This is a genomic window from Streptococcus infantis (genome assembly GCF_019929575.1).
Classification (GTDB): Bacteria; Bacillota; Bacilli; order Lactobacillales; family Streptococcaceae; genus Streptococcus; species Streptococcus infantis_L.
Window position 1 is genome coordinate 1 of sequence record NZ_JAHZPU010000007.1, and the last position, 57671, is coordinate 57671.

58 protein-coding genes and 1 other annotated feature (1 of these 59 running past the window's edge) are annotated in these 57671 nt (G+C 39.6%); of the genes, 47 read left to right on the top strand and 11 right to left on the bottom strand.

Features of this window, described 5'->3' with window-relative positions:
* The first annotated feature begins 180 nt into the window (after positions 1–180).
* The 12 genes from K1I67_RS03710 to K1I67_RS03765 all read left to right on the top strand — a co-directional run bounded on the left by K1I67_RS03710 (position 181) and on the right by K1I67_RS03765 (position 9460).
* Positions 181–582: a Spx/MgsR family RNA polymerase-binding regulatory protein gene (locus K1I67_RS03710; RefSeq protein WP_045763368.1), complete on the top strand. Its 402-nt coding sequence runs from the start codon at positions 181–183 to the stop codon at positions 580–582.
* On the top strand, positions 583–861 hold the full coding sequence (locus K1I67_RS03715; RefSeq protein WP_223338824.1) for a UPF0223 family protein: 279 nt from the start codon (positions 583–585) through the stop codon (positions 859–861). It abuts the gene before it with no gap.
* The gene (locus K1I67_RS03720) at positions 851–1618 is read left to right on the top strand and encodes an inositol monophosphatase family protein (RefSeq protein WP_223338825.1); all 768 of its coding nucleotides are present in this window, start codon (positions 851–853) and stop codon (positions 1616–1618) included. Before K1I67_RS03715 ends, K1I67_RS03720 begins: the two co-directional genes overlap by 11 nt.
* Before the next feature lie 6 nt (positions 1619–1624).
* Positions 1625–2938, top strand: coding sequence for an RsmF rRNA methyltransferase first C-terminal domain-containing protein (locus tag K1I67_RS03725; protein ID WP_223338826.1), 1314 nt, complete (start codon positions 1625–1627; stop codon positions 2936–2938).
* 110 nt (positions 2939–3048) lie between these two features.
* Positions 3049–3927 (top strand): phosphate ABC transporter substrate-binding protein PstS, encoded by an 879-nt coding sequence (locus K1I67_RS03730; RefSeq protein ID WP_223338827.1) that lies wholly within the window; start codon positions 3049–3051, stop codon positions 3925–3927.
* Positions 3927–4844: a phosphate ABC transporter permease subunit PstC gene (gene pstC / locus K1I67_RS03735; RefSeq protein WP_006150773.1), complete on the top strand. Its 918-nt coding sequence runs from the start codon at positions 3927–3929 to the stop codon at positions 4842–4844. The genes K1I67_RS03730 and pstC overlap by 1 nt, the downstream gene beginning before the upstream one ends.
* A complete protein-coding gene (gene pstA, locus K1I67_RS03740; RefSeq protein ID WP_000543058.1) occupies positions 4834–5718 on the top strand; it encodes a phosphate ABC transporter permease PstA in 885 nt (294 codons plus the stop codon). Before pstC ends, pstA begins: the two co-directional genes overlap by 11 nt.
* Before the next feature lie 10 nt (positions 5719–5728).
* Positions 5729–6532 (top strand): phosphate ABC transporter ATP-binding protein PstB, encoded by an 804-nt coding sequence (gene pstB / locus K1I67_RS03745; protein ID WP_000049858.1) that lies wholly within the window; start codon positions 5729–5731, stop codon positions 6530–6532.
* A 12-nt stretch (positions 6533–6544) separates the two neighbouring features.
* The gene (pstB, locus tag K1I67_RS03750; RefSeq protein WP_223338828.1) at positions 6545–7303 is read left to right on the top strand and encodes a phosphate ABC transporter ATP-binding protein PstB; all 759 of its coding nucleotides are present in this window, start codon (positions 6545–6547) and stop codon (positions 7301–7303) included.
* Between the two features lie 11 nt (positions 7304–7314).
* On the top strand, positions 7315–7968 hold the full coding sequence (gene phoU, locus K1I67_RS03755; RefSeq protein ID WP_223338829.1) for a phosphate signaling complex protein PhoU: 654 nt from the start codon (positions 7315–7317) through the stop codon (positions 7966–7968).
* Positions 7969–8059: 91 nt separating this feature from the next.
* Entirely contained in the window at positions 8060–8527 is a 468-nt protein-coding gene (locus K1I67_RS03760; protein WP_070458341.1) for an NUDIX hydrolase, read from the top strand.
* Between the two features lie 117 nt (positions 8528–8644).
* Positions 8645–9460, top strand: a complete 816-nt coding sequence (locus K1I67_RS03765; RefSeq protein WP_049504353.1) for an ABC transporter substrate-binding protein — start codon at positions 8645–8647, stop codon at positions 9458–9460.
* A 118-nt stretch (positions 9461–9578) separates the two neighbouring features.
* On the opposite strand, the gene K1I67_RS03770 is transcribed toward K1I67_RS03765, so the two are convergent.
* Positions 9579–10907, bottom strand: a complete 1329-nt coding sequence (locus K1I67_RS03770) for an aminotransferase-like domain-containing protein (protein WP_223338830.1) — start codon at positions 10905–10907, stop codon at positions 9579–9581.
* A gap of 330 nt (positions 10908–11237) precedes the next feature.
* Between K1I67_RS03770 and budA the strand changes: the two genes are divergently transcribed.
* The 12 genes from budA (at position 11238) to K1I67_RS03830 (ending at position 23291) form a co-directional block, all read left to right on the top strand.
* Positions 11238–11966 (top strand): acetolactate decarboxylase, encoded by a 729-nt coding sequence (gene budA / locus K1I67_RS03775; protein WP_075228280.1) that lies wholly within the window; start codon positions 11238–11240, stop codon positions 11964–11966.
* Positions 11967–11978: 12 nt separating this feature from the next.
* Entirely contained in the window at positions 11979–12731 is a 753-nt protein-coding gene (locus K1I67_RS03780; RefSeq protein ID WP_223338832.1) for a YhfC family intramembrane metalloprotease, read from the top strand.
* A gap of 116 nt (positions 12732–12847) precedes the next feature.
* Positions 12848–13753, top strand: coding sequence for a UDP-N-acetylmuramate dehydrogenase (gene murB / locus K1I67_RS03785; RefSeq protein WP_000217068.1), 906 nt, complete (start codon positions 12848–12850; stop codon positions 13751–13753).
* 161 nt (positions 13754–13914) lie between these two features.
* Positions 13915–15072: an ABC transporter ATP-binding protein gene (locus K1I67_RS03790; RefSeq protein ID WP_006150793.1), complete on the top strand. Its 1158-nt coding sequence runs from the start codon at positions 13915–13917 to the stop codon at positions 15070–15072.
* Entirely contained in the window at positions 15053–15859 is an 807-nt protein-coding gene (locus tag K1I67_RS03795) for an ABC transporter permease (protein WP_223338834.1), read from the top strand. The genes K1I67_RS03790 and K1I67_RS03795 overlap by 20 nt, the downstream gene beginning before the upstream one ends.
* Entirely contained in the window at positions 15856–16629 is a 774-nt protein-coding gene (locus K1I67_RS03800) for an ABC transporter permease (protein ID WP_045763347.1), read from the top strand. The genes K1I67_RS03795 and K1I67_RS03800 overlap by 4 nt, the downstream gene beginning before the upstream one ends.
* Positions 16626–17696 (top strand): ABC transporter substrate-binding protein, encoded by a 1071-nt coding sequence (locus K1I67_RS03805; RefSeq protein WP_223338835.1) that lies wholly within the window; start codon positions 16626–16628, stop codon positions 17694–17696. Before K1I67_RS03800 ends, K1I67_RS03805 begins: the two co-directional genes overlap by 4 nt.
* Positions 17697–17837: 141 nt before the next feature.
* A complete protein-coding gene (locus K1I67_RS03810; protein WP_061863298.1) occupies positions 17838–18089 on the top strand; it encodes a hypothetical protein in 252 nt (83 codons plus the stop codon).
* Positions 18090–18362: 273 nt separating this feature from the next.
* Complete coding sequence (locus tag K1I67_RS03815; protein WP_223338837.1) at positions 18363–18848, top strand: LURP-one-related/scramblase family protein; 486 nt, start codon at positions 18363–18365, stop codon at positions 18846–18848.
* A 16-nt stretch (positions 18849–18864) separates the two neighbouring features.
* Positions 18865–21483, top strand: coding sequence for an alanine--tRNA ligase (gene alaS, locus K1I67_RS03820; RefSeq protein ID WP_223338839.1), 2619 nt, complete (start codon positions 18865–18867; stop codon positions 21481–21483).
* 141 nt (positions 21484–21624) lie between these two features.
* Positions 21625–22629 (top strand): NADP-dependent oxidoreductase, encoded by a 1005-nt coding sequence (locus K1I67_RS03825; RefSeq protein WP_223338840.1) that lies wholly within the window; start codon positions 21625–21627, stop codon positions 22627–22629.
* 17 nt (positions 22630–22646) lie between these two features.
* A complete protein-coding gene (locus tag K1I67_RS03830) occupies positions 22647–23291 on the top strand; it encodes a TetR/AcrR family transcriptional regulator (protein WP_223338841.1) in 645 nt (214 codons plus the stop codon).
* Between the two features lie 100 nt (positions 23292–23391).
* Here the strand turns inward: K1I67_RS03830 and gdhA are convergent, their stop codons facing one another.
* Entirely contained in the window at positions 23392–24738 is a 1347-nt protein-coding gene (gene gdhA / locus K1I67_RS03835) for an NADP-specific glutamate dehydrogenase (protein WP_223338843.1), read from the bottom strand.
* Between the two features lie 231 nt (positions 24739–24969).
* Here gdhA and K1I67_RS03840 point away from each other — a divergent pair, with 231 nt between their 5' ends.
* From K1I67_RS03840 to K1I67_RS03865, 6 genes are all read left to right on the top strand, one after another.
* Positions 24970–25905, top strand: coding sequence for a dihydroorotate oxidase (locus tag K1I67_RS03840; protein WP_223338844.1), 936 nt, complete (start codon positions 24970–24972; stop codon positions 25903–25905).
* 32 nt (positions 25906–25937) lie between these two features.
* The gene (gene holA / locus K1I67_RS03845; RefSeq protein ID WP_223338845.1) at positions 25938–26975 is read left to right on the top strand and encodes a DNA polymerase III subunit delta; all 1038 of its coding nucleotides are present in this window, start codon (positions 25938–25940) and stop codon (positions 26973–26975) included.
* A 69-nt stretch (positions 26976–27044) separates the two neighbouring features.
* Positions 27045–27650: a superoxide dismutase SodA gene (sodA, locus tag K1I67_RS03850; protein ID WP_223338847.1), complete on the top strand. Its 606-nt coding sequence runs from the start codon at positions 27045–27047 to the stop codon at positions 27648–27650.
* 257 nt (positions 27651–27907) lie between these two features.
* Positions 27908–28816, top strand: a complete 909-nt coding sequence (locus K1I67_RS03855; protein ID WP_223338848.1) for a LysR family transcriptional regulator — start codon at positions 27908–27910, stop codon at positions 28814–28816.
* Positions 28813–29274: a signal peptidase II gene (gene lspA, locus K1I67_RS03860; RefSeq protein ID WP_223338850.1), complete on the top strand. Its 462-nt coding sequence runs from the start codon at positions 28813–28815 to the stop codon at positions 29272–29274. The genes K1I67_RS03855 and lspA overlap by 4 nt, the downstream gene beginning before the upstream one ends.
* Positions 29264–30157, top strand: coding sequence for an RluA family pseudouridine synthase (locus K1I67_RS03865; RefSeq protein ID WP_223338852.1), 894 nt, complete (start codon positions 29264–29266; stop codon positions 30155–30157). Before lspA ends, K1I67_RS03865 begins: the two co-directional genes overlap by 11 nt.
* A 23-nt stretch (positions 30158–30180) precedes the next feature.
* Here K1I67_RS03865 and ffh read toward each other — a convergent pair whose 3' ends face one another.
* From ffh to K1I67_RS03880, 3 genes are read right to left on the bottom strand one after another with little or no spacing between them, the layout of a single operon-like run.
* Positions 30181–31746 (bottom strand): signal recognition particle protein, encoded by a 1566-nt coding sequence (gene ffh, locus K1I67_RS03870; protein ID WP_223338853.1) that lies wholly within the window; start codon positions 31744–31746, stop codon positions 30181–30183.
* A gap of 17 nt (positions 31747–31763) precedes the next feature.
* Entirely contained in the window at positions 31764–31979 is a 216-nt protein-coding gene (locus tag K1I67_RS03875) for a 2-oxoglutarate:acceptor oxidoreductase (protein ID WP_223338854.1), read from the bottom strand.
* Positions 31980–31981: 2 nt separating this feature from the next.
* On the bottom strand, positions 31982–32314 hold the full coding sequence (locus K1I67_RS03880) for a putative DNA-binding protein (protein WP_000402062.1): 333 nt from the start codon (positions 32312–32314) through the stop codon (positions 31982–31984).
* A 153-nt stretch (positions 32315–32467) separates the two neighbouring features.
* Between K1I67_RS03880 and rnc the strand changes: the two genes are divergently transcribed.
* The 4 genes from rnc to K1I67_RS03900 all read left to right on the top strand — a co-directional run bounded on the left by rnc (position 32468) and on the right by K1I67_RS03900 (position 38196).
* Positions 32468–33166, top strand: a complete 699-nt coding sequence (gene rnc / locus K1I67_RS03885; RefSeq protein ID WP_223338855.1) for a ribonuclease III — start codon at positions 32468–32470, stop codon at positions 33164–33166.
* Positions 33157–36696 (top strand): chromosome segregation protein SMC, encoded by a 3540-nt coding sequence (gene smc / locus K1I67_RS03890; RefSeq protein ID WP_223338856.1) that lies wholly within the window; start codon positions 33157–33159, stop codon positions 36694–36696. The genes rnc and smc overlap by 10 nt, the downstream gene beginning before the upstream one ends.
* A gap of 89 nt (positions 36697–36785) precedes the next feature.
* Positions 36786–37445 carry a trimeric intracellular cation channel family protein gene (locus K1I67_RS03895; protein ID WP_223338857.1) on the top strand — a complete coding sequence of 220 codons (660 nt, stop codon included), beginning with the start codon at positions 36786–36788 and terminating at the stop codon, positions 37443–37445.
* Between the two features lie 172 nt (positions 37446–37617).
* Positions 37618–38196 (top strand): HD domain-containing protein, encoded by a 579-nt coding sequence (locus K1I67_RS03900; protein ID WP_223338860.1) that lies wholly within the window; start codon positions 37618–37620, stop codon positions 38194–38196.
* A 246-nt stretch (positions 38197–38442) separates the two neighbouring features.
* Here K1I67_RS03900 and K1I67_RS03905 read toward each other — a convergent pair whose 3' ends face one another.
* Positions 38443–38910 carry an 8-oxo-dGTP diphosphatase gene (locus tag K1I67_RS03905; protein WP_000136624.1) on the bottom strand — a complete coding sequence of 156 codons (468 nt, stop codon included), beginning with the start codon at positions 38908–38910 and terminating at the stop codon, positions 38443–38445.
* 332 nt (positions 38911–39242) lie between these two features.
* Here K1I67_RS03905 and K1I67_RS03910 point away from each other — a divergent pair, with 332 nt between their 5' ends.
* From K1I67_RS03910 to ftsY, 3 genes are read left to right on the top strand one after another with little or no spacing between them, the layout of a single operon-like run.
* Positions 39243–40034 (top strand): Cof-type HAD-IIB family hydrolase, encoded by a 792-nt coding sequence (locus tag K1I67_RS03910; RefSeq protein ID WP_049526929.1) that lies wholly within the window; start codon positions 39243–39245, stop codon positions 40032–40034.
* Positions 40034–40852: a Cof-type HAD-IIB family hydrolase gene (locus tag K1I67_RS03915; RefSeq protein ID WP_223338862.1), complete on the top strand. Its 819-nt coding sequence runs from the start codon at positions 40034–40036 to the stop codon at positions 40850–40852. The genes K1I67_RS03910 and K1I67_RS03915 overlap by 1 nt, the downstream gene beginning before the upstream one ends.
* A gap of 3 nt (positions 40853–40855) precedes the next feature.
* On the top strand, positions 40856–42286 hold the full coding sequence (ftsY, locus tag K1I67_RS03920) for a signal recognition particle-docking protein FtsY (RefSeq protein WP_223338864.1): 1431 nt from the start codon (positions 40856–40858) through the stop codon (positions 42284–42286).
* A 39-nt stretch (positions 42287–42325) separates the two neighbouring features.
* Here the strand turns inward: ftsY and zwf are convergent, their stop codons facing one another.
* From zwf to K1I67_RS03935, 3 genes are all read right to left on the bottom strand, one after another.
* Positions 42326–43813 carry a glucose-6-phosphate dehydrogenase gene (gene zwf, locus K1I67_RS03925; protein ID WP_223338866.1) on the bottom strand — a complete coding sequence of 496 codons (1488 nt, stop codon included), beginning with the start codon at positions 43811–43813 and terminating at the stop codon, positions 42326–42328.
* Positions 43814–44078: 265 nt separating this feature from the next.
* Positions 44079–44819, bottom strand: coding sequence for an amino acid ABC transporter ATP-binding protein (locus K1I67_RS03930; protein ID WP_223338868.1), 741 nt, complete (start codon positions 44817–44819; stop codon positions 44079–44081).
* Positions 44819–46993, bottom strand: a complete 2175-nt coding sequence (locus K1I67_RS03935) for an ABC transporter substrate-binding protein/permease (protein WP_223338869.1) — start codon at positions 46991–46993, stop codon at positions 44819–44821. The genes K1I67_RS03930 and K1I67_RS03935 overlap by 1 nt, the downstream gene beginning before the upstream one ends.
* A gap of 180 nt (positions 46994–47173) precedes the next feature.
* Here K1I67_RS03935 and uvrB point away from each other — a divergent pair, with 180 nt between their 5' ends.
* From uvrB to K1I67_RS03965, 6 genes are all read left to right on the top strand, one after another.
* On the top strand, positions 47174–49162 hold the full coding sequence (uvrB, locus tag K1I67_RS03940; protein WP_049525975.1) for an excinuclease ABC subunit UvrB: 1989 nt from the start codon (positions 47174–47176) through the stop codon (positions 49160–49162).
* A 14-nt stretch (positions 49163–49176) separates the two neighbouring features.
* Positions 49177–49674 carry a GNAT family N-acetyltransferase gene (locus K1I67_RS03945; RefSeq protein ID WP_223338871.1) on the top strand — a complete coding sequence of 166 codons (498 nt, stop codon included), beginning with the start codon at positions 49177–49179 and terminating at the stop codon, positions 49672–49674.
* Positions 49675–49767: 93 nt separating this feature from the next.
* Positions 49768–50394, top strand: coding sequence for an NAD(P)H-dependent oxidoreductase (locus K1I67_RS03950; protein ID WP_223338873.1), 627 nt, complete (start codon positions 49768–49770; stop codon positions 50392–50394).
* Positions 50391–50936: a hypothetical protein gene (locus K1I67_RS03955; protein WP_223338874.1), complete on the top strand. Its 546-nt coding sequence runs from the start codon at positions 50391–50393 to the stop codon at positions 50934–50936. The genes K1I67_RS03950 and K1I67_RS03955 overlap by 4 nt, the downstream gene beginning before the upstream one ends.
* Before the next feature lie 498 nt (positions 50937–51434).
* The gene (locus tag K1I67_RS03960; protein WP_223338875.1) at positions 51435–51866 is read left to right on the top strand and encodes a hypothetical protein; all 432 of its coding nucleotides are present in this window, start codon (positions 51435–51437) and stop codon (positions 51864–51866) included.
* Between the two features lie 22 nt (positions 51867–51888).
* Positions 51889–52356, top strand: coding sequence for an 8-oxo-dGTP diphosphatase (locus tag K1I67_RS03965; protein ID WP_223338877.1), 468 nt, complete (start codon positions 51889–51891; stop codon positions 52354–52356).
* Here the strand turns inward: K1I67_RS03965 and K1I67_RS03970 are convergent.
* Entirely contained in the window at positions 52353–52868 is a 516-nt protein-coding gene (locus K1I67_RS03970) for a transcription repressor NadR (RefSeq protein ID WP_223338878.1), read from the bottom strand. The two genes, K1I67_RS03965 and K1I67_RS03970, sit on opposite strands and share 4 nt — an antisense overlap.
* Positions 52869–52886: 18 nt before the next feature.
* Positions 52887–53414, bottom strand: a complete 528-nt coding sequence (locus tag K1I67_RS03975) for an ECF transporter S component (protein WP_001095969.1) — start codon at positions 53412–53414, stop codon at positions 52887–52889.
* A gap of 177 nt (positions 53415–53591) precedes the next feature.
* Positions 53592–53727, top strand: a sequence feature (ribosomal protein L10 leader region).
* Between the two features lie 38 nt (positions 53728–53765).
* On the opposite strand from K1I67_RS03975, the gene rplJ reads away from it, so the two are divergent.
* The 4 genes from rplJ to glyS all read left to right on the top strand — a co-directional run.
* Positions 53766–54266 (top strand): 50S ribosomal protein L10, encoded by a 501-nt coding sequence (gene rplJ / locus K1I67_RS03980; RefSeq protein ID WP_001287269.1) that lies wholly within the window; start codon positions 53766–53768, stop codon positions 54264–54266.
* Positions 54267–54339: 73 nt separating this feature from the next.
* Entirely contained in the window at positions 54340–54705 is a 366-nt protein-coding gene (gene rplL / locus K1I67_RS03985) for a 50S ribosomal protein L7/L12 (RefSeq protein ID WP_001196968.1), read from the top strand.
* 575 nt (positions 54706–55280) lie between these two features.
* Positions 55281–56198 (top strand): glycine--tRNA ligase subunit alpha, encoded by a 918-nt coding sequence (gene glyQ / locus K1I67_RS03990; protein ID WP_000038760.1) that lies wholly within the window; start codon positions 55281–55283, stop codon positions 56196–56198.
* Positions 56199–56480: 282 nt separating this feature from the next.
* Positions 56481–57671, top strand: the 5' portion of a protein-coding gene (gene glyS / locus K1I67_RS03995; RefSeq protein WP_223338879.1) for a glycine--tRNA ligase subunit beta. The gene runs 846 nt beyond the window's last position; 1191 of the gene's 2037 nt are visible here — the first part of the coding sequence; the start codon lies at positions 56481–56483; its stop codon lies beyond the right edge, outside the window.

Below are 57671 nucleotides of genomic sequence, written 5' to 3' on the forward strand. Positions count from 1 at the left end.
TATACTGTTTTTTGCAACTCTAGTATATCAGATGAACATGTCTTTTGTGTTGCACTTCATTTTACAACAGGGCAAAACCTATTTTTCTTGAAAAAGTAGGTTTTTTTACGGAAATAACTAGTCAAGCGCTTTATTTTTTTGTATAATAGGAATAGAAAAGTATGTAAAGAAGAGGAAAGCATGATTACACTATTTTTATCACCGAGTTGTACATCATGTCGTAAAGCAAAGGCCTGGCTCGAGAATCATAAAGTGCCCTTCCAAGAGCATAATATTATGACCAGCCCTTTAACGAGAAAAGAACTGCAACACATTCTTTCCTTGACCGAAAATGGTACTGATGACATCATCTCGACTCGTTCAAAGATTTTTCAAAAATTGAATATTGATGTAGAGAGTATCTCAGTATCGGAGTTGCTTCATTTAATTGAGCAGTATCCGAGTCTTTTGCGTCGTCCGATTATTATTGACGCAAAGCGGATGCAAATCGGTTTTAATGAAGATGAGATTCGTGCTTTTCTCCCTCGTAGTTACCGTAAACAAGAACTGAAAGAAGCTACATTGAGAGCTGGTATTAATTAGATGAATAAACAGTATAGTTACCCACTAGATTTGTCGTGGAGCACTGAAGAACTTGCTTCAGTGCTTTCTTTTTTTAATGATGTTGAAGCAGCCTATGAGACTAAGGTAGAGGCAAAAAAACTACTAGATTCCTATAAGGGATTCAAAGCGGTTGTTCCAAGCAAGAGTGAAGAAAAACGCTTGGGCCGTGAATTTGAAACTGCGAGTGGTTATTCCTTCTATCGAGCTGTCCAATTGGCCAAAGATCAAGGGGAAGGGAAGATTTCGCTTGGAAAATAAATTTATGTTTGCCAAAGAGATTGTCAAGGAAGCAGGAGCTTATATTCTAGCTCATATGCAGGAAGAATTGCATATTGAGAGAAAATCATCCCCTACAGACTTGGTGACTCGTTTGGACAAGGAAGTTCAGAATTTTTTAGTTGATAAGATTCGTTCGCGTTATCCAGATGACCAATTTTGTGCAGAAGAGGGATGTCTACGTGCTTCAGTTGGACATGGATCTGTTTGGGTCATTGATCCCATTGATGGTACCAACAACTTTGTCGCCCAAGGTGATGATTTTGCCATTATGGTAGCTTATTTTGAAAACGGCTTGGGCCAGTTTGGGATCATTTATGATGTCATGAAAGGTCATTGTTATCATGGAGGAGGTGCTTTTCAGGCCTGTCTCAATGAAGAACCCTTGCCTAGTTTTAAGGGTAAGCCCTTGCGAGATTTTCTAATTGCGAGTAATGCTGGCATGTTGGAAACAAACGCTTGGGGTGTCGCAGATTTGGGAAATGCTGCACTTGGGACACGAGTGTATGGCAGTGCTGCCATTAGTTTTGCTAAGGTGTTATCCGGTCGACTTTTAACTTATATCACTTATCTTCAACCCTGGGATTATTCAGCAGCGAGTATCATAGGTGAAAGTTTAGGTTATAAGGTTCTTACGATTGCTGGTGAGGAAGTTGATTTCAAAACACGGCAGGCCGTTATGATGGTACCAGTCGAGATGCAAGATGAAATTCAATCCTATATCTATGAAAGGAAATAATCTTAAATGCAATTTCCAGATGGATTTGTAAAAAAATATGAAACAATATTGGGAGATGAGGCAAGAGCTTTTCTTGCCTCTTTTGATGATGAGGCTGTTTCTGCTTTTCGTGTCAATCCCTTAAAAGAAAGTCAAGTTTCTTTTTCAGATGCTATTCCAAATACACCCTGGGGCTACTATGGGAAGGTTTCAGGAAAATCCCCAGAACATGTAACTGGCTTGGTCTATTCCCAAGAACCTGCCGCACAAATAGTGGCGCAAGTAGCTCAGCCAAGTCCTGGCATGAAGGTCTTGGACTTGGCAGCGGCTCCCGGTGGGAAATCCACTCAACTGGCCTCCTATCTAGCTGGTGAGGGGCTCCTCGTTTCCAATGAAATTTCAAGTAAGCGAGCAAAAATACTGGTTGAAAATATGGAACGTTTTGGTGCGACAAATGTAGTTGTAACTAATGAATCTGCCGATCGTTTGGCTAAAGTATTTAAAGGGTATTTTGACCTAATTGTTCTAGATGCGCCTTGCTCGGGTGAAGGGATGTTTCGTAAACAACCTGATGCCATGGATTACTGGAGTGTCGATTATCCTAGCCAGTGCGCTAGTTTACAACGTGAGATTTTAGCAGATGCGGTTACTATGTTGGCTGATGGTGGTCGTTTGGTTTATTCGACCTGTACTTGGGCGCCAGAAGAAAATGAAGAAATCATTAACTGGCTCATGGATAATTATGACTTTGAACTCATTCCAGTAGAACATATAAATGGTATGTCACAAGGAATCAACCAACCTGAGACAGCTAGAATGTACCCTCATCACTTTAAGGGAGAAGGTCAGTTCGTGGCCCATCTTCAGTTTAAAGGTCAAAACAAGGCTGGGAAGTTCAAATCTTCTAAATCAAACCTTTCTCGTGAACAGATTTCCTTATGGCAGGATTTTGAGAAGAAACATCTAAAAGAAAAACTGACTGGTGTTCTACAAGTTTTCGGTGACCAGCTTTATCTCTTGCCAGAAGTTCTACCAGACATTGGTAAACTCAAGATAGCTAGAAACGGACTCCATCTTGGAACCTTTAAGAAGAGACGTTTTGAACCAAGCTTTGCGCTTGGATTAGCTTTAAAACCAAGCCAAATCAAACAATCAATTGAAATTCGTCAAGAAGACTTTGTCAAATATGTGGCTGGTGAAACGGTCCAATTAGCTGAAATTCTTCCAAATGGTTGGTACCAAGTTTTGGTTGGTGGAAATGGTCTAGGTTTTGCAAAAGTGACCGGAAATACCTTGAAGAATTATTTCCCCAAGGGTTTGAGGTTTAAGGTAAATAACTAGTCAAAATCAGTATTTTATGTTATAGTGGAAGTATGGATTTTTCGTGAAAAACATTAGAAAATAAGGGCGAAAATCCGGGTTATTCATCATTATTTTCAAGGAGACAAATAGTGAAAAAATTTAAAAAACTCACCATCTCTCTTGCAACTCTTTTGCTTGCTGGGTCGCTAGCGGGATGTGCTAGTTGGATTGATCGTGGGGAGTCTATGACTGCTGTTGGATCAACAGCTCTCCAACCTCTAGTTGAAGCTGCCGCAGATGAGTTTGGCTCAAGGAATATCGGAAAAACAGTCAATGTCCAAGGTGGCGGATCTGGTACTGGACTATCTCAAGTTCAGTCAGGAGCAGTAGATGTTGGGAACTCTGATGTATTTGCTGAGGAGAAAGACGGGATTGATGCATCTGCCTTGGTGGATCATAAGGTTGCTGTTGCAGGCCTAGCTGTCATTATCAATAAAGAAGTAGATGTCGATAATCTAACGACGGATCAGCTCCGACAAATCTTCACAGGAGAAATTACCAACTGGAAAGAAGTCGGTGGGAAAGATTTAGCCATCTCTATAATCAACCGTGCGGCTAGTTCAGGTTCTCGTGCAACCTTTGATAGTGTGATCATGAATGGTCAATCAGCAATGCAAAGTCAGGAACAAGATTCAAACGGGATGGTCAAATCAATCGTTTCTCAAACCCCTGGAGCTATTTCCTACCTAGCATTTGCTTATGTTGATGATTCTGTTGGGACAATCAAACTCAATGGTTATGAACCAATTTCAGAGAATGTAACCACGAATAATTGGCCTTTGTGGTCTTATGAACATATGTATACACTTGGTGAGCCAAATGAATTGGTTGCCGAATTCTTAAACTTTGTCCTTTCAGACGAAGCTCAGAACGGAATCGTTAAAGGAATGGGCTATATTTCTATTAAGGAAATGAAGGTTGAAAAAGATGCTGCAGGAACTGTAACAGCGCTAGAAGGGAGTCAATAATGAACCAAGAAGAATTATCTAAAAAATTACTCTCTCCTTCAAAAAACTCTCGTCTTGAGAAATTAGGAAAAGGGCTAACCTTTGCCTGCCTATCTTTGATTGTTATTATTGTTGCAATGATTTTAATCTTTGTAGCCCAAAAAGGGTTATCTACCTTCTTTGTGAATGGTGTGAATATTTTTGATTTTCTCTTTGGTGCAACTTGGAACCCTTCAGGTAAGCAGTTTGGTGCTCTTCCAATGATTTTAGGTTCCTTTATCGTTACCATCCTATCAGCTCTGATTGCAACACCATTTGCAATTGGTGCTGCAGTCTTTATGACAGAAGTATCGCCAAAAGGAGCTAAGATTTTGCAACCTGCTATTGAACTTCTAGTTGGGATTCCTTCGGTAGTTTACGGATTTATCGGTTTGCAGGTCGTGGTACCATTTGTACGTAGTGTCTTTGGTGGAACAGGTTTTGGTATTTTATCAGGGATTTTTGTTCTCTTTGTAATGATCTTGCCGACTGTAACCTTTATGACAACTGATAGCTTACGGGCCGTTCCTCGTCACTATCGTGAAGCTAGTTTAGCCATGGGAGCGACTCGTTGGCAAACTATCTGGCGTGTAACCTTGAAGGCTGCTCGTTCAGGTATTTTTACGGCTGTAGTCTTTGGTATGGCGCGTGCTTTTGGTGAAGCCCTAGCGATTCAGATGGTTGTCGGTAACTCAGCAGTTGTTCCAACTTCATTGACGACACCAGCAGCGACTTTGACTTCTGTTTTGACCATGGGAATTGGTAATACCGTTATGGGAACTGTTGATAATAATGTTCTTTGGTCACTAGCCTTAGTATTGCTCTTGATGAGCTTGGCCTTTAACAGTGTGATTAAATTGATTACGAAAGAAAGAGGAAAGAAAAACTATGCACGCTAAGAAATTAGATAAACTTGCTACAGCTGTCCTCTATACCATCGCAGGAATCATTGTGACCATCCTTGCTTCCTTGATTCTCTATATCTTGGTTCGAGGCTTACCTCATGTTTCTTGGTCCTTCTTGACTGGAAAATCATCTTCTTACCAAGCAGGTGGTGGTATTGGAATCCAGCTTTATAATTCCTTCTTCCTTTTGGTCATTACCTTATTCATCTCTGTACCTCTATCAATGGGGGCTGGAATTTATTTGGCTGAATATGCAAAAAAAGGTCGTGTTACCAACTTCGTTCGTACCTGTATTGAAATTTTGTCTTCACTGCCATCAGTCGTAGTCGGTCTCTTTGGTTACCTCATCTTTGTAGTTCAGTTCGAGTATGGATTTTCCATTATTTCTGGTGCCTTGGCTTTGACTGTCTTTAACCTTCCACAGATGACGCGTAATGTTGAAGACAGTTTGAAACACGTTCACCATACGCAACGTGAGGCTGGTTTGGCGCTTGGGCTTTCTCGTTGGGAAACAGTTCTTCATGTCGTTATCCCCGAAGCCCTACCTGGTATTGTAACAGGTATTGTGCTTGCCTCAGGTCGTATTTTTGGTGAAGCTGCGGCTCTTATCTATACTGCAGGACAATCTGCGCCAGCTCTTGACTGGTCAAACTGGAATGTTCTCAGTGTAACCAGTCCAATCTCAATCTTCCGTCAAGCAGAAACCTTGGCTGTTCATATCTGGAAAGTCAACAGTGAAGGAACTATTCCTGATGGAACACTTGTTTCAGCAGGTTCTGCTGCGGTGCTCCTCATCTTTATCTTGATCTTTAACTTCGGAGCACGTAAACTCGGAAGCTATCTACATAAGAAATTAACCGCGGCCTAAAGGAGAAGCCATGTCAAAATATAATTGGGATGAAAGGCATATCATTACTTTTCCAGAAGAAAAAGTGGCCCTCTCTACGAAGGATTTACATGTTTACTACGGTAAGAATGAATCCATCAAGGGCGTGGATATGCAATTCGAAAAAAATAAAATTACGGCCTTGATCGGACCGTCAGGTTCTGGAAAATCAACCTACCTACGCAGTCTCAACCGTATGAATGATACCATTGATATTGCTAAGGTTACAGGACAAATTCTCTATCAGGGAATAGACGTCAACCGCCCTGAGATCAATGTTTATGAAATGCGTAAACATATCGGAATGGTATTTCAACGTCCAAACCCATTTGCTAAATCTATTTACCGCAACATCACCTTTGCACATGAACGTGCAGGAGTTAAGGACAAGAAGGTCCTTGATGAAATTGTAGAAACCTCTCTTCGTCAAGCCGCCCTCTGGGATCAGGTTAAAGACGACCTTCATAAGTCAGCCTTGACGCTTTCAGGTGGTCAGCAGCAACGTCTCTGTATCGCTCGCGCCATCTCTGTCAAGCCAGATATCCTTTTGATGGATGAGCCGGCGTCTGCCTTGGATCCGATTGCGACAGCCCAGCTTGAAGAAACCATGTTGGAGTTGAAGAAGGACTTTACCATTATCATCGTAACTCACAGTATGCAACAAGCTGCGCGTGCTAGTGATTATACAGGATTCTTCTATCTGGGTGACTTGATTGAGTATGATAAAACTGCAAATATTTTCCAAAATGCTAAGCTACAGTCAACAAATGACTATGTAACTGGACACTTTGGTTAGAGAGGAAATAGTATGACAGAACCGATTTTACAGGTTTCAGACCTGTCAGTCTATTACAATAAAAAGAAGGCCTTGAATAGTGTTTCCTTATCGTTCCAACCCAAGGAAATTACAGCCCTTATCGGTCCATCTGGATCTGGGAAATCAACACTTCTAAAGGCTATTAACCGAATGGGTGACCTTAATCCTGAAGTGACGACAACTGGATCAGTGGTTTATAACGGTCACAATATCTATAGTCCTCGTACGGATACAGTTGAATTACGTAAAGAAATTGGTATGGTCTTCCAACAACCCAATCCTTTTCCTATGTCTATCTATGAAAATGTCGTTTATGGTCTCCGTATAAATGGGGAAAAAGACAAGCAGGTTTTAGATGAAGCAGTGGAGAAGGCTTTACAACGTGCTTCAATCTGGGATGAAGTCAAGGACCGTTTGCATGACTCTGCTATTGGTCTTTCAGGTGGGCAACAACAACGTGTTTGTGTGGCACGTGTATTGGCGACTAGCCCTAAAATCATCCTCTTGGATGAACCAACTTCAGCCTTGGACCCTATTTCTGCTGGTAAGATTGAGGAAACCTTGTATGGTCTAAAAGACAAATACACCATGCTCTTGGTTACTCGTTCTATGCAGCAAGCATCTCGAATCTCCGATAAGACAGGCTTTTTCCTCAATGGAGATTTGATTGAATTTAACGATACCAAGGAAATGTTCCTCTATCCTCAACATAAGGAGACAGAGGACTACATTTCAGGTAAATTTGGATAAGGAGTGAGAAGATGTTACGATCTCAATTTGAAGAAGATTTAGAGAAATTGCATAATCAGTTTTATGCTATGGGACAAGAAGTTCTTTCCCAAATCAATCGTACCGTACGTGCTTTTGTAACGCATGACCGTGACATGGCTAAAGAAGTCATTGAGGAAGATGCAGAAGTAAACGAATACGAAGTTAAACTTGAAAAGAAATCATTTGAAATGATTGCCCTACAACAGCCAGTTTCACAAGACTTACGTACAGTTTTAACAGTTCTAAAAGCTGTGTCAGACTTAGAACGTATGGGGGACCATGCAGTATCCATTGCTGAAGCAACCATTCGTATGAAGGGTGAACAACGCATCCCAGCAGTCGAAGAAGAAATTAAAAAAATGGGTCGTGAAGTAAAAAACTTTGTTGAAGCCGCTTTAGAACTTTATTTGAATGGTTCTGTGGATCAAGCCTATGAAGTTGCAACCATGGATGAAAATATCAACCATTATTTTGATAATATTCGAGACCTAGCTACAGAAGAAATCAAAAAACATCCAGAAGCTATCGTCACAGGTCGTGATTATTTCCAAGTTATTTCTTACTTGGAACGCATCGGTGACTATGCAAAAAATATCTGTGAATGGGTTGTTTACTTTGAAACAGGTAAGATTGTTGAATTGTAAAGTATTCAAATGATAAAATTATTGTGAAAGCTTACTTTTTACTAGAGTAAGCTTTCATTGTATAGATAATTTACTTTGTCAGAGGTGAATAATGAACTACATACAGAATATAAGAAAAAAAGTTGGAAAAGATAAAATTATTTTAAATTTCACATGTGGAATATTAAGTCAATCAGGAAAAATATTATTACAAAAACGAGCAGATAAAGGAACTTGGGGATTACCAGGCGGAGCTATTGAATTAGGCGAATCGGCTGTAGAAGCGTTAGTTCGAGAGTTTTACGAAGAAACTGGACTGAAAGTGACAGTGAAAAAACTTTTAAATGTTTATACAAAATATTCAGATAGTTATCCAAATGGTGATGAGGCTCAAGTTCTTACAATTTTGTATTTAGTTGCATCTGAAACTTCTATCTCTAAAAATGTTTTTACGAGTGACGAAACTTTAGAATTAGGATTTTTTGAACATAGGGACATACAAAATATCACAATTGTAAACCAGCAACATCGAGATATGATAAATGATTTTTTTGAAAATAAGTTCCCAATAGATAGATAAACTAACCACTGAATTTCTATATTTTTTAATTATATTTTATGAAAATGCAAGAAAAACTTGACAAGTATTTCTGAATAAGTTATAATTATACAAAATTAATAGAGAGGTTGTTTATTTATGAATTTTAAAAAATGGATATTTGTCTTATGTAGTTTTCTTGCAAGCTTCTTATTGGTAGCTTGCCAATCGTCTAGCTCAAGCTCGCAGTCTGCAGTGGAGGCCATCAAGCAAAAAGGAAAATTAGTGGTCGCAACTAGTCCCGACTATGCTCCCTTTGAGTTTCAAGCACTTGTGGATGGTAAAAACCAAGTCGTAGGTGCGGATATTGACATGGCGCAAGCAATCGCTGATGAACTTGGAGTGAAATTGGAAATTTCAAGTATGAGTTTTGATAATGTCTTGACCAGTCTTCAAACAGGAAAAGCAGACCTAGCAATTGCGGGAATCAGTGCAACTGAAGAAAGACAAGAAGTCTTTGATTTCTCAATTCCTTACTATGAAAATAAAATTAGCTTCCTTATCAGAAAATCAGATCTTGAAAAATACAAGGATTTGGACTCTCTAGCAAGTGCTAATATTGCAGCTCAGAAAGGAACTGTTCCTGAATCTATGGTTAAAGAGCAACTTCCAAAGGCACAGTTGACTTCTTTGACAAACATGGGAGAAGCAGTCAACGAGCTCCAATCTGGTAAAGTTGATGCCGTTCATATGGATGAGCCAGTAGCACTAAGCTATGCTGCTAAGAACTCAGATTTGGCAGTGGCTACAGTAAGCTTGACTATGAAGGAAGGCGAAGCAAATGCTGTAGCTATCAAAAAAGGTAACTCAGATTTGAAGGAAGTAGTTGATAAGGTCATCCAAAAACTGAAAGATGACGGAACTTACCAAACTTATCTTGAAAAAGCTGCTAAGCTAACAGAAGTAGAGCAATAAAAAATAACAGAGGCTGGGACAAAAGTCCTAGCCTCTCAATTGTCTTTAGATTATCGAGCAAGACGCAGTGGTTGAGTGGGCTATACTACGCTGATTTCATCAGCTTTTACAGCCTTACTCAACTGTGCGGAGGTGGGACGACGAAATCGAATTCTAACGAATTACCGATTTCTGTCCCACTCTCTGTTTTTAAATAGCTTAATGTTGTTTCAATATTTTCGAGGGGAACTTTTGCAAAATGATAAGGACAAGTCCCTATGTAGGATGATTCGAAAAAGTCAAGATTTAATGAACTATGTTTGAGACTAGCAATCTTAGGATAGTTCCTGAGATCAAGCAAAAGACCATCATGAAGTGGATAGTTCGGTAGGGAAATGGGATACCTTTGTAAGAGCTGTTGGATGTGCTCCTGACTTTTTTCTTGCAGTGCCAGTCGTGCTAGTCTGTTTTTCTCAAAGAGTTGACTATCGATGTAGAGTGATAGAGCCTTTTGCATGATAAGGTTGTTATCGTAGTCGAGAATGTTTTTATAGGTCACAAAAGCTTCCTTGATAGTGTTTGGAAGAAGAAGGGCAGTGATTCGAAGGGCAGGAAAAAGACTGGTAGAAAAGGACTTGATATAGATGACCAAATCATGTTGGTCTAAATAATGAAAGGTTTGTCCCATTTTAGGATCCAAGTCCCCCAGATAGTCATCCTCAACGATATAAATCTGATATTTTGCAGCCAAGTCAAGGATGGCAAGTTTTTCCTCTTCAGAATATGAATGTCCCAGAGGATAGTGGAAACGGGGAATAGTATAGAAAAACTTAATCTTTCCGCTTTTAAAGTGTTCCTCAAGTTCGTTTAGGTCAATGCTGTCTACTCGACGGTCAATGGTTTGATAGGGAAGATTTTGAGCCAGTAGCAGCTGATTCATCCGATGATAGGTCGGTTGTTCGACCAGTATTTCCTGAGCTTGACCTGGAAAATCAATCTGAGAGAGAATAAAGAGTGCTTGTTGGGTTCCAGATGTCATGACTAATTGGTCTGCCTTACTATAAATCGCTTGATCAAAGAGTAATGTCTGAACGGACTGACGTAATTCTTCTAAACCCTCTTGGTGTTCATAGTAGTTGTAGAGATAATTTTCTCGCCCAATCAAGCTCTCATTAACGCACAGACGAAAATCATCATAGGCTGCTGCGTGTTCATCGTTAACTGAGATAATTAAGTCTTCATGACTGGTTTGTTGCTCCAATACATAATAACCACTTTGAGGTTTGGAGTAGATATATTTCTCGTATCGGAGTTCTAAGAGTGCGCGCTGTATGGTGTCTTTGCTACAGTGAAAATCTTGACTAAGTTTTCGGATAGATGGTAGGCGACTTCCAGTGGGAAATCTACCTGATTCTATCTCATTTTTTAGATAGTGAACGACTTGTTCATATTTGCTTTCTTGCTTCATCCCAGACCTCTCATGATTTTGTTACATTGTACCTTTTTTTTAGAAGTTTGGCAATGTTATACTCTTCGAAAATCTCTTCAAACCGCGTCAACGTCGCCTTGCCGTAGGTATGGTTACAGACTTCGTCAGTTCTATCCACAACCTCAAAACAGTGTTTTGAGCTGACTTCGTCAGTTCCATCTACAACCTCAAAACAGTGCTTTGAGCAACCTGCGGCTAGTTTCCTAGTTTGCTCTTTGATTTTCATTGAGTATTAAAAGGCAGTCTAGCATTCAATTCTAATCAGAAATGTGATATACTTAGTAAGTAAAATTTTCAAAGAAGAGTGAGATGATAAAGGTGCAAGAACCAGTTAAATTATTCCAATACAATACTTTGGGAGCCTTGATGGCGGGACTTTACGGTGGAACCATGACCGTTGGTGAATTGCTTGAACATGGTGATTTAGGATTAGGAACCCTGGATTCTATCGATGGAGAATTGATTGTCTTAGATGGGAAAGCATATCAGGCTAAGGGTTCAGGGGAGAAACCTGAAATTGTGGAAGTTTCACCAGATGCCTTGATCCCCTATGCAGCAGTTGTACCCCACCAGGCAGAAGTTATTTTCCGCCAGCGTTTTGAAATGACTGATCAGGAACTTGAAAAACGTATTGAGTCCTATTATGATGGAGAAAATCTTTTCCGTTCCATCAAGATTCATGGTGATTTTAAGCATATGCATGTTCGCATGATTCCAAAATCAACAAGCGAAACGAAGTTTGCTGAGGTTGCGACGCATCAGCCTGAATATAGCTGCGACAATGTTTCAGGAACTATCGTTGGTTTTTGGACACCTGAAATTTTCCATGGAGTTAGTGTTGCTGGTTATCATTTGCACTTCATTTCAGACGATCTAACCTTTGGTGGCCACGTTATGGACTTCGTTATCAAGGAAGGGATTGTAGAGGTGGGAGCTGTTGACCAGTTGGATCAACGTTTTCCTGTGCAAGATCGTCAGTATCTATTTGCTAAGTTTAATGTTGACGAGATGAAAAAAGATATCGAACAGGCAGAATAAAAGGAGTCAAATATGAAAATTCATGTAATAATAACGATGCTGGCCTTGTTTGCTATCCTTATAGCAGCTATTTGGTATGCAAGAAAGCAATACAAGATTAATTTTGCAGTTTTGGGCCTTGGGGCAGTTGCATTTTTTGCTTCTTCTCAAGTCTTGGAGAAAATCGTTCATCTCTTGGTTCTTCATCCACAAAAGGATGGGACAGTTCCACTCATGTCAGAAAATCCTCTTCTCTATGTGATTTATGGCATTTCTATGGCTGCTTTATTTGAAGAAACAGCTCGACTTATTTTCTTTAAATGGTTGGAGAAGAAAAGAACTTTGGAAGATTCAGATGCTCTTGCTTATGGATTGGGTCATGGTGGCTTGGAGTTGATCTATATCGGGATTGCAAGTTTACTCAATCTCTTCATCCTCTTTTCAGCCGTAGAATCTCAAAATCCAAACATTATGCAGCTCTTGCCTGAAAGTACGCTTGCTACGATTAACAATATAGCAGCATGGCAGATTTACCTTTTGGGACTAGAGAGAATCCTAGCCTTACTTCTTCAAGTCGGCTTGACCTTCTGGGTTTATCAAGCAGTTCGCCAAAAGAAATGGATTTACCTAGTAGCTGCTTATGGTTTACACGCCCTATTTGATTTGGCTCCGAGCCTATCTCAAGTTGGTTGGTTGTCAAATCCACTTCTCGTAGAAGGATTGTTAGCAGTGGAAGTTATTATTTTTATTTACTTTACAAAAACAATCTTTTATAAAAAGCAATAATACAAAAAAGAGGTTCATCCTCTTTTTAGTTTGAGCTTTTGAAAAGCTAACCAAATCATCGAAAAATAGAGCTAAAAATGGTATAATGGAATGAATTTTATAAAAGGATTAGAAAAATGACCGTATTAGATAAATTAAATGAAACCTTAGAAGGAATCGATATTCGATTCGATGAACCGCTAAAAACTTATACCTATACCAAAGTTGGAGGGAAGGCAGATTATTTAGTTTTTCCTCGTAATCGTTATGAGATGGCTCGTGTGGTAAAATTTGCCAATCAGGAAAACATTCCTTGGATGGTTCTTGGAAATGCAAGTAACATTATCGTCCGTGAGGGTGGAGTACGTGGCTTTGTAATCATGTGTGACAAGCTCAATAATGTTTCTGTTGATGGTTACACTATTGAGGCTGAAGCTGGAGCTAACTTGATTGAAACCACTCGTATTGCCCTCCGTCATAGCTTGACAGGCTTTGAGTTTGCTTGTGGAATTCCAGGAAGCGTCGGAGGTGCAGTCTTTATGAATGCTGGCGCCTATGGTGGTGAGATTGCTCATGTTCTTCAGTCTTGTCAAATCTTGACTAAGGAAGGTGAAATCGAAACCTTGTCTGCTAAGGACTTAGCCTTTGGTTATCGTCATTCAGCCATTCAAGCATCAGGAGCAGTAGTCCTATCTGCTAAGTTTGCCTTAGCTCCAGGTAATCACCAAGTTATCAAGCAAGAAATGGACCGCTTGACTCACCTTCGTGAACTCAAGCAACCTTTAGAGTATCCTTCATGTGGATCAGTCTTTAAACGTCCAGTGGGACATTTTGCTGGACAATTGATTGCTGAAGCTGGTTTGAAAGGATATCGTATTGGTGGCGTAGAAGTTTCAGAAAAGCATGCAGGCTTTATGGTTAATATTGCTGATGGAACTGCCAGAGATTATGAAGACTTGATTGAGTCTGTCATTGAGAAGGTTAAAGAACACTCAGGTGTTACTCTCGAGCGAGAAGTTCGTATCTTGGGTGAACATGAGTAAATACTAGAAATAGCTTAGCTGCTACTAACTAGAATGTAGAGGGGGTGAAAGCCTATCGTTAGTGCAGAAGAATGTAGGCAGTTCAATCTCCTACAAGAGGTAGTAGCGGCCTGACAGAGCCCTGATCTGTTAATCTATGAAAAAGAAGGAATAAATGACAATTGAAAAAACCAATCATCGAATTCAGAAACGTTTCTAAAGTTTTTGAAGATAGCGACACCAAGGTTCTCAAGGATATTAACTTTGAGTTGGAAGAAGGAAAATTTTACACACTGCTAGGAGCGTCTGGTTCAGGGAAATCAACTATTCTCAATATCATCGCAGGTTTGCTGGATGCAACGACTGGTGATATTTTGTTGGACGGCGTGCGAATCAATGATATCCCGACCAATAAGCGTGATGTTCATACAGTCTTCCAGTCTTATGCCTTGTTCCCGCATATGAATGTCTTTGAAAATGTTGCCTTTCCATTACGTTTGCGTAAGGTCGATAAGAAAGAAATCGAACGACGTGTATTAGAAGTTCTCAAAATGGTACAGTTGGAAGGTTTCGAAAAACGTTCTATTCGTAAGCTTTCTGGAGGACAACGCCAGCGTGTAGCTATTGCGCGTGCGATTATCAACCAGCCTCGTGTTGTTCTCTTGGATGAACCTTTGTCAGCCTTGGACTTGAAGTTGCGAACAGATATGCAGTACGAACTGCGTGAACTGCAACAGCGATTGGGCATTACCTTTGTTTTTGTTACACATGATCAAGAAGAAGCCTTGGCTATGAGTGACTGGATTTTCGTTATGAATGACGGTGAAATTGTTCAGTCAGGAACACCAGTTGACATCTACGACGAGCCAATCAACCACTTTGTTGCAACCTTTATCGGTGAATCAAACATCTTGCCAGGAACCATGATTGAGGACTACTTGGTCGAATTTAACGGCAAACGCTTTGAAGCGGTCGATGGTGGTATGAAGCCAAATGAACCGGTTGAAGTCGTGATTCGTCCAGAAGACTTGCGCATAACACTTCCAGAAGAAGGCAAGCTCCAAGTTAAGGTCGATACTCAGCTTTTCCGTGGGGTTCACTATGAGATTATCGCTTATGATGAACTCGGCAATGAATGGATGATTCACTCAACTCGTAAGGCCATCGTTGGTGAGGAAATTGGTCTGGACTTTGAACCAGAAGACATCCACATCATGCGTCTCAATGAAACAGAAGAAGAGTTCGATGCTCGTATCGAAGAGTACGTAGAAATCGAAGAGCATGAAGCAGGTCTGATTAACGCTATTGAGGAGGAAAGAGATGAAGAAAACAACCTCTAAACTCTTTGTAGTGCCCTACATGCTTTGGATTGCACTCTTTGTATTGGCACCCTTGATCTTGATTTTTGGGCAATCCTTTTTCAACATCGAAGGCCAGTTCAGTTTAGAAAACTATAAATCCTATTTTGCGTCGCAAAACTTAACCTATCTTAAAATGAGCTTTAACTCGGTTCTCTATGCAGGGATTGTAACTCTAGTGACGCTTCTTATCAGTTATCCAACAGCCCTCTTTTTGACTCGTCTTAAACACCGTCAACTCTGGCTCATGCTAATCATCTTGCCAACCTGGATCAACCTTCTCCTTAAGGCCTATGCCTTTATCGGGATTTTTGGTCAAAATGGTTCTATCAACCAATTCCTAGAATTTATCGGAATCGGTTCGCAGCAGTTGCTATTTACGGATTTCTCATTTATCTTTGTCGCAAGCTATATCGAGCTTCCATTTATGATTTTACCTATCTTTAACGTTTTGGACGATATGGATAACAATCTCATCAATGCCAGCTATGACCTTGGTGCAACCAAGTGGGAAACCTTCCGTCATGTCATCTTCCCTCTGTCTATGAACGGGGTGCGAAGCGGAGTTCAATCTGTCTTTATCCCAAGTTTGAGTCTCTTCATGTTGACTCGTTTGATTGGGGGGAACCGAGTGATTACTTTGGGGACTGCCATCGAGCAGAACTTCTTGACCAATGACAACTATGGTATGGGTTCAACTATCGGTGTTGTTCTTATCCTGACTATGTTTATCACTATGTGGGTGACTAAGGAAAGGAGAGAACGATGAAAAAATTATCGAATCTTTACCTAGCCTTTGTCTTTATCGTCCTTTATTTGCCAATTTTTTACCTGATCGGCTATGCCTTTAATGCTGGCGATGATATGAATAGTTTTACAGGCTTTAGTTTGTCTCACTTTGAAACCATGTTTGGAGATGGAAGACTCATGCTCATCTTGGTTCAGACCTTTTTACTAGCCTTCCTATCAGCCTTGATTGCGACTGTTATTGGGACTTTCGGTGCTATCTACATCTACCAATCACGCAAAAAATATCAAGAAGCCTTCTTATCACTCAATAACATTTTGATGGTTGCACCAGACGTTATGATTGGTGCCAGCTTCTTGATTCTCTTTACACAACTCAAGTTTTCACTTGGATTTTTGACAGTTCTGTCTAGTCATGTGGCCTTCTCCATTCCAATCGTAGTGCTGATGGTTTTGCCTCGCCTTAAGGAAATGAACGGTGACATGATTCATGCAGCCTATGACCTTGGTGCCAGCCAGTTCCAGATGTTTAAGGAAATTATGCTTCCTTACCTAACGCCGTCTATTATTGCAGGATACTTCATGGCATTCACCTATTCTCTAGATGACTTTGCTGTAACTTTTTTCGTAACGGGAAATGGTTTCTCAACCTTGTCAGTTGAGATCTACTCTCGAGCTCGTAAGGGAATTTCGCTAGAAATCAATGCTCTTTCAGCCTTGGTCTTTCTCTTTAGTATTATCCTAGTTGTCGGATATTACTTCATTTCACGTGAGAAGGAGGAGCAAGCATGAAACGACTCTATTCATTTTTAGCAGGAATTCTAGCGATTATCCTTGTCTTGTGGGGAATTTCTTACCATCTTGACAGTAAAATCAATAGTCGCGATAGTCAAAAATTGGTTATCTACAACTGGGGAGACTATATCGATCCTGAACTTCTGGAGAAATTTACAGAAGAAACAGGAATCCAAGTCCAGTACGAAACCTTTGACTCCAACGAAGCTATGTACACGAAAATCAAGCAGGGTGGAACGACTTATGATATTGCCATCCCAAGTGAGTACATGATTAACAAAATGAAGGACGAAGACCTTCTAGTTCCACTGGATTATAGTAAGATTGAGGGCATTGAGAATATCGGTCCAGAGTTTCTCAACCAGTCTTTTGACCCAAACAACCAGTACTCTATCCCATACTTCTGGGGGACCTTGGGAATCGTCTACAATGAAACTATGGTGGAAGAAGCGCCTGAACATTGGGACGACCTTTGGAAGCCAGAGTATAAAAACTCTATTATGCTTTTTGATGGGGCGCGTGAAGTACTTGGTTTAGGTCTTAACTCGCTAGGTTATAGCCTCAACTCTAAAGATCCACAGCAGTTGGAGGAAACGGTAGATAAGCTCTATAAGCTAACACCGAATATCAAGGCTATTGTAGCCGATGAGATGAAGGGTTACATGATTCAGAACAACGCTGCTATCGGTGTGACCTTCTCTGGTGAAGCCAGCCAGATGCTTGAGAAAAATGAAAATCTCCGCTATGTCGTACCGACAGAAGCAAGTAACCTCTGGTTTGACAATATGGTCATTCCCAAAACAGTCAAAAACCAAGACGCAGCATACGCCTTTATCAACTTTATGTTGAAACCTGACAATGCTCTTAAGAACGCAGAGTATGTCGGCTATTCAACACCAAACAATGCTGCTAAGGAAATGCTCCCTGAGGAGACAAAAGAGGACAAGTCTTTCTATCCAGACGCAGACACTATGAAACACCTAGAAGTTTATGAGAAGTTTGACCATAAATGGACAGGAATTTACAGCGACCTCTTCCTACAATTTAAGATGTATCGGAAGTAGGAGTATATAAAACAAAACGAACCAGTCAAGCTGGTTCGTTTTTTGAATAGTTGTATAACTGTATATTTTTACTATCCTATTTGCTTATTTTATAGCCTAGTAGTATACTAAGTTTATAATAATAGAAAGCGGTAACAAATCATGAAAATGTCTACTTTTTTCAAAAAAAGTTACTGGCCAACCTTTTTAATTGTTAACGAAACAATTATACTATTTCATTTAAAGGATGGCTTGGATCGGCAATATCTAACAACGGATTCCATACATTTGGTAATAGGGTTCTTTATATTTGCAAATATTTTCGTATTTATGTATAGCAATTCGAAAACTTGGAATAAAAGTTGGGATAAAAAGAAAAATGGCAGTAAGAAAAAATATATCCTGAAAAAGTAATCAGGGATGTAGGGAGTTGGTTATTTAAATGAGGATTATTTCCAGTTGACGCAGGCTTAAAAAAACGATATAATAAGAAAGTTGAGAATTGATTTTCTCTCCATCTTAGTTCAGAGAATTGGCGGTGCTGCGAGCCATCTAAGATAGAAAATCATGCTACTCAATCCAACAATTGCATAAGAATCAAAGAATGACAAGTTCATTGAATGAAGGTGGTACCGCGGTTTTTCGCCCTTCGTGATATGGATTTGTCTTTTATTTTTGGAGGTGCTTATGAGAAGATTTCTTGTCAAACAAAAATTTCGCCTAGGTGGTGAACGCTTTGATATCAAGGATGAAATGGGCAATGTCGCCTATCAGGTTGAAGGTTCTTTCTTTAAGATTCCAAAGACCTTTACTATCTATGATGCAGTGGGTGAGCAGGTTAGTGAGATTAGCAAAGAAGTCTTAACTTTCCTACCACGTTTTGAAATTCAACTGAGTAACGGCGATCATTTTTATATTCGGAAGAAGTTGACGTTCTTTAGAGATAAGTATGAATTTGACAATCTCGGTCTTCGTATCGAAGGAAATGTCTGGGATTTGAATTTTAAATTGCTGGACGATCGTGACCAAGTGATTGCTGAGATTGCCAAGGAACTTTTCCATTTAACCTCTACCTACACCGTAACCGTCTATGACGAATCTTATGCAGACCTAGTCATTTCCCTCTGTGTCGCTATCGACTATGTGGAAATGCTAGAAAGCCAATCAAATTAGTAAAAAGGAGATACATATGAAACAATTATCTAGTGCACAAGTCCGCCAAATGTGGCTTGATTTCTGGGCTACAAAAGGCCACTCAGTAGAACCATCTGTTAGCTTGGTTCCAGTAAACGATCCAACACTTTTGTGGATCAACTCAGGGGTTGCCACTCTTAAAAAATACTTTGACGGAACCATCATTCCTGAAAACCCACGGATTACCAATGCGCAAAAAGCCATCCGTACCAACGATATTGAAAACGTAGGTAAGACTGCCCGTCACCATACTATGTTTGAAATGTTGGGGAACTTCTCAATCGGGGATTACTTCCGTGACGAAGCAATTACATGGGCTTATGAGCTTTTGACAAGTCCTGAGTGGTTTGACTTCCCTAAAGACAAACTATACATGACTTATTATCCAGATGACAAGGATTCATACAACCGCTGGATTGAAGTGGGAGTGGATCCAAGTCATTTGATTCCAATTGAAGACAACTTCTGGGAAATCGGTGCAGGACCTTCTGGACCTGATACAGAAATCTTCTTTGACCGTGGGGAAGCCTTTGACCCAGAAAATATCGGTCTTCGTCTTCTTGCAGAAGATATCGAAAACGACCGTTATATCGAAATCTGGAACATCGTATTGTCACAATTTAACGCAGACCCTGCGGTTCCTCGTAGCGAGTACAAAGAATTGCCACACAAGAACATTGATACGGGCGCTGGTTTGGAGCGTTTGGTGGCGGTTATCCAAGGGGCTAAGACAAACTTTGAAACAGACCTCTTCATGCCGATCATTCGCGAAGTGGAGAAATTGTCTGGTAAGGTTTATGACCAAGATGGCGACAACATGAGCTTCAAGGTCATTGCAGACCACATCCGTTCTCTTTCATTTGCTATCGGTGATGGTGCCCTTCCTGGAAATGAAGGTCGTGGTTATGTCCTCCGTCGTCTTCTCCGCCGTGCCTCTATGCATGGTCAAAAATTGGGTATCAATGAGCCTTTCCTTTACAAACTCGTTCCAACTGTTGGAAAAATCATGGAAAGCTACTACCCAGAAGTTCTTGAAAAACGTGACTTTATTGAGAAAATCGTTAAGAGCGAAGAAGAGTCATTTGCTCGTACCCTTCACTCAGGTCAACACTTTGCCCAAGGCATCGTAACAGACTTGAAAGAAAAAGGACAATCTGTCATTGCTGGTCAAGATGTCTTTAAACTTTATGATACATACGGATTCCCAGTAGAGTTGACAGAAGAAATCGCTGAAGAAGCAGGAATGACTGTAGACCGTGAAGGCTTCGAAGCGGCCATGAAGGAACAACAAGAACGTGCGCGTGCGTCTGCTGTCAAAGGCGGATCTATGGGTATGCAAAATGAAACCCTTCAAAACATCACTGTAGAAAGTGTCTTCAACTACAATGCTAGCCAATTGTCTTCTAAGTTAGTGGCTATCGTAGCGGACAATGCTGAAGTAGAAAGTGTATCAGAAGGAACTGCTTCACTTATCTTTGCAGAAACACCATTCTACGCTGAAATGGGTGGACAAGTTGCGGACCACGGTCAAATCTTGGATGCTGCAGGAAATGTCGTAGCGACTGTGACGGATGTTCAAAAAGCACCAAACGGACAAGCATTGCACACCGTTGAAGTTCTTGCTCCTCTTGCTTTGAACCAAGAATACACTTTGGCCATCGATAGCAATCGTCGTCATCGTGTCATGAAGAACCACACAGCCACTCACTTGCTCCATGCAGCTCTTCATAATATCCTTGGCCACCATGCTACTCAAGCAGGTTCACTTAATGAAGTAGAATTCCTTCGCTTTGACTTCACTCACTTCCAAGCCGTGACTCCTGAAGAATTGCGTGCTATTGAGCAACAAGTCAATGAGAAGATTTGGGAAGCCATTGCAGTGGAAACAGTTGAGACTGATATTGACACAGCTAAAGAAATGGGAGCTATGGCCCTCTTTGGTGAGAAATACGGTAAGGAAGTTCGCGTAGTCACTATCGGGGACTATTCAGTAGAGCTTTGTGGTGGTACTCACGTTGGCAATACTTCTGAAATCGGTCTCTTCAAGATTGTCAAAGAAGAAGGGATCGGATCAGGAACTCGTCGTATCTTGGCAGTGACTGGTAAAGAGGCCTTTGAAGCTTATCGTGACCAAGAAGATGCACTGAAAGCAGTCGCAGCAACCTTGAAAGCTCCTCAACTCAAAGAAGTACCTCACAAGGTGGAAGGACTTCAAGAGCAACTCCGTCAATTGCAAAAAGAAAATGCAGAATTGAAGGAAAAAGCAGCAGAGGCGGCAGCAGGTGATGTCTTCAAGAATGTTCAAGAAGCAAACGGACACCGTTACATTGCCAGCCAAGTATCTGTATCAGACGCAGGTGCCCTTCGTACCTTTGCGGATAACTGGAAACAAAAAGATTACTCTGATGTCCTTGTTCTTGTCGCAGCTATCGGTGACAAGGTCAATGTCCTTGTAGCCAGCAAGACAAAAGAGGTACACGCAGGTAATGTGATCAAAGAATTAGCTCCAATCGTCGATGGACGTGGTGGTGGTAAACCAGACATGGCCATGGCAGGAGGAAGCAATCAAGCGAAAATCCAAGAATTGTTGGATGCAGTAGCAGGTAAATTGTAAGATAACAAAGATCTATCCATTCGGATAGGTCTTTTTGTTTAAAAATCATAGAGCAGTTGATTTCTTTGAAGAATAAGCGTATAATATATAAAAATTAATTGAGTACTCACTCAATTCGTTAGGGATTAGGAGAATTAGATAATGGTTATTAAAGCAATACAGTATAATCATTTTGGTGATGAGAAAGTTCTAGATTTAGTAAATATTACATCTGAACCATTAAAAATGAACCAAGTTAGGGTAGCAGTATTTGCTGTTGGTTTAAATCCTATTGATTATAAAACTTTCGAGGGGGCAAAGCCACTTCGTTTTTTGACTTTCTTAACAAAATTAAAACAACCAAGTCGTTGGTTTGAATCAAAATCATCTTTATTTCCAAGAGGTGTCGCTAGGGATTTTGCTGGTGTTATAACAGAGATTGGTGAAGGAGTGAGCCGTTTTTCAGTAGGTGACAAGGTTTTTGGAACAATAATAAGTGATCCTGGACTTGGTACTAAGAGGGGTGCGTTAGCAACAGAAATTTGTGTTTATGAATCAGAAATTGCATTGAAACCAGACAATATTGATATGTATCATGCTGCTACTATGGGGGTGGCCTCTTTAACAGTCGGTGGTGCTTTTAGAAGAATTCATTTAAATTCAAAAGATGTTGTAGTTATTTCGTCTGCTTCAGGTGGTATTGGAAGTATTGCAGTTCAGTATGCGGTTGCTAAGGGCGCAACTGTTATTGGTATTGCTAGCAAGAATAATGCAGAATATTTAGAGTCTTTAGGTGCTATACCAGTATCTTATGAAGAGGATGTCCCAAAGTCTCTTTTATCAGTAGCTCCAAAACCTATTACAAAATTCTTGGATTGCTATGGTGGTGATTACGTTAAGTTAGCTTTCCATCTTGGATTGAACGGAACTGATATTGGAACTTTAGTACCTTCACCATTTGTTATGATAAAAGGGGCTCAGTTCACTGGGCCAAGACATTCTACATATGATGATTTAAAAATTCTAGAGGAGATGGTCACAGATGGAAAAGTTCAGCTAAATATTGAGAAAGAGTATAGTTTTTCTCTGGAGTCTGTTAGAGAGGCTTATCATAGTCTGAAATTAGGGCATACTCGTGGTAAAAGAATTATCAAGATAAAAGAATAGATAGGGAGGAGTTAGCAATGGAAACTATAGAATATAAGTTCGCAGAGACATTAAAATCCAGTAGCTTAAGTTTAAAACAACGTCAAGTATTAATGTCAAGTTTAAAATTATTTTCAGAGATTGGTTTTGAAAATACAACTTCTCATCTTATTGCTGAACACGCTGGAGTCTCAGAAGGAACCGTTTTTAGTTATTTTAAAACCAAGGAAGGTATCCTAGATGCTATTTTATCTACATTTCTAGAGCAAATTATTCCAGAAGTGATTGCTGATTTTTCGGATAAGAGATTTACAATAGAGCAAAAATCTTTTTCACTTTTTCTAAGAAGCATCGTTCGGGATAGGTTAGTTTTTATTAGGAACAATAAAATGCAAGTTAAAATACTTTTGAATCGTTCACTTATTGATAAAGCTATTTCTGAAGAGTTAGGAAATATTATTGTACACTCTATCATTAATCCGATTAGTCCTGTTTTGAATCAATTTAAAGAAAATGGTGTTATCCGAGATTGGTCAAATGAAAGGATCGTTCGCTATATTTTAGCTTTAAGTCTTTCTTATATTGTTCCTATGATTATAAATGACAAAGAAGATATAAACTTTGATAAAGTAACAAATGAAATTGTCGAATGTCTTTCTTTTTCCTTAGTTATCGTAAAATAACTCTTAATTTTAAGTTCACTAAAAAATTAAGAGAGCTCTTTTTAAAACCAAAATAAAAATCCCCAATCGAAGTGATTGAGGATTTTTGTGTTGATTTATCTTACACAATCCCTTGAGCAATCATAGCATTTGCTACATTTTCAAAGGCTGCGATATTAGCACCTGCAAGGTAGTCAGTGCCTAAACCATATGTTTCTGCAGTTGTTTTAGCAGTGTTGAAGATGTTTGTCATGATGTCTTTCAAACGACCATCAACTTCTTCACGAGTCCATGAGAGGCGAAGGCTGTTTTGGCTCATTTCAAGCGCTGATACAGCTACACCACCAGCATTGGCAGCTTTTGCAGGTCCGTAAAGGATTCCATTTTCCTTGTAGACTTTGATAGCTTCAAGGTCGCTTGGCATATTGGCACCTTCAGATACACAGATAACTCCTTGAGCAACCAAGCGTTTCGCAGCTTCACCGTTGATTTCATTTTGAGTAGCACATGGAAGAGCGATGTCATAGTTACCAGTGTAAGTCCATACAGAACCTTCATGATAAGTAGCAGTTGGTTTTTCTGCAGCATACTCAGTCAAACGAGCACGGCGTTTCTCTTTAACATCTGTAAGAAGGTCAAAGTCGATACCATTTTCATCAATGACATAACCATTTGAGTCAGATACAGAGATAACGGTTGCACCAAGTTCAGTTGCTTTTTGAAGAGCGTATTGAGCTACGTTACCAGAACCTGAAATCACAACTTTCTTACCAGCAAAGCTGTTACCGTTAGCTTTGAGCATTTCTTCAGTGTAGTAAATCAAACCGTAACCAGTTGCTTCTGGACGAATCAAGCTACCACCAAATCCAAGAGGTTTACCAGTCAAGACACCAGCATCAAATTGGTTAAGGCGTTTGTATTGTCCGTAAAGGTAACCAATCTCACGTCCACCGACACCGATATCACCAGCAGGTACGTCAAGAGATGGTCCGATATATTTTTGCAATTCAGTCATGAAGCTTTGGCAGAAGCGCATCACTTCAGCATCTGTTTTACCTTTAGGATCGAAGTCTGATCCACCTTTACCTCCACCGATAGGAAGTCCAGTCAAGACGTTTTTAAAGATTTGTTCGAATCCGAGGAATTTCAAAATCCCTTGGTTTACAGTTGGGTGGAAACGAAGTCCGCCTTTATATGGTCCAACAGCAGAGTTAAATTGAACACGGTAACCACGGTTAACTTGAACTTTTCCATTACGGTCAACCCAAGGAACACGGAAAGAGATTACGCGCTCAGGTTCAGTGATACGTGCCAAGATGTTTTCTTCAATATACTCAGGGTGTTTTTCAAAAACAGGTTCCAAAGTGCTGAAGAATTCTTCAACCGCCTGGAGAAATTCAGCCTCATGCCCGTTACGAGCTTTTACAGTTTCAAACACGCTTTGGATATATTCTTTAGCAGATGTCATATCGTTCTCCTTTTTTTGTTGTCATATTTTATTACATGAGACATTATAGCAGAAAATTTTTTCAGTGTAAAGAAAAAAACATAAATTTTCTAAAAATTCTTTCAATTTAAAACGACTGATTCAGAACATGCTAAAAAACGAACCTTTTCTATGGAAATGGTTTTATTGAAAAGCAAAAGTCAAAGTATGGTATAATAATAGACATAAAAAGGAATCTGGAGGAACAGAATCATGGTATCAACTAAAACACAGATTGCTGGTTTTGAGTTTGACAATTGCTTGATGAATGCAGCAGGAGTTGCTTGTATGACAGTTGAGGAGTTGGAAGGTGTCAAAAACTCAGCAGCAGGAACCTTTGTCACTAAAACAGCAACCTTGGAATTTCGTCAGGGAAATCCGGAACCACGTTATCAAGATGTTCCACTCGGTTCTATCAACTCTATGGGGCTACCAAATAATGGTTTAGATTATTACTTAAACTATCTTTTAGAGTTACAAGAAAAGGAAGCAAATCGTACCTTCTTTTTATCATTAGTTGGGATGTCTCCAGAGGAAACTCATACCATTTTGAAAAAGGTTCAAGAAAGTGATTTCCGCGGTCTGACAGAACTGAATCTTTCATGCCCAAATGTTCCAGGTAAACCTCAGATTGCCTATGATTTTGAAACAACAGACCGTATCTTGTCAGAAGTCTTTGCCTACTTTACAAAACCTCTTGGGATTAAGCTTCCACCTTATTTTGATATTGTACATTTTGATCAAGCGGCAGCTATTTTTAACAAATACCCACTCAAATTCGTCAACTGTGTCAACTCTATTGGAAATGGTCTTTATATAGAAGACGAGTCTGTCGTGATTCGTCCAAAGAATGGCTTTGGTGGAATTGGTGGAGAATACATTAAACCAACTGCACTTGCCAATGTCCATGCCTTTTATCAACGCTTAAATCCTCAAATTCAAATCATCGGAACTGGTGGAGTGCTCACAGGGCGTGATGCCTTTGAACATATCCTATGTGGTGCCAGCATGGTACAAGTAGGAACTACTCTTCATAAAGAAGGTGTAGGTGCTTTTGAACGTATTACAAAGGAACTCAAAGAAATTATGACGGAAAAAGGATACCAAAGCCTAGAGGATTTCCGTGGAAAATTGAATTATATGGATTAAACAGAAGCTAAATTAAAAAGAAAGGAGAATAAATGCTAGCCATTGAAGAGAGTCAAGGCTTGACCATGAAGAACTTACCAGTCTTAACGGTATTTACTGGGGATGATTTGGGACAATTTGAAGTCATGAAGAGTCAAGTATTGAAACAAATTGGCTATGATTCAGCTGATTTGAATTTTGCTCACTTTGACATGAAAGAAGCGATCTACAAGGATATTGAGCTGGAACTCCTTAGTCTTCCTTTCTTTGCAGATGAAAAGATTGTAATTCTGGATCATTTTGTGGATATAAGCACGGCAAAAAAACGCTATCTGTCAGATGATGAACTCAAATCTTTTGAAGAATACTTGGAAAATCCATCGCCTACTAGCAAATTAGTGATTTTTGCAGAAGGTAAGTTAGACAGTAAGAGACGGTTGGTTAAACTTTTGAAGAGGGATGCCAAAGTTTTTGAAGCGATTGAGCCAAAAGAGCAGGAATTACGAGCATATTTTCAAAAGTGGAGTCAAAAACAAGGGCTTACTTTCGCTGAGAAATCTTTTGACCATCTACTCATCAAGTCAGGTTTTCAATTTAGCGAAATCCAAAAAAACCTTATCTTTTTGCTGTCATACAAGGCTGACAGTAACATCACTGAAGAGGATATTGTTCAAGCTATCCCTAAAACCTTGCAAGATAATATCTTTGACTTAACCCAGCTTATCCTCGCTAAAAAGATTGATCAGGCGCGAGATTTGGTAAAAGATTTGACCTTGCAGGGAGAAGATGAGATTAAACTGATTGCCATTATGCTGGGGCAGTTCAGACTCTATACACAAGTTAAGATTTTGGCAGAGTTAGGTCAGACAGAGTCCCAGATGGTCAGCAGTTTAGGGAACTACCTTGGTCGTAATCCCAATCCTTACCAAATCAAGTTTGCCCTTCGAGATTCTCGAAGACTATCCCTGGATTTTCTACAGAATTCTATTCGTTATCTTATCCAAGCTGATTATCAAATTAAGACAGGTGTTTACGAGAAAGGTTACCTGTTTGAGAGGGCCTTATTACAGATTGCAAGTCAGTCAGATTGAGCAAATAACTTGAAAAAATAGGATGATTGCGTTATCATCTTTATATAGAAAGAAAAAGAGGTATTACAGATGGCCATTATCTTACCAGAACTTCCATACGCTTACGATGCATTAGAACCATACATCGATGCGGAAACAATGCACTTGCACCATGACAAACACCACCAAACTTACGTTAACAATGCAAATGCAGCTCTTGAAAAACATCCTGAAATCGGTGAAGACCTTGAAGCTTTGCTTGCTGATGTAGAATCTATCCCAGCTGATATCCGTCAAGCGCTTATCAACAACGGTGGTGGACACTTGAACCACGCTCTTTTCTGGGAATTGATGACTCCTGAAAAAACAGCTCCTTCAGCAGAACTTGCAGCAGCAATCGATGAAACTTTCGGTTCATTTGAAGAATTCCAAGCAGCCTTTACAGCAGCAGCAACAACTCGTTTTGGTTCTGGATGGGCTTGGTTGGTTGTGAACAAAGAAGGTAAGCTTGAAGTAACTTCAACAGCAAACCAAGACACACCAATCTCAGAAGGTAAAAAACCAATCTTGGGCTTGGACGTTTGGGAACATGCATACTATGTGAAATACCGTAACGTTCGTCCTGACTACATCAAAGCTTTCTTCTCAGTTATTAACTGGAATAAAGTAGACGAACTCTACGCAGCAGCTAAATAATCTTAATAACGACACCTTGGGGTTAGAATTTCATCTAACTTGAAAGGTGTTTTTTGTTTGCTTTTCTTAGAAGTAATACTCAATGAAAATCAAAGAGCAAACTAGGAAACTAGGCGCAGGCTGTACTTGAGTACGGCAAGGCGACGTTGACGCGGTTTGAATTTGATTTTCGAAGAGTATAACTGTCTTATGATTTTCCTTTGTTAGATAGGCTTGATTTATGGTATAATGATAAGATAGAAATCGAAGGAGAAATCATGAATATTCAACAATTACGCTACGTTGTAGCTATTGCTAATAGTGGTACTTTTCGTGAAGCGGCTGAGAAAATGTACGTTAGCCAACCCAGTCTATCTATTTCTGTAAGAGACTTGGAAAAAGAGCTTGGCTTCAAGATTTTTCGTAGAACCAGTTCAGGAACTTTTCTTACACGTCGTGGGATGGAATTTTATGAAAAGGCACAAGATCTGGTTAAAGGATTTGATGTTTTCCAAAATCAGTATGCCAATCCTGAAGAGGAGAAAGATGAGTTTTCAATAGCCAGCCAGCACTATGATTTCTTGCCACCAACCATTACAGCTTTTTCGCAACAATATCCTGATTATAAGAATTTTCGTATTTTTGAATCTACAACTGTTCAGATTTTGGATGAAGTAGCCCAAGGACATAGTGAGATTGGAATTATCTACCTCAACAATCAAAACCAAAAAGGAATCATGCAACGGGTTGAAAAGTTAGGACTTGAAGTGATTGAGTTGATTCCTTTCCAGACGCATATCTATCTGCGTGAAAGACATCCGTTAGCCAAGAAAAAAGAGTTGGTTATGGAGGATTTGGCAGATTTACCAACAGTTCGATTCACGCAAGAAAAGGATGAGTATCTTTATTACTCAGAGAACTTTGTAGATACAAGTGCTAGCTCTCAAATGTTTAATGTAACTGACCGCGCTACCTTAAATGGGATTCTTGAAAGAACAAATGCTTATGCGACTGGATCTGGATTTTTAGATAGCGATAGTGTGAACGGGATCACGGTTATTCCGCTAAATGATAATCTCAATAATCGCATGGTTTATGTCAAGCGTGAAGAAGTAGAATTGAGCCAAGCAGGAACTTTATTTGTAGAGGTCATGCAAGAGTATTTTAGTCAGAAGAGGAAGTCATGAAAAAAAGAGGAATAGTAGCAGGAATCATAGCAGCCTTAATCGTGTTAGATCAATTGGTAAAAGCTTATGTCGTTCAGAATATTGCTCTAGGTGAAGTTAAATCATGGATCCCAAATCTAGTTAGTTTAACCTATCTGCAAAATAGGGGGGCAGCCTTTTCTATGCTTCAAGATCAACAGTGGTTTTTTGCGGTGATAACTATGGTAGTTATGGCAGGGGCTATTTGGTATTTACACAAGCATATGGAAGATTCTACCTGGACAGTCTTTGGCTTAGTTTTAATCATTGCAGGTGGTCTGGGAAACTTTATCGATCGTATTAGCCAAGGATTTGTTGTGGATATGTTCCACTTGGACTTTGTCAATTTTGCCATATTCAATGTGGCAGATAGTTATCTGACAGTAGGAGTGCTTGTTTTATTGCTTGCAATGCTAAAAGAGGAAATGAATGGAAATTAAAATTGAAACAGGTGGACTACGCTTAGACAAGGCTCTATCAGATCTAACAGAATTGTCTCGTAGTCTTGCCAACGAACAAATCAAGTCAGGTCAAGTCCTGGTCAACGGCCAGGTTAAGAAAGCCAAGTATACGGTCCAAGAAGGAGATGTTGTCACTTATCAAGTTCCTGAACCAGAAGTTTTAGAGTATGTGGCTGAAGATATTCCGTTAGAAATTATTTACCAAGATGAGGATGTAGCAGTAGTTAACAAACCTCAGGGTATGGTTGTTCATCCAAGCGCTGGTCACACCAGTGGTACCTTGGTTAATGCTCTGATGTATCACATCAAAGACCTATCTGGTATTAATGGTGTATTGCGTCCAGGGATTGTCCACCGTATCGATAAGGATACATCTGGTCTCTTGATGATTGCAAAAAACGATAATGCTCACATGGCGCTCGCTCAAGAATTGAAAGACAAGAAATCACTTCGGAAATATTGGGCCATTGTTCATGGGAATCTTCCCAACGACCGTGGAGTTATTGAGGCGCCAATTGGACGTAGCGAAAAAGACCGCAAGAAACAAGCAGTGACTGCTAAAGGGAAACCAGCAGTGACACGCTTCCAAGTTTTAGAACGTTTCGGTGACTATACCGTATTGGAATTGCAGCTGGAAACAGGACGAACTCACCAAATCCGTGTACACATGGCTTATATTGGCCATCCTGTAGCTGGTGATGAAGTTTATGGACCTCGTAAAACCCTAAAGGGACATGGACAATTTCTCCATGCCAAGACTCTTGGATTTACCCATCCTAAAACAGGGGAAACTATGGAATTTACTGCTGATATCCCAGATATCTTCAAGCAAACCTTGGAGAAACTTAGAAAAGAACAATAAAAAAGGACTCAAGCGAGTCCCTTTTATTTACGTTTTTTCTTAGCTTTTTTCATTTTATTGGCCATGCGTTTCATGGATTGCTTCATAGCAAATTCACCGATTTTACCCTTGAGACCTCCACCAAACATCTGGCTCATATCAGGCATTCCTGCTCCACCAAGAGCTGAAAGGTCAGGCATACCACCTTGTCCCATCATACCTTCAAGGGCAGACATATCCATACCCCCAGGCATATTTTTAGGAAGGTTGTTAGGGTTGATGCCCATCTGTTTCATCATCTTGTTCATGTCACCAGACATGACACCTTGCATGAGTTGTTTAGCTTGGTTGAAGTCCTTGATGAACTTGTTGACTTCGATAAAAGTATTACCAGAACCAGCAGCGATACGACGACGACGGCTTGGTGTGAGCAAATCTGGGTTTTCACGTTCTTCAGGAGTCATAGAAGAGACGATGGCACGTTTGCGAGCAATTTGTTTTTCGTCCACCTTCATATTTTGGACGGCAGGATTGTTGGCCATACCTGGAATCATCTTGAGCAAATCTTCCATTGGTCCCATATTTTGCACCTGATCCAACTGATCGATGAAATCGTTGAAATCAAAGGTGTTTTCTCGCATCTTTTCAGCCATTTCAATGGCTTTTTGCTCGTCGTATTCTTGAGAAGCTTTCTCAATCAGAGTCAGCATATCCCCCATACCGAGAATACGGCTAGCCATACGGTCAGGGTGGAAGGTTTCAATGTCGGTAATTTTTTCACCAGTACCAGTGAATTTGATTGGTTTTCCTGTGATGTGACGAACAGAGAGGGCAGCACCACCACGAGTGTCCCCGTCAATCTTGGTAAGGATGACACCGGTAACTTCTAATTGAGCGTTAAATTCACGCGCAACGTTTGCAGCTTCCTGACCAATCATGGCATCTATGACGAGAAGGATTTCATTTGGTTGAGCAAGAGCTTTAACATCACGGAGCTCGTTCATGAGAAGCTCGTCAATTTGCAGACGACCAGCCGTATCAATCAAGACATAGTCATTATGGTTGGCTTTGGCTTGCTCCAAACCTTGGCGAACAATCTCAACTGCAGGAACTTCAGTACCAAGAGCAAAGACAGGTACATCAATTTGTTGTCCGAGTGTCTTGAGCTGGTCAATAGCAGCAGGACGATAGATATCGGCCGCAATCATCAAAGGACGAGCATCCTCTTCCTTTTTAAGTTTGTTAGCAAGTTTACCTGCAAAAGTTGTTTTACCAGCCCCCTGCAAACCGACCATCATGATAATGGTTGGGATTTTTGGAGACTTGATAATCTCAGCTGTATCTGAACCAAGGACTTCTGTCAATTCTTCGTTAACAATCTTGATGATTTGTTGGGCTGGATTGAGGGTATCAATCACTTCATGTCCGACGGCACGTTCACGAACCTTCTTGATAAAATCCTTGACAACTGGTAGAGCAACGTCGGCTTCTAAAAGAGCTAGACGAATTTCCTTGGTTGCTTCTTGGATATCGCTCTCTGTAATTTTTCCTTTTTTACGTAGGTTTTTAAAGACGTTCTGCAAACGTTCTGTTAAATTTTCAAATGCCATTATTTTCTCCTATTTTTTCAATTCAGTGGAAATCGTCCGAAATGTTGCAAACTCTCTAGTTCTTCGGTTGTGACTTCTTTCATGATTTCATTTGGATATCCCCAACAGCTAAATCCTTCTTTAAGGGCTTGAGGAACAGAATCAGGTGAGAGAATTTGTAGTCTTGTAGGAAATGGTTCCTCTGCAGCTAATAGTTTGCAAGGTATTCCTTTATAGACAACAAGATTTTCCATGATTACTCCCTATTATCAATACTGGTCAAAATCTCAATTTGCTCTTGCAGAAAAGCATCCTCTGGATAACGCTCCAAAATCTGATCAAAAATTTGACTGCGAACAATGTAGTCAGAGTACATATGGAGTTTCATCTCATAGTCTTCCAATATCTTTTCAGTTCGTTTGATATTATCATAAACGGCCTGGCGACTGACACCGAATTCTTCAGCGATTTCAGCTAAACTATAGTCGTCTGCATAGTAGAGTTCGATATAGTTCATCTGCTTATCAGTTAAAAGGGCTGCATAAAATTCAAACAGAGCATTCATTCGATTGGTTTTTTCAATTTCCATAAGATTTATTATACCAAAAAAAAGCCCAATTCGCTAGCTGGGGGCTGATTTTAGCTAGAAGTTAGAAAATGAGCTTTTCACTGTTCTTTTCTGACTATGAAGCCTTTTTTTGATATAATGGATAGGATTATAATGATTTAGAAAGAGGTAGTCATGAAAGAATTAGAATCAGTGTTACAAGACCGTTTTGAGCTTGTTTTTACAGATAAAAGCTTACTTGAAACAGCTTTTACCCATACCAGTTATGCCAATGAGCACCGCCTCTTAAAAATTTCACACAACGAACGCTTGGAATTTTTAGGAGACGCTGTTCTGCAATTATTAATTTCAGAATATCTGTTTAAAAAATACCCTAAAAAACCAGAAGGGGACTTGTCAAAACTCCGTGCTATGATTGTCCGTGAGGAGAGTTTGGCTGGTTTTGCCCGTGATTGTCAGTTTGACCAGTTTATCAAGCTTGGTAAGGGGGAGGAAAAGTCTGGTGGTCGTAACCGAGACACGATCTTGGGCGACGCTTTTGAAGCCTTTTTGGGTGCTCTGCTTTTAGATAAGGATATAAAGACTGTAAAAACCTTTATCTACCAAGTCATGATTCCTAAGGTTGAAGCTGGCGATTTTGAGATGATCAAGGATTATAAGACTCACCTTCAAGAATTGCTCCAAGTTAATGGAGATGTTGATATTCGTTATCAGGTGATTTCAGAGATTGGGCCAGCCCATGATAAGATGTTTGAGGTTGAAGTCCTTGTTGAGGGGGAAAGTCTAGGTTCAGGTAAAGGACGCTCTAAAAAATTGGCCGAGCAGGAAGCCGCTAAAAATGCAGTTGAGAAAGGGCTGGATTCATGTATTTAAAGGAAATTGAGATCCAAGGGTTTAAGTCCTTTGCTGACAAGACCAAGGTTGTTTTTGACCAAGGGGTGACGGCGGTTGTAGGACCAAATGGCTCTGGGAAATCAAATATCACTGAAAGCCTCCGTTGGGCACTTGGTGAATCTAGTGTCAAGAGTCTGCGTGGTGGGAAGATGCCTGATGTCATCTTTGCAGGAACAGAAAGTCGGAAGCCTCTAAACTACGCTTCTGTTATTGTTACTTTGGATAACCAAGATGGCTTTATCAAGGATGCAGGCCAGGAAATCAAAGTTGAACGTCATATCTATCGGAGTGGAGATAGTGAGTACAAGATTGACGGCAAAAAAGTTCGTCTCCGTGATATCCATGACCTCTTCTTAGATACTGGACTCGGACGTGATTCTTTCTCCATCATTTCCCAAGGGAAGGTTGAAGAAATCTTTAACTCTAAACCTGAGGAACGTCGCGCTATCTTTGAAGAAGCGGCGGGAGTTTTGAAGTATAAAACCCGTCGTAAAGAGACAGAAAGTAAGCTGCAACAAACTCAGGACAACTTGGATCGTTTGGAAGATATCATCTATGAGTTAGACAATCAAATCAAGCCCTTGGAAAAACAAGCAGCAACAGCCCGTAAATTTATAGAACTAGACGGGCAACGTAAAGCCATCTACTTGGATGTTTTGGTCGCACAAATTCAAGCCAATAAGACTGAATTGGATGTAACAGAGGAAGAATTAAATCAAGTCCAAGAACTTTTGACCAGCTATTATCAAAAACGTCAAGACTTAGAAGAAGAAAACCAAACTCTCAAAAAGAAACGTCATGATTTACAAGCAGAGATGGCTAAAGATCAAACTAGTTTGATGGATTTGACTGCTCTAATCAGTGATTTAGAACGGAAATTGGCCTTGTCTAAACTGGAGACAGAGCAGGTTGCTCTCAATCAACAAGAGGCACAGGCTCGTTTGGCTAGTTTGGACGAAAAGAGAAATGTTCTCATTCAAGAGAAGGAAGAAAAAGAAACAAATCTCAGTCAGTTAGAAGAAAATCTAGCTGTCAATACTAAGGAAGTCAATCGTTTAGAAGCTGAGTTGTTAGCTTTTTCTGATGATCCAGACCAAATGATTGAGCAATTGCGTGAACGTTTCGTTGCCTTTTTACAAGAAGAAGCAGATGTTTCTAACCAGCTGACACGGATTGAAAATGACCTTGAAAATAGTCGCCAACAGACTCAAAAGCAAGAAGAACAATTAGTATCCTTGAAGGAACAATTGGCTACTGCCAAGTCTAAGGCTGCTGACCAAGAGCTTGCCCTAAAATCTGCTAAAGAAGAAGTACAGAACTTACTCGCTGACTATCAGACGAATGCTAAACAGGAAGAAGAACAAAAACAGGTTTACCAAAGTCAACAAAATCAACTCTTTGATCGTTTAGATAGTTTGAAAAACAAGCAGGCCAAGGCACAAAGTTTGGAAAACATTCTTAAAAACCATAGTAATTTTTATGCGGGTGTTAAGAGTGTTCTACAAGAGAAAAATCGCCTAGGAGGTATTGTTGGAGCTGTTAGTGAACATTTGACCTTTGATGTTCGTTATCAGACAGCACTTGAAATTGCTCTTGGTGCAAGTAGCCAACACATTATCGTTGAAGATGAACAGGCAGCAACAAAGGCCATCGATTTTCTTAAGAGAAACCGAGCTGGTCGCGCGACCTTCCTACCTTTAACAACTATTAAGGCACGTAGCATTTCTGGGCAGAATCAAGATGTGATTGCCTCAAGTCCAGGTTTTCTTGGAATGGCAGATGAATTGGTTACTTTTGATGCCAAGCATGAAGCTATATTTAAAAACTTGCTTGCTACAACAGCAATCTTTGATACGGTAGAGCATGCTCGTGATGCAGCTCGCAAGGTACGTTATCAAGTTCGGATGGTAACGCTAGACGGTACAGAATTGCGAACAGGTGGTTCTTATGCTGGTGGTGCCAATCGTCAAAATAACAGTATTTTCATCAAGCCTGAATTGGAGCAATTGCAAAAAGAAATTGCTCAAGAAGAAAAGCTTCTTCGTCAAGAGGAGGAAAATCTGAAATCAGTTCAAGAAGCCTTGACTGCCCTCACTCAGACTTTGGAGACCATTAAGTCCCAGGGAGAGCAAGCTCGTATAGAGGAGCAGGGCTTGTATCTTGCTTATCAACAAACTTGCCAGCAAGTCGAAGAACTCGAAACACTCTTAAAACTTCAGGAGCAAGAATTAACTAATCTCAGAGGTGGAGATTGGCAAGCTGAAAAAGAAAAATGCCAAGAACGTCTCGCAGTTATTGCAACTGAAAAGCAAAAGCTGGAATCTGAGATTGAAGAAATCAAGTCCAATAAAAATGCTATTCAGGAACGCTATCAAAACTTACAGGAAAAACTTTCTCAAGAGCGTCTTCGTAAAACAGAAATGTTAGGTCAAAAGCGTTATGAAGTTGCAGATATTGAACGGATCAATAAAGAACTTGAGAACCTCAATATTGAGCAAGATGAAATCGAACGTCTTCTCCAAGAAAAGGTAGACAATCTTGAAAAAGTTGATACGGAACTTTTGGCCAAGCAGGAAGCAGAAGCCAAGAGTCAGAAGGAAGAAATTCAACAAGGGCTTATTCGTAAGCAGTTTGAGCTGGATGATATTGAAGGTCAATTAGATGATATTGCTAGTCATTTAGAACAAGCTCGTCAGCAAAATGAAGAATGGATTCGTAAGCAAACACGTGCAGAAGCAACCAAAGAGAAGATTACGGACCGCCTTCGCTATCTTCAAGGTCAACTGACTGAAGAATATCAGATTAGCTATACAGAAGCTTTAGAACAAGCCAACCAATTGGAAGACTTGGCTGTCGCTGAACAAAAGGTCAAGGATTTGGAAAAATCCATTCGTTCACTTGGTCCGGTTAACTTGGATGCTATTGAACAGTTTGACGAAGTTCACGAACGCTTGGAATTCTTGAATAGTCAGCGTGATGACATTCTTTCTGCTAAAAACTTACTTCTTGAAACCATTACAGAGATGAATGATGAAGTGAAAGAACGCTTTAAGTCAACATTCGAAGCTATTCGTGAGTCCTTTAAGGTGACCTTTAAGCAGATGTTTGGTGGTGGGCAAGCAGACCTAATTCTGACAGAAGGTGATTTATTGACAGCAGGTGTCGAAATCTCTGTGCAACCACCGGGCAAGAAAATCCAATCACTCAATCTCATGAGTGGTGGAGAGAAGGCCTTGTCAGCTCTGGCTTTGCTCTTCTCAATCATTCGGGTCAAGACTATTCCATTTGTTATCTTGGATGAAGTAGAAGCTGCACTTGATGAAGCAAACGTTAAACGCTTTGGGGATTATCTCAATCGATTTGACAAGGATAGCCAGTTTATCGTCGTTACCCACCGTAAGGGTACAATGGCGGCCGCAGACTCTATTTATGGGGTGACCATGCAAGAATCTGGTGTTTCTAAGATTGTGTCTGTTAAACTAAAAGACTTAGAAAATATGGATGCTTAGTTTGTTTTCGATACAACATTTCAAGCTAAAGTATTTAGAATAACCTTCAAGAAGTCGGAAAGGTTACAAAAATAAATTGAGGAGCTTATATGGATTTTGACCTATTCCTAATGATCTGTAATTATATTGGGACTATAGCCTTCGCGGCTTCAGGAGCCATCAAAGGATTTGGTAAACGATTAGATATTTTTGGAATTAGTTTATTGGCAATTGTAACGGCAGTAGGTGGAGGGATTTTGAGAGATTCTATTATCAGTCGTTTTCCTTCCTCTCTTGCTGATCCCAGCCCGATTTATGTCTCTATCCTTGTAGCGGTTATCATGTATGTCTTTGTAACTTCAAAACAAGCCAATGCTAGTCAAGAAAAAAAATTCTATAAGTGGTTGAGAGAAGCCTATCTCATCTTTGACTCCATTGGGCTAATTATCTTTTCCTTGATTGGAGCGACAGCCTTAGTGGATAGTAAGCTAAATTTGATGTCTGCAGGTCTTTTAGCCTGCTTAACGGGTGCAGGTGGTGGAATTATCCGAGACCTCCTGATCAATGAAGTCCCAAGTGTTCTAAAAGAAGATATTTATGCCCTTCTATCTTTCGTAATTGGAGTTATTTATTATTGGTTGGCCTTTGTCCTTCACTTTCCAAGAATCACTGTCTTTATCATTGTTTCTATTGTTGGTTTTGTGATTCGACTCTGCATCATTAAATTCCGACTCTCTTTGCCAAATATGGATAAGAGAACCTTGAATTGATGAATGGCTGAAAGTTTAATTCTAAACCCGTAAATAAGTTTAAAATAGTCATTTTATCAGCGTCTAATCTCATGTGGATTAGGCGTTATTTTTTTGCAAATACGGGAAATTAATGATGTAAAGATTAATTTTTGCTATTATATTTGTAATTTAGAATAAAGTAGGAATAGCAATGAGTAATTTGAAACATTCTGTTGATTTTATTAAAGAAATAGAGAAATTAAAGTCAGTGACAAGATTTAATAGAACTCTTGATGGCAGATTTGAAAATAGTGCCGAGCATTCCTGGCAGGGTGCCATAGCTGCAATGGTTCTTCAAGATTATTATCCTGAAAAATTGGATATGGAAAAAGTCACTTCTATGTTATTGATTCATGATTTAGGTGAGATTTATGCCGGAGATACTTGGGTTTTTGATGATGAAAAAAAGCTTCATTCTCATGATAGAGAACTAGCATCTATAGAAAAAACAATGAGCCTCCTTCCAGAAGAGAAATATTTGAATATGAAAAATTTGTGGTTGGAATTTGAAAAAGGGCAGAGTGCTGAAGCAAGATATGCAAGAGTGATCGACTCCTTGGTACCACTGATAAATCACTTAGAAGTGTCAGAATTCAATTATAATCCTGATAATATTAGTGCAGACATGGTATTAGAAAAGAAAAAGTTCATAAAAAGTGAATCAGAAGAATTATGGAAACTGACGGAAGACTTGATTCAGGAAAGTGTGGAAAAGGGCTTATATTTTTAATAACAATTGACCCAATTGATGCAATAGAATATATAGAGAAAGCCTTGGAATAAGCTGTTTCCAAGGCTTTGTAGCTATCTATAGATATAAGGAAAAAATTGTTAGAGTAGATGATTTTTATTAGATACCCTTGTTTTGTAAAACGTTAAATTATATGTTATTAAAGACGGATTGTGTTGAGTATTGAATTATACAAAAATTACTAATGGTTTAAGACTTTTACATTTAATTATACTGTAGAGAATATTAGTCAAATAAAATTGTTTTGTTTTCACTAATGCATTTCTTATTATCATCCCAATAGTTAATACTTTCAAAGCTTCCTTTTCTTAAATAAAGTGGTAGCCTTTTTCTTATTTCATCTTGCATTGGTATTTTATCAATATCTTTTAGATTCCACCATTTTGGCTCACCTTCAGCAGATGTGCTTAGTTCACCAGTAAACTGAGTACATAAAAAGTCATAGAAGACAAATCTCTCATTACCAATTGAATTAGTAAAGCCTGAAATTCCCTTTAATTCAAGATTTAATGCAGTGAGTCCAGTCTCTTCCTTAAGTTCGCGTAATGCAGCTTCAAAAAAACTTTCAGGGAATTCAACTTTTCCCCCCGGTGGAATCCAGCCAGGAAAATTATCGTGCTGTCTATTAAGTAATAAAATTTCTTGATTTTTCAAAACGCAAATATTGACCCAGTTTTTGATTTTTTCAGTCATATTATCAACCTCCAACAAGTATTTTTTCATATGCAAGATTATATGTCAAGAACTATATGCTATTTATGATTGTGACAAATGTATCTCAACCAAAGATTGATAATTTTTACGCAATAGTTGATTAACTCTCAGAATAGACTTTAATCAAGAACTTTGGCAGAAAAGAGTTGAGAGGCTGGATATAAAAGAAAGTAAGAAAATCAGCCTGGCCTTCAAAATGGCATATGGATTGATTTATAGAAGACAAGGACGTGTCAATTCAGCACGTCTTTTTTTGCTTTTTCTATGGTATAATAGAAGGTAGATTTATTAATTGGAGTATGAAGAATTTTATGATTAAATTAGTAGCAACGGATATGGACGGTACTTTTTTAGATGGTGCCGGTCAATTTGATATGGAGCGTCTGAAAAAGTTGCTCCATTCTTATCAAGAAAAAGGAATCTACTTTGCTGTTGCCTCTGGTCGTGGGCTTTTGTCACTTGAAAAGCATTTTGCAGATGTTAAAGATGAGATTATTTTCATTGCTGAAAATGGGAGTCTCGTTCGTTTCCATGGAGAGGACCTCTATGAAGCAACCATGCCTCGAGATTTTTACCTATCAACATTTGAAAAACTAAAGACTTCACCTTATTTTGATGAGAAAAAGATGCTCTTGACTGGTAAAGAGGCTTGCTATGTATTAGACACAGTAGATGAAACCTATCTTATGTTTAGTCATCATTACAATGAAAATATCAAAAAAGTAGCCAGTCTTGAAGAGATTACCGATGAGATTTTCAAATTCACAACTAACTTTACTGAAGAGACAGTAGAAGCCGGAGAAGCTTGGGTCAATGAACATGTTCCTGGGGTCAAGGCTATGACGACAGGATTTGAATCCATTGACATCGTTTTAGACCATGTTGACAAGGGAGTTGCTATTGTCGAATTGGTCAAGAAGTTAAATCTAGATATGGACCAGGTGATGGCCTTTGGTGATAATCTTAATGACCTGCACATGATGCAAGTTGTAGGGCACCCAGTCGCACCTGAAAATGCTCGTCCAGAGATTTTAGAACTAGCTGAAACAGTTATCGGACATCACAAAGACCAATCAGTTATTGCTTATATGGAGGGATTGTAATGGCAGATATTAAATTAATTGCCCTAGACTTAGATGGGACTTTGCTGACGACAGACAAGAAATTGACTGATCGTACTAAGGCAACTTTAAAGGCTGCGCGTGAGCAGGGAGTAAAAGTGGTACTGACAACGGGACGTCCTCTCAAGGCTATGGATTTCTTCCTTAAAGAGCTTGGAACAGACGGCCATGATGACGAGTATACTATCACCTTTAATGGTGGATTGGTTCAGAAAAATACAGGTGAGATTCTTGATAAGACAGTCTTTTCAATTGATGATGTGACACGTATTTATGAAGAAACTGAAAAATTAGGAATCCCCTTAGATGCCATTTCAGAAGGAACAGTTTATCAGATTCAGTCTGACCAAGAAAGTTTATATGCTCAGTTTAACCCGGCTCTAACTTTTGTTCCAACTGCTTTTGAAGATTTGTCTAGTCAAATGACCTACAACAAATGTGTGACCGCTTTTGCCCAAGAACCACTGGATGCCGCAATTGCTATTATTTCTCCAGACTTGTTTAACAATTATGAAATTTTTAAATCTCGCGACATGCTTTTGGAATGGTCACCAAAGAACGTTCATAAGGCTACTGGACTAGCTAAATTGATCGACCATCTAGGAATTGACCAAAGTCAAGTGATGGCTTGTGGAGATGAGGCCAATGACCTTTCCATGATTGAATGGGCAGGACTCGGAGTTGCTATGCAAAATGCTGTGCCTGAGGTCAAGGAAGTTGCAAATGTAGTAACCCCTATGACCAATGACGAGGAAGCTGTTGCCTGGGCCATTGATAAATATGTACTGAAGGAGAACTAAAGAATGGGATTATTTGACCGTTTATTTGGGAGAAAAGAAGAACCAATAATCGAAGAAGTCGTTAAAGAAGCTTTGGAAAACTTGGATCTGACAGAACCTAGCGAGGAAGTTGAAGCACTTGGAACTGAAGAAGTTGAAATGAAAAATACTGAGGAAATCGATCATAGTTCAGAAGTTGAGGAAACTTATTCTAAAGAAGCTAGTGAGTCTGCAGAACCAGAGGCAGAAGCTACACTAGAAACAGTTGAACCGAAAGCAACTCAGTTTGAAGAGAAAACTGAGTGCCATTGTTGTCAGGAAGAGTCAACAGAAGTTGAAGAAACTGAAGAAAGAGCTCACGAGGTAGCAGAGTTTGTTGCAGAAGAATCTGAGTCACCAGTCGAAGAAGTACCTTCAAGTGATAGCGACGATGAAGAAGCTGATCAAGTTCAACCAGACGAGACGGAGTCAGATACCTCTGAAGAAGAGGAAGAAGATCTAGTAATCGAAGAAATTCCTCAAGTTCAAGAGACTGTACAGGAAAAATATGACCGTAGTCTCAAGAAAACTCGTACGGGCTTTGGAGCTCGTTTGAATGCTTTCTTTGCTAACTTCCGCTCTGTTGATGAAGAATTCTTCGAAGAACTAGAAGAACTCTTAATCATGAGTGACGTTGGTGTACAGGTAGCTTCAAATCTCACTGAAGAATTGCGCTATGAAGCAAAACTTGAAAATGCCAAGAAACCAGATGTCCTCCGTCGTGTCATCATAGAAAAATTAGTAGAGCTTTACGAAAAAGATGGACAATACAATGAAAGCATTAACTTCCAAGATGGTTTGACAGTCATGCTCTTTGTAGGTGTTAATGGTGTCGGGAAAACAACTTCAATCGGTAAATTAGCGCATCGCTACAAGCAAGCAGGCAAGAAAGTCATGCTTGTTGCTGCTGATACCTTCCGTGCTGGTGCGGTAGCTCAGCTAGCAGAATGGGGTCGTCGTGTAGATGTTCCTGTGGTTACTGGACCTGAAAAAGCAGATCCAGCGAGTGTGGTTTTTGATGGGATGGAACGTGCGGTGGCTGAAGGTGTTGACATTCTCATGATTGATACAGCTGGCCGTTTACAAAATAAGGAAAACTTGATGGCAGAGTTGGAAAAAATTGGTCGTATCATTAAACGTGTTGTGCCAGAAGCTCCGCATGAAACCTTCCTAGCTCTGGATGCCTCGACAGGTCAAAACGCTCTTGTACAAGCCAAAGAGTTTTCAAAAATTACTCCTGTTACAGGAATTGTCTTAACCAAGATTGATGGAACTGCCCGAGGTGGTGTTGTTCTTGCTATCCGTGAGGAACTCAATATTCCTGTTAAGTTGATTGGTTTTGGTGAAAAGATTGACGATATTGGTGAGTTCAACTCTGAGAACTTTATGAAAGGCCTTCTAGAAGGGCTACTATAAAAAAGAATATCCTGCAAGAATTCTTGCAGGATATTTTTTCTATTCGAGTCGACCATCTTTACGATAGGCGATATCTGGTTGCCAAGTCCACTCAGCACTGTATTTTTCAAGGAGATCAAAGCTAGCTTGAGGTCCCATGCTACCAGCCTTGTAGTCATGGAGTGGGGCACCGTTTTCAGCCCAAAGTTTTTCAATGCGGTCAATCAACTCCCAAGAAGCGCTAACTTCTTCCCAGTGGCTAAAGTTGGTTGAGTTGTTATTTAAAACGTCGTAGATGAGCTTTTCATATGGATCTGGTGAAGCACCTGTTTCAGTTGCATCTGTTCTGTAATCAAGTGAATTAGGTGCAAGTTTAAACTCTTCTCCAACCTCTTTCCCATTAAGGCTAAGTGAAAATCCTTCTGTTGGTTGGATGTAGATTGTCAAAATATTCGGTGCTAGGGGTTCTCCAAAAATGGAATCCATTTGTTTGAAGACAATATTCACGTGTGTTCCTTTTTCAGTGAGACGTTTACCTGTCCGGAAGAAGAAAGGTACATCACGGAAACGATCAGTATCTACAAAGAAGGCACCTGAAGCAAATGTTTCTGTCATAGATTCAGGGTTAACATTTGGTTCGCTACGGTAAGAAATGTATTTCATGCCATCGACTTTACCAGAACGGTATTGACCTCGGATAAAGTGTTCTTTTAGTTCTTCATCTGAAGGATGGTAAAGGTTTTTAAAGACCTTGATTTTCTCCGCACGAATGTCATCCTTTGTAAAGCTTGCAGGCTTGTCCATAGCTAGGAGTGACAGAAGTTGGAGGGTATGGTTTTGAACCATGTCACGAAGGGCACCAGATTCATCATAGTAGCCACCACGCTCTTCAACACCTAGACGTTCTGCAAAGGTGATCTGAACATTATCGATGTGCTCACGATTCCAAACATTTTCAAAAATCATATTGGCAAAGCGGACTGCAAAGATACTCTGAATCATCTCTTTACCAAGATAGTGGTCAATGCGGTAAATTTGCTCCTCGTCAAAGGTAGCAAGAAGTTCCTCATTGAGTTGTTTAGCAGTAGCGTAGTCTGTACCAAAAGGTTTCTCAACAATCAAACGTTCAAAGCCTTTACCATCAACGATTTGTTCTGACTTGAGGTGTTTGGCAATGGTACCAAAGAACTGAGGTGCCATTGAAAGGAAGAAGAGCTTGTTGTGGTCAGTTTGGTATTTTTCGTTTAACTCAGCTTGAAGCTTGCGTAATTCGATATAATGTTCGGTGTCATTAACATCGTGACTTTGATAGTAAAAATGACTAGCAAACGCTTGAGCCTCTTCAACGCTATCTGCCAAATCAAGAATGGATTCGACTACAACAGACTCAAAATATTCCTTACTCCAAGGTCTACGAGCAGTTCCAATAACAGCAAAATGATCAGACAAATTACCTGATTTGTAAAGTCTAAAAAGTGAAGGATAGAGTTTACGTTTGGCCAAATCCCCACTTGCACCGAAAATTGTAACAATAACTTTTGATGACATCTAGCTACCTAATTTCTATTTTGTTTCCTAGTCAAACTAGGCATGAGGAATCCCCATTTTTCATATCCTTTATTTTATCATAATTTTCTAAAAAATCCAAAAATCCAATACATCTATACTAAAAAGAGGCTGGAACAAAAGTCCTAGCCTCTCAATTGTCTTTGGATTGTCGAGCAAGACGTAGTAGAGCCCTACTCAACTGTGCGGAGGTGGGACGACGAAATAGAATTCTAAAGAATTACCGATTTCTGTCCCACTCTCTTTTCTAGACGTTTAGAACCTTGTCCAAAAATTCTTTTAGACGGGGATGTTGTGGGTTATCAAAGATTTGATCTGGTGTACCGTCCTCAAGGAATTCACCGTCAGCAGTAAAGATGACACGATTGGCAACCTTGCGGGCAAATCCCATTTCGTGAGTTACGATGATCATAGTCATGCCTTGATCAGCCAATTCCTTCATAACGTTAAGAACGTCACCGACCATCTCAGGGTCGAGGGCAGAAGTTGGTTCGTCAAAAAGCATGATATCGGGGTTCATTGCTAAACCGCGAGCGATAGCCACACGTTGTTTTTGCCCCCCTGATAGACTTTCAGGATTTGCATTCGCTTTATCAGCCAATCCAACTTTTTCAAGGAGTTCCATTCCCAATTTTTCAGCTTCGGCCTTAGTCATCAACTTATGCTCTACTGGCGCGAAAGTGATATTTTCCAATACTGTCATGTGAGGGAAAAGATTGAAGTGCTGGAAAACCATTCCGATATTTTCACGAACGTGGTCCACGTTTGTTGCTTTATCTGTCAAATCATAACCATTAACTGTGATGTGACCTTTTGTACCTTCCTCAAGGAGATTCAAGCTACGCAAGAAAGTTGATTTACCTGAACCAGAAGGTCCAATGATACAAACAACATCCCCTTCGTAGAATTTTGCTGAGATTCCTTTAAGGACTTTGTTTTTACCATATTGCTTATGTAAATTATCGACATCGATTTTTAATTTAGCCATTATTGAATCCTCTTTTCTAAGCGTTTCGCTAATCTAGTTAGAAGAGTAATAATCACAAGGTAGAAGATTGCGAGAATTGCATACATTTTGAAACTTTGGTAGTTACGAGCAATGATAATCTTACCCGTCTGGAAGAGTTCTACCAAACCGATTGCAGATACGATCGTTGTATCTTTCAAAGCGATAACAAATTGGTTGACGAAGTTTGGAAGCATAAGTTTGGTTGCTTGTGGCAAGACAATCTTACGCATGGTTTTACTGTAAGAGATACCAAGACTTCGACTGGCTTCCATTTGTCCAACAGGAACAGCCTTGATACCACCACGAACAATTTCAGCGATGTAGGCAGCTGAGTTTAGAGACAGTGCAATTGTTCCAGCGACAAAGTCATTGATTGGACTCTGTTGGCCTGTAAGGGATTCGATAAAGTTAGGAACTCCCCAGAAGATAAAGGCAGCAAGAATCATCAATGGAATACCACGAATCACATCGACAAAGATTTCTGAAATGAGACGAAGTGATTTATAAGGACTAACGCTGAACATACCAAAGATAATTCCGATAACAATCGCAATTGCAAAAGAGATCAAAGCTAGAGAAAGGGTAATTCCAAGTCCACTTAGAAGTTGTTTGTAGTTGTTTTTCAACAAGCCCCAGATAGTAGTTTCGTCAACAGTTGATGATTCACTTGTTGAATCAGTTGCAAGGTATTTATCAAGAATCTTTTGGAATTCACCACTTGCTTTAAGATTTGCAAGGCCGTTGTTGAACATTTCAATCAATTCAGGATTACTTCCCTTTTTAACTGCAAAAGCAGTTTCACCGATTGGAGTACCTTCGATTGGTGTTTTTAATTTTTGACCTTGACTGATAGAGTATTTAAGAACTGGTTCGTCATCCATCACAGCATCAACTGCACCAGTGTTCAAGCTGTCATACATAGATGAACCGTCTGCAAAGGTTTTAATTTTATAACCATATTTGCTTTGATTTTCAGTTAAGAAGGTTTGAGAAGCAGTACCGTTTTTAGCACCAACGGTTTTACCATTCAAATCTTCATAAGAAGAAATGGTACTTGATTCCTTAACTCCAAGAATCGTATTAGCTGTATAGTAAGAATCAGAGAAATCAAAGGTTTCTTTACGAGCATCTGTAACAGACATACCAGCAATCATACCATCAGCTTGACCAGATTGAACCGCGTTAATAGCAGCGTCAAATCCTGGGTTGGTGATTTCAATCTCGAAACATTGATCTTTGGCAATAGCCTTGATTAGATCCATATCAATACCAGTGTACTGGTTGCTTGAGTTCTGGAAAACAAATGGTGCAAATGAAGAATCACTCGCGATAACGTATTTTGATTTGAGTGGAGTTGCTTTTTGACCAGCGCTTGTAGTAGAAGTGAGAGAAGTCACTTGTGAACTAGTTTTAGAGGAACTTGTCCATTTGTTGATAATCTTGTCCAAGCTACCATCTTTTTTCATTTGTGCTAAAGCCTCGTTAAATTCTGTAACTAGGTATTCGTATTTGCTACCTTTTTTAACTCCGAAAGCAAAGCTTCCAACGGCTTCTCCGTCCATGTTGATACTGAGATCTTGCCCTTGGTTAATAGCGTACTCGATAACTGGTTTGTCGTCCATGATGGCATTTACAGCACCAGTACTTAAACTATTATTCATCAAATCACCAGTATCAAAGGTTTTGATAGTGAAACCATATTTATCTTTGATACTTTCTAGGAAACGTTGTGCAGCAGTACCGTTTTTAACACCAACAGTTTTACCACTGAGTTCTTCATACTTAGTGATTTTGTTAGACTTAGTTGTTGCGATGACAACTTTTGTATCATAGTATGTATCAGACATGGTAAAGACGTTTTCACGTTCTTTGGTTTTTGTCATACCAGCCATGATTGCATCTGCTTGCCCTGCTTGGACCGCATTGACAGCAGCATCAAAGCCTGGATAAGACATTTGGATATTCCATCCTTTTATCTCAGCGACTTTATTGATGATGTCGACATCAATTCCTTTATAAGTCTGGTCTGTATCTTTAAACTCAAAGGGTGCATAAGCTGTATCACTAACAATCTTGATAGTGTCCGCATTAACATAGCCTAAAGAGAATAAGGGAAATAAAAATAATAAAAATGCAAGGATTTTTTTCTTCATGTTTAGTCTCCTTTTTAGAATATTTACCCATTATAGCAGAAAATAAAAAAGTTGGCAAATATTTAGTGTTTTGATGTAAGAAGATGTGACATACGATGCTAAGCGGCAAGAAGTTGAGAATCAGTAAGTCGATCCTTTTTATGGTAAAATAGAAGGATAGAAAATGTGTATGAGGCAATTATGATCAATAGAATTACAGACAACAAATTTAAACTTGTATCCAAATACCAACCATCTGGCGACCAACCGCAGGCCATTGAACAGTTGGTGGATAACATTGAGGGTGGAGAAAAGGCTCAAATCCTGATGGGGGCGACTGGCACAGGAAAGACCTATACCATGAGTCAGGTGATTTCCAAAGTTAATAAACCAACCCTAGTCATCGCCCACAATAAGACCCTAGCAGGCCAGCTCTACGGGGAGTTTAAGGAATTTTTCCCTGAGAATGCGGTCGAGTACTTCGTGTCCTATTATGATTACTACCAGCCAGAAGCCTATGTTCCCTCTAGTGATACTTATATCGAAAAAGATAGTTCAGTTAACGATGAGATTGATAAACTTCGTCACTCCGCTACATCAGCGCTCTTGGAGCGTAACGATGTCATCGTTGTAGCATCTGTATCTTGTATTTATGGTTTGGGTTCTCCTAAGGAATATGCTGACAGCGTGGTAAGTTTACGCCCAGGACTTGAAATTTCTCGTGATAAACTCCTGAATGAATTGGTCGATATTCAATTTGAACGTAACGACATTGATTTCCAACGGGGAAGATTCCGTGTACGTGGGGATGTGGTGGAGATTTTCCCAGCATCTCGTGACGAGCATGCCTTTCGTGTTGAGTTCTTCGGAGATGAGATTGATCGCATCCGGGAGGTTGAAGCTTTAACTGGTCAAGTCCTCGGTGAAGTGGACCATTTGGCGATTTTCCCAGCCACTCACTTTGTGACCAATGACGACCATATGGAAGTAGCCATTGCTAAGATTCAGGCTGAGTTGGAGGAGCAGTTAGCTATCTTTGAAAAAGAAGGCAAACTCCTCGAAGCGCAACGCTTGAAACAACGGACAGAGTACGATATCGAGATGCTACGTGAGATGGGTTATACCAATGGTGTCGAAAACTACTCACGTCACATGGATGGACGAAGCGAAGGAGAGCCTCCTTATACACTTCTTGATTTCTTCCCAGATGATTTCCTGATTATGATTGACGAGAGTCATATGACTATGGGGCAAATCAAAGGAATGTATAATGGTGACCGTTCACGTAAGGAAATGTTGGTTAACTACGGGTTCCGTTTGCCGTCTGCTTTGGACAACCGTCCCCTTCGTCGTGAAGAGTTTGAAAGTCATGTCCACCAGATTGTCTACGTTTCAGCGACACCTGGTGATTACGAGATGGAACAAACTGACACCGTGATTGAACAAATCATCCGTCCAACAGGTCTTTTGGATCCTGAGGTAGAAGTGCGTCCAACCATGGGACAGATTGATGACCTCTTGGGGGAAATCAATGCTCGTGTTGAAAAGAACGAGCGTACCTTTATTACAACCTTGACCAAGAAAATGGCAGAAGACTTGACAGACTACTTCAAGGAAATGGGGATCAAGGTCAAGTACATGCACTCGGATATCAAGACTTTAGAGCGGACAGAGATTATCCGAGATTTACGATTAGGAGTTTTTGATGTCTTAGTCGGGATTAACCTCCTTCGTGAAGGGATTGACGTACCTGAAGTAAGTTTGGTTGCCATTCTTGATGCTGATAAGGAAGGCTTTCTCCGTAACGAACGTGGTCTTATCCAAACCATCGGTCGTGCAGCCCGTAATAGTGAAGGGCATGTCATCATGTATGCTGATACTATGACTCAGTCTATGCAAAAAGCCATCGATGAAACAGCTCGTCGTCGTAAGATTCAGATGGCCTATAATGAAGAACACGGCATCGTCCCACAAACTATTAAGAAGGAAATCCGTGACCTTATCTCTGTCACAAAAACTGTGGCTAAAGAAGAGGACAAGGAAGTTGATATCAATAGCCTCAATAAACAAGAACGCAAAGAACTAGTCAAGAAACTGGAAAAACAAATGCAAGAAGCCGTCGAAGTGCTTGATTTCGAGTTAGCTGCTCAAATCCGTGACATGATGTTGGAAGTCAAGGCTTTGGATTAGATGGGATAAAGCGAATGAAGATTATCATTAAAATAATGGAAACTCCTGAAGAGATAGAAGGTAAGTCCCTCGTTCACTGGCAAACGTGGAGAGAGGCTTATGACGATCTTTTACCCGCTGAATTTCAGGAGACGATGACATTAGAAAGATGTCGATTCTTTAGCCAAAAATATCCAGAAAATACCTTGATTGCGATGGATGGAAAGAAGGTCGTTGGATTTATCAACTATGGAAATTTTCGTGATGAGGCCATTCAAGCTGGTGAAATCATTGCCTTATATGTTTTAAAAGATTACTATGGAAAAGGTGTGAGTGAACAGTTAATGCATGCTGCATTTGTTGCTCTTGATCATTTCTCTGAAATTTATTTATGGGTATTGAAAGATAATAAGAGAGCCATTGCTTTCTATCAAAAAATGGGTTTTACTTTTGATGGCCAAGAAAAAATACTTGACCTTGGAAAACCTGTTAAGGAATTGAGGATGATGTGTTCTGCAAATAAAAGTTCCTAAAGGACGTATCTACAATCTTTGAACCATTATCAACTAATCAAGTATAAAAAGTGAAATAGATAGAATGAAACAAAGAGATGAAGGAGAAGACGAATGAAAATTCTAGTCATCAATGGACACCCGGATAAGGAAAGTTATTGTCAGGCTATTTTTCAAACCATTGTAGAAAATATTGACTCAAGGCATCATGAGCTTGAAGTCATCAATCTTAATGAAGAAGATTTTGATCCTGTTTTACGTTATGGTTATCGAAAACGTATGGAAGAAGATTCTTTTATCCTTCATTCTCAGGAATTAATCCAATGGGCAGATCATTTCATCTTTATTTATCCTATCTGGTGGAGTAGTATGCCTAGCCTCATGAAAGGCTGGATTGATCGCGTCTTCACACCTGGAATTGCCTACTCTGCCAATGACCAGGGAAGTTTTATCTGGAATTATCTAAGAGGCAAGCAGTTTAAAAAGTTATTAAAAGGGAAAACAGCCAGTATTTACGCAACCTCCATGGCGCCCACTTGGTGGTACAAAATCTTTTCGGGTCCTATCAACATTCCAGATAGCTATGGCATCTCCGTTTTGAAAAATGCGGTCTTGAATCACTGTGGAATTAAAACCAAGCGCGTGTGCGTACTAGGTGAAGTTGGACGGGATGTGAATACAGCAAGTATGCGTGAAGAGCATCTCCAAAAAGTAGCGGAAGAAGTTAAAAAACTATCATGAAACAAAAAAGTAAGAGACAGAAAACATTAAAAAAACACCAGAAATCAAAGCGAAAGATTGGTCTACTAGACCGCATGAATCTGTGGTTTGTGCAACATTCAACAATTGCCTGGATCCTTGATGCAAGCGTTCTGTTCTTTTCTGCTCTAGGAATATTATGTCTATTGTACGGAACAACCCTTATTCCAAGTCCCTATCGGGAACTGCATTATAGTTTTCCACTTTATTTAAATATCGTTCTTTTGGTGAATGCATCTTATCATACTTTCCTTCGTAACTTTAGGAAAGACTGGATTTCCTTGCAAAATTTTGCAGAAGTGTTTTTATATCTTAACGGAATTGCTTGTGTATTACAGTTAACGATTGGGATGACCTCTAAAAGAGGAAGAAGATTACTTCCGATGTGGGCATTAGACTATCGCTATATCTGGTTTCCCCTCGTTACTTATTTCATTTTCTTTCTAGTGCCTATTGTGATAATTATAATTTCCAAGTATATTGAAAAGAGAAAAGAAGAAAATGGGAAAAATACAATCAAATAAAAGTAACAAAAGAAAGTCAAATACAAAAAAGATTCTTTCAAGGAAAGAAAGTTTTCATCTTTGGCTAGATTCTCATAAATTTTTAGGATTCTTCTTGATCCTCGGTCTTATCCTAGCAATAGGACTAAGTTTGAATCTAATTTTTGAAAGTCTTCCTATTCCTTCACCATACAGAGATATCAACTATAGTTTTCCAATATATATAAATCTTTTTTGTCTAGTGTATCGATTATTTGACTATTGGTTCCTAGACTTGACTAGGACAAGAATGACGATAAAAAGATATGCAGATTTATTTATCTATCTTAATAGTATCGGTCTAGTGGTTCATCTCTTTATTGGTATTGGCGGGAAAAATAGTAAAGGGATTTTGCCTTCTCTCTTATCCCTAGATCACCGCCACATCTGGTTTCCTATTGCAACTTATCTGATCTTTTTCAGTTTGGCATCTATTATAACTCTAATAATAAAATATATTGAAAAGAAAAGGAGTCAATCATGATGAAACATCTAACTGTATTTAGGTTTATTTATCTTTTGTGCCTAGTATTTGTACTGATTCATTTTATCTTAGGCCTCTTTGGTTTAGCCTTTACACCAGTCTTGTGGAATCTCTGGTTCTTTGGTCTTTGCTTGACCTTATTTATCCAACCATGGACCATCTTTTATAAAACGAGAATTTTTCAGTGGCATCATCTAATTTTTCAGACTCTTAGCGGTTTCATTGCTCTCTTGATCTGGTTCATGATATTTTTCTTCTTTTCCACGGTTCCAGATTCATCTATGCCAATCAATATAGACTACTACGTTAATAAAGAAAATAATGAAATCAGAATCATTAGAGGATCCTTGCTCCATGAAATTCATGAATATCATGACTTGATTAATCCATTGATTATGAAGTCTAAAGTTAAGTATGTAGAAAATTAAACATTAGAAAGTGAGTCTATGTATGTCTCGTGCACAATTAACCATTCTAACCAATATTTGCCTAATTGAAGATCTTGAAAAGCAGCGCGTGGTTATGCAGTATCGATCGCCTGAAACCAACCGCTGGTCTGGCTATGCTTTTCCAGGAGGTCATGTGGAAGATGGTGAGGCCTTTGCAGAATCTGTCATTCGTGAGATATACGAGGAGACAGGTCTGACGATAAAAAATCCTCAACTGGTCGGTATAAAAAATTGGCCTTTAGATTCGGGTGAGCGCTACATTGTCTTTTGTTACAAGGCGACTGAATTTACGGGTACTCTCCAGTCCTCTGAAGAAGGAGAAGTGTCCTGGGTGCAAAAAGACCAGATTCCTAACTTGGATCTGGCCTATGATATGTTACCTTTAATGGAGATGATGGAAGCTCCTGATAAATCAGAATTTTTCTATCGTCACCGTACAGAAGATGGATGGGAAAAGAAGACTTTCTAATCTTTAATTAAATAACCTAGCTGGTCCAAGGCCTTCTCGATATAGAGGAGGTCTTGTTCATTTTCAGCTTCGACTAGGTGATAATGGACGCCATCTGTTAATTCAGAAAGTGGTCTAAAGTCAGACCGTTCGACTTGCTCTAAAAAATGCTGAACGTCCCGGCGACAAGAGAGTTTGAGCAAGGTTTCAATTTCTCCGTAGACAGGATGATCAATCAAGGTATTCTGAACACGTCCCCCATTATCGACGATAGCTAGAAGTTCTTGACCGATTTCTTCCATTTCGTGCTTGACTTTAAACAGTTTGTGAACATAAGGATTGGTTTTATTTTCTTTATAAATATAGCCACGATTGCTTGATAGGATCGGAGCACCATCAGCACGTAGAACAGCAATGTCCTGAACGATAATCTGACGGGTTACATGAAAACGATCTGCTAAAGTTTGACCATTTAGAGGTTTTTGAGACTCCTTTAACAGTTGTAAAAGTGCTTCTTTTCGATTTTTTGTCATATTCTTCTCTCTAAACGCTTAACGGCGTTTTCTCAATGCTTTATAAACAGCCAAGGCTAGGTAATAGTCTACCATACTATGGATAATAGTACCAAATCCAACTAATACAAACAAGACATAGAACATATTTTTTAAGTCAGTTCCAGTACTAGCATAAAAGATCATACAAGCCAAAACTTCAGCAATAGCATGAACCAAGCCAAGTACAAAGTTAAAAATCAATGAAGATTTCTTATTGTCCAAGGTTTGAGGATGTTTTTGAAGATAGAAAGCACCCAGACTTCCAAAGAATATGTGGGAAAAGGCGCGAAGTACAATGACAATCGGATACCCAGCCATGAGAAATCCTAAACTAGAAGCTATAATAACAAAGATAGCCATCCATGGCGAGAGGAACATAGCGATAAAAATAGCAACGTGACTTCCTAAAGTGTAGGAAGCGGGAGGAATGACAATTTTAAAGGGCATCACCAAAGGAATCAAAATAGCGATAGCTGTTAGCAATGCGGTCAAGGTCATGAATTGTGTTTTCTTTTGTGTATTCATAATAACTCCTTTTTATCTGTATATACAGTTGTATAGTACAATAAAAAATCAAACAAGTCAAGAACTAAAATTGATTTTTGATGAGATTATCTGGAAATAAGGTTAAAAAATAAATAAAATTTTTAAAAAATAAGCAAAAAACTCTTGCACTAATCAAAGTAGTATGTTATACTTAATAACGGTTTGAAAAAACTGCCTAAGACAGTAGGGGAGCTCGACTCATAAATATCCTACCGAGGACAAAACGTATCATGTAAAAAGAAGCGTATTGTACTTTCGTGTCTAGGTTTGGGCGCGTTTTTCTTTTGGAAAAATTCCCCAAGCAAAATAATTACGGAGGTGAACACACTAATGAGTGAAGCAATTATTGCTAAAAAAGCGGAACTAGTTGACGTAGTAGCTGAAAAAATGAAAGCTGCTGCATCAATCGTCGTTGTAGACGCTCGTGGTTTGACAGTTGAACAAGATACAGTTCTTCGTCGTGAGCTTCGTGGAAGCGAAGTTGAGTATAAAGTTATTAAAAACTCAATCTTACGTCGTGCAGCTGAAAAAGCTGGACTTGCAGAACTTGCATCTGTATTTGTTGGACCATCTGCTGTAGCATTTTCTAACGAAGATGTTATCGCTCCAGCGAAAATCTTGAACGACTTTGCTAAAAACGCTGACGCACTTGAAATCAAAGGTGGTGCAATCGAAGGCGCTGTCGCATCAAAAGAAGAAATCGTTGCTCTTGCAACTCTTCCAAACCGCGAAGGACTTCTTTCTATGCTCCTTTCTGTACTTCAAGCGCCAGTGCGCAACGTTGCTCTTGCAGTCAAAGCGGTTGCAGACAACAAAGAAGACGCAGCTTAATCTTAAGCTACGCAGCGTAGCCTAGCTACAAAAATATAAACATAAAATATAAACTTATTTGGAGGAAATAACAATGGCATTGAACATTGAAAACATTATTGCTGAAATTAAAGAAGCTTCAATCCTTGAATTGAACGACCTTGTAAAAGCTATCGAAGAAGAATTTGGTGTAACTGCAGCTGCTCCTGTAGCTGTAGCTGCTGCTGGTGGTGCTGAAGAAGCTGCTAAAGATTCATTTGACGTTGAATTGACAGCTGCAGGCGACAAGAAAGTCGGCGTTATCAAAGTTGTACGTGAAATCACAGGTCTTGGTCTTAAAGAAGCTAAAGAACTTGTTGATGGTGCACCAGGTGTCATCAAAGAAGGCGTTGCAGCTGCAGAAGCTGAAGAAATCAAAGCTAAATTGGAAGAAGCAGGAGCTTCAGTTACTCTTAAATAATAGAGCAACTACATTTGTAGCTTAAAAACATGATTAAACCGCTATTCTTAGGAGTAGCGGTTTTTCTTTTTGTTCAAAAAGGGGCAAAAAAGGAGGCAGTTAAATTAATTTGGCTAAGAAATATATAGGACTAGTGATAAAATAATTTTACTTTTTCATTCCTTTTTGTTATAATAGACAACAAGAAAGAATATCTTATCAGTAAATCCCAAGCGAGCCTGTGGTAGTGAGAGTCAGGTGATTGAGAGATGAGTGTGGCGCTTTTGGTAAATTTTAAAAATAATGAAGTAATAAATTAGGGTGGAACCGCGTTTCTGACGCCCCTAGGTCACTTGACTTAGGAGCAAAGACACGGTTCTTTTTGTATTCTAGGTCGCAAGAATTTATAATAAAGGAGTAAATAATGTCTAAAAAATTGACTTTCCACTGCGTCAGTGGCAGAGACCTCCTTACAGTCGGACTGCCCCACGCTCAGCACTAGGGTGCCTGAGCTAGACGCAGTACTAACTCGTCTTGCCTCGTATAATCGACGAGGCAGACTCATGTCGCAATAATTTATAATAAAGGAGTAAATAATGTCTAAAAAACTAACCTTTCAAGAGATTATCTTGACTTTGCAACAATACTGGAATGATCAGGGTTGTATGCTTATGCAGGCTTATGATAATGAAAAGGGTGCGGGAACTATGAGCCCTTATACTTTCCTTCGTGCTATTGGTCCTGAGCCATGGAATGCGGCTTATGTAGAGCCATCACGTCGTCCAGCAGACGGTCGTTACGGGGAAAATCCAAACCGTCTTTACCAACACCATCAATTCCAAGTGGTCATGAAACCATCACCTTCAAACATCCAAGAGCTCTACCTTGAGTCATTGGAAAAATTGGGAATCAATCCTTTGGAACACGATATTCGTTTCGTTGAAGATAACTGGGAAAACCCATCAACTGGTTCAGCTGGTCTTGGATGGGAAGTGTGGCTTGATGGTATGGAAATCACTCAATTCACTTACTTCCAACAAGTCGGTGGCTTGGCAACTGGTCCTGTTACAGCTGAGGTTACTTACGGATTGGAACGTTTGGCTTCTTACATCCAAGAAGTAGACTCAGTTTATGATATTGAGTGGGCTCCAGGTGTTAAATACGGAGAAATCTTCCTTCAACCAGAATACGAGCATTCAAAATACAGCTTTGAAGTTTCTGACCAAGATATGCTTCTTGAAAACTTTGAGAAATTTGAAAAAGAAGCAGGACGTGCTTTGGAATTGGGCCTAGTTCACCCTGCCTATGACTACGTTTTGAAATGTTCACACACTTTCAACTTGCTTGATGCTCGTGGAGCTGTATCCGTTACAGAACGTGCTGGTTATATCGCTCGTATTCGTAACTTAGCCCGTGTTGTAGCTAAAACATTCGTAGCCGAACGCAAGAAACTTGGTTACCCACTTCTTGACGAAGCCACACGCGCCAAACTCCTAGCAGAAGAGGAAGAATAAAAACAGTTATAAGAATAGAAAAAGGGCGAACAAAGTGAGCCCGTATGGCACCCAGAGGCAAGTCGAAGACTTGCTAAAGGGGTAGGCACCGCCGTACTGCTATTTGGGGATTTTTGAAACTTTGGGTTCAAAAATCAGTTGCCTAAATCCACTTTGATGAGACTGTTGGAAATCTTTGTCAAGAAGACAGAAGATTTCCCCACAGACTTACAAAGTTAGTTAGCAACGTCCCCAGTACCTAAGGTGCCTATCAAAAAGAAGAAATTTTGTAAAGGAAAAAACATGGCAAAAAACTTATTAGTAGAACTAGGACTTGAAGAGTTACCGGCCTACGTTGTTACACCAAGTGAAAAACAACTAGGTGAAAAAATGGCAGCCTTTTTGGATAATAACCGCCTTTCATACGAAGGAATTCAAACTTTTTCAACTCCACGTCGTTTGGCTGTTCGCGTACTTGGATTGGCAGACCAACAAACGGATTTGACTGAAGATTTTAAAGGACCTTCTAAAAAAATTGCTTTGGATGCAGAAGGAAATTTCTCTAAAGCAGCGCAAGGGTTTGTCCGTGGTAAAGGCTTGACTGTAGATGATATCGAATTCCGTGAAATTAAGGGTGAAGAATATGTCTACGTAACTAAGCATGAGGCTGGAAAACCAGCTGAGGAAGTTTTGGCTGGAATTCCAGAAGTATTGGCTAGCTTAAGCTTCCCAGTAAGTATGCACTGGGCAAACAATACCTTTGAATATATCCGTCCAGTCCATACGTTGACAGTTCTTTTGGATGATGTGGCACTCGATATGGATTTCTTAGATATTCATTCAGGAAGAGTTAGCCGTGGACATCGTTTCCTTGGTCACGAAGTAGAAATTCAGCATGCTGACAGCTATGAAGAAGACCTGCGCAAAGTTTATGTTATTGCAGATAGCATTGAACGCGAAAATATGATTCGTGAGCAAATTAAGGCTATCGAAGCTGCAGAAGGTGTTCAGGTACAAATTGATGAAGGACTCTTGAATGAAGTTCTGAATTTGGTTGAATACCCAACTGCCTTTATGGGGAATTTTGATCCTAAGTACCTAGAGGTTCCAGAAGAAGTTTTAGTCACTTCAATGGAAACTCATCAACGCTATTTTGTAGTTCGTGACCTTGATGGAAATCTAAAACCAAACTTTATTTCTGTTCGTAACGGAAATGCAGAATATTTGGATAATGTTATCCGAGGAAATGAGAAAGTCTTGGTGGCACGTCTGGAAGATGGTGAATTCTTCTGGCGTGAAGACCAAAAACTCAAGATTGAAGATCTTGTAGCTAAATTATCACACGTAACCTTCCATGAAAAGATTGGTTCACTTCGTGAGCACATGATTCGTACTGGGCAAATTGCTATCCTTTTGGCAGAAAAAGCAGGTTTATCAGTTGATGAAACTGTTGACCTTGCTCGTGCTGCAGCCATTTATAAGTTTGACCTCTTG

What these genes read in the sequence shown, in the direction of transcription:
- K1I67_RS03710 (WP_045763368.1), top strand. Translation starts at nt 181, where the DNA reads ATGATTACACTATTTTTATCACCGAGTTGTACATCATGTCGTAAAGCA.
- K1I67_RS03715 (WP_223338824.1), top strand. Translation starts at nt 583, where the DNA reads ATGAATAAACAGTATAGTTACCCACTAGATTTGTCGTGGAGCACTGAA.
- K1I67_RS03725 (WP_223338826.1), top strand. Translation starts at nt 1,625, where the DNA reads ATGCAATTTCCAGATGGATTTGTAAAAAAATATGAAACAATATTGGGA.
- pstC (WP_006150773.1), top strand. Translation starts at nt 3,927, where the DNA reads ATGAACCAAGAAGAATTATCTAAAAAATTACTCTCTCCTTCAAAAAAC.
- pstA (WP_000543058.1), top strand. Translation starts at nt 4,834, where the DNA reads ATGCACGCTAAGAAATTAGATAAACTTGCTACAGCTGTCCTCTATACC.
- pstB (WP_000049858.1), top strand. Translation starts at nt 5,729, where the DNA reads ATGTCAAAATATAATTGGGATGAAAGGCATATCATTACTTTTCCAGAA.
- pstB (WP_223338828.1), top strand. Translation starts at nt 6,545, where the DNA reads ATGACAGAACCGATTTTACAGGTTTCAGACCTGTCAGTCTATTACAAT.
- phoU (WP_223338829.1), top strand. Translation starts at nt 7,315, where the DNA reads ATGTTACGATCTCAATTTGAAGAAGATTTAGAGAAATTGCATAATCAG.
- K1I67_RS03760 (WP_070458341.1), top strand. Translation starts at nt 8,060, where the DNA reads ATGAACTACATACAGAATATAAGAAAAAAAGTTGGAAAAGATAAAATT.
- K1I67_RS03765 (WP_049504353.1), top strand. Translation starts at nt 8,645, where the DNA reads ATGAATTTTAAAAAATGGATATTTGTCTTATGTAGTTTTCTTGCAAGC.
- K1I67_RS03770 (WP_223338830.1), bottom strand. Translation starts at nt 10,907, where the DNA reads ATGAAGCAAGAAAGCAAATATGAACAAGTCGTTCACTATCTAAAAAAT.
- budA (WP_075228280.1), top strand. Translation starts at nt 11,238, where the DNA reads ATGATAAAGGTGCAAGAACCAGTTAAATTATTCCAATACAATACTTTG.
- K1I67_RS03780 (WP_223338832.1), top strand. Translation starts at nt 11,979, where the DNA reads ATGAAAATTCATGTAATAATAACGATGCTGGCCTTGTTTGCTATCCTT.
- murB (WP_000217068.1), top strand. Translation starts at nt 12,848, where the DNA reads ATGACCGTATTAGATAAATTAAATGAAACCTTAGAAGGAATCGATATT.
- K1I67_RS03795 (WP_223338834.1), top strand. Translation starts at nt 15,053, where the DNA reads ATGAAGAAAACAACCTCTAAACTCTTTGTAGTGCCCTACATGCTTTGG.
- K1I67_RS03800 (WP_045763347.1), top strand. Translation starts at nt 15,856, where the DNA reads ATGAAAAAATTATCGAATCTTTACCTAGCCTTTGTCTTTATCGTCCTT.
- K1I67_RS03805 (WP_223338835.1), top strand. Translation starts at nt 16,626, where the DNA reads ATGAAACGACTCTATTCATTTTTAGCAGGAATTCTAGCGATTATCCTT.
- K1I67_RS03810 (WP_061863298.1), top strand. Translation starts at nt 17,838, where the DNA reads ATGAAAATGTCTACTTTTTTCAAAAAAAGTTACTGGCCAACCTTTTTA.
- K1I67_RS03815 (WP_223338837.1), top strand. Translation starts at nt 18,363, where the DNA reads ATGAGAAGATTTCTTGTCAAACAAAAATTTCGCCTAGGTGGTGAACGC.
- alaS (WP_223338839.1), top strand. Translation starts at nt 18,865, where the DNA reads ATGAAACAATTATCTAGTGCACAAGTCCGCCAAATGTGGCTTGATTTC.
- K1I67_RS03825 (WP_223338840.1), top strand. Translation starts at nt 21,625, where the DNA reads ATGGTTATTAAAGCAATACAGTATAATCATTTTGGTGATGAGAAAGTT.
- K1I67_RS03830 (WP_223338841.1), top strand. Translation starts at nt 22,647, where the DNA reads ATGGAAACTATAGAATATAAGTTCGCAGAGACATTAAAATCCAGTAGC.
- gdhA (WP_223338843.1), bottom strand. Translation starts at nt 24,738, where the DNA reads ATGACATCTGCTAAAGAATATATCCAAAGCGTGTTTGAAACTGTAAAA.
- K1I67_RS03840 (WP_223338844.1), top strand. Translation starts at nt 24,970, where the DNA reads ATGGTATCAACTAAAACACAGATTGCTGGTTTTGAGTTTGACAATTGC.
- holA (WP_223338845.1), top strand. Translation starts at nt 25,938, where the DNA reads ATGCTAGCCATTGAAGAGAGTCAAGGCTTGACCATGAAGAACTTACCA.
- sodA (WP_223338847.1), top strand. Translation starts at nt 27,045, where the DNA reads ATGGCCATTATCTTACCAGAACTTCCATACGCTTACGATGCATTAGAA.
- K1I67_RS03855 (WP_223338848.1), top strand. Translation starts at nt 27,908, where the DNA reads ATGAATATTCAACAATTACGCTACGTTGTAGCTATTGCTAATAGTGGT.
- lspA (WP_223338850.1), top strand. Translation starts at nt 28,813, where the DNA reads ATGAAAAAAAGAGGAATAGTAGCAGGAATCATAGCAGCCTTAATCGTG.
- K1I67_RS03865 (WP_223338852.1), top strand. Translation starts at nt 29,264, where the DNA reads ATGGAAATTAAAATTGAAACAGGTGGACTACGCTTAGACAAGGCTCTA.
- ffh (WP_223338853.1), bottom strand. Translation starts at nt 31,746, where the DNA reads ATGGCATTTGAAAATTTAACAGAACGTTTGCAGAACGTCTTTAAAAAC.
- K1I67_RS03875 (WP_223338854.1), bottom strand. Translation starts at nt 31,979, where the DNA reads ATGGAAAATCTTGTTGTCTATAAAGGAATACCTTGCAAACTATTAGCT.
- K1I67_RS03880 (WP_000402062.1), bottom strand. Translation starts at nt 32,314, where the DNA reads ATGGAAATTGAAAAAACCAATCGAATGAATGCTCTGTTTGAATTTTAT.
- rnc (WP_223338855.1), top strand. Translation starts at nt 32,468, where the DNA reads ATGAAAGAATTAGAATCAGTGTTACAAGACCGTTTTGAGCTTGTTTTT.
- smc (WP_223338856.1), top strand. Translation starts at nt 33,157, where the DNA reads ATGTATTTAAAGGAAATTGAGATCCAAGGGTTTAAGTCCTTTGCTGAC.
- K1I67_RS03895 (WP_223338857.1), top strand. Translation starts at nt 36,786, where the DNA reads ATGGATTTTGACCTATTCCTAATGATCTGTAATTATATTGGGACTATA.
- K1I67_RS03900 (WP_223338860.1), top strand. Translation starts at nt 37,618, where the DNA reads ATGAGTAATTTGAAACATTCTGTTGATTTTATTAAAGAAATAGAGAAA.
- K1I67_RS03905 (WP_000136624.1), bottom strand. Translation starts at nt 38,910, where the DNA reads ATGACTGAAAAAATCAAAAACTGGGTCAATATTTGCGTTTTGAAAAAT.
- K1I67_RS03910 (WP_049526929.1), top strand. Translation starts at nt 39,243, where the DNA reads ATGATTAAATTAGTAGCAACGGATATGGACGGTACTTTTTTAGATGGT.
- K1I67_RS03915 (WP_223338862.1), top strand. Translation starts at nt 40,034, where the DNA reads ATGGCAGATATTAAATTAATTGCCCTAGACTTAGATGGGACTTTGCTG.
- ftsY (WP_223338864.1), top strand. Translation starts at nt 40,856, where the DNA reads ATGGGATTATTTGACCGTTTATTTGGGAGAAAAGAAGAACCAATAATC.
- zwf (WP_223338866.1), bottom strand. Translation starts at nt 43,813, where the DNA reads ATGTCATCAAAAGTTATTGTTACAATTTTCGGTGCAAGTGGGGATTTG.
- K1I67_RS03930 (WP_223338868.1), bottom strand. Translation starts at nt 44,819, where the DNA reads ATGGCTAAATTAAAAATCGATGTCGATAATTTACATAAGCAATATGGT.
- K1I67_RS03935 (WP_223338869.1), bottom strand. Translation starts at nt 46,993, where the DNA reads ATGAAGAAAAAAATCCTTGCATTTTTATTATTTTTATTTCCCTTATTC.
- uvrB (WP_049525975.1), top strand. Translation starts at nt 47,174, where the DNA reads ATGATCAATAGAATTACAGACAACAAATTTAAACTTGTATCCAAATAC.
- K1I67_RS03945 (WP_223338871.1), top strand. Translation starts at nt 49,177, where the DNA reads ATGAAGATTATCATTAAAATAATGGAAACTCCTGAAGAGATAGAAGGT.
- K1I67_RS03950 (WP_223338873.1), top strand. Translation starts at nt 49,768, where the DNA reads ATGAAAATTCTAGTCATCAATGGACACCCGGATAAGGAAAGTTATTGT.
- K1I67_RS03955 (WP_223338874.1), top strand. Translation starts at nt 50,391, where the DNA reads ATGAAACAAAAAAGTAAGAGACAGAAAACATTAAAAAAACACCAGAAA.
- K1I67_RS03960 (WP_223338875.1), top strand. Translation starts at nt 51,435, where the DNA reads ATGATGAAACATCTAACTGTATTTAGGTTTATTTATCTTTTGTGCCTA.
- K1I67_RS03965 (WP_223338877.1), top strand. Translation starts at nt 51,889, where the DNA reads ATGTCTCGTGCACAATTAACCATTCTAACCAATATTTGCCTAATTGAA.
- K1I67_RS03970 (WP_223338878.1), bottom strand. Translation starts at nt 52,868, where the DNA reads ATGACAAAAAATCGAAAAGAAGCACTTTTACAACTGTTAAAGGAGTCT.
- K1I67_RS03975 (WP_001095969.1), bottom strand. Translation starts at nt 53,414, where the DNA reads ATGAATACACAAAAGAAAACACAATTCATGACCTTGACCGCATTGCTA.
- rplJ (WP_001287269.1), top strand. Translation starts at nt 53,766, where the DNA reads ATGAGTGAAGCAATTATTGCTAAAAAAGCGGAACTAGTTGACGTAGTA.
- rplL (WP_001196968.1), top strand. Translation starts at nt 54,340, where the DNA reads ATGGCATTGAACATTGAAAACATTATTGCTGAAATTAAAGAAGCTTCA.
- glyQ (WP_000038760.1), top strand. Translation starts at nt 55,281, where the DNA reads ATGTCTAAAAAACTAACCTTTCAAGAGATTATCTTGACTTTGCAACAA.